Source organism: Streptomyces platensis (assembly GCF_008704855.1).
In the GTDB taxonomy this organism is placed as follows: Bacteria; Actinomycetota; Actinomycetes; order Streptomycetales; family Streptomycetaceae; genus Streptomyces; species Streptomyces platensis.
Genome location: NZ_CP023691.1, coordinates 1,832,459 through 1,890,129, shown reverse-complemented (window position 1 = coordinate 1,890,129; position 57,671 = coordinate 1,832,459). Strand labels below are relative to the sequence as shown.

The 57,671-nt window shown below is 70.6% G+C and carries 52 protein-coding genes (2 of these 52 running past the window's edge); 38 read left to right on the top strand and 14 right to left on the bottom strand.

The annotated features are described in order from the left end of the window. Positions 1–193, top strand: the end of a protein-coding gene (locus CP981_RS08135) for a hypothetical protein (protein ID WP_085927026.1). 596 nt of this gene lie to the left of the window's left edge; only the last 193 of its 789 coding nucleotides appear in the window; its start codon lies off the left edge, out of view; the stop codon is at positions 191–193. Between the two features lie 31 nt (positions 194–224). Here CP981_RS08135 and corA read toward each other — a convergent pair whose 3' ends face one another. Continuing rightward, a complete protein-coding gene (gene corA, locus CP981_RS08130) occupies positions 225–1,211 on the bottom strand; it encodes a magnesium/cobalt transporter CorA (RefSeq protein ID WP_085927025.1) in 987 nt (328 codons plus the stop codon). A 90-nt stretch (positions 1,212–1,301) separates the two neighbouring features. Between corA and CP981_RS08125 the strand changes: the two genes are divergently transcribed. From CP981_RS08125 to mshC, 4 genes are all read left to right on the top strand, one after another. Then, on the top strand, positions 1,302–2,000 hold the full coding sequence (locus CP981_RS08125; protein WP_085927054.1) for a histidine phosphatase family protein: 699 nt from the start codon (positions 1,302–1,304) through the stop codon (positions 1,998–2,000). Positions 2,001–2,120: 120 nt separating this feature from the next. Further along, a complete protein-coding gene (locus tag CP981_RS08120) occupies positions 2,121–2,711 on the top strand; it encodes a DUF3090 domain-containing protein (RefSeq protein ID WP_085927024.1) in 591 nt (196 codons plus the stop codon). 5 nt (positions 2,712–2,716) lie between these two features. After that, positions 2,717–3,601 carry an SCO1664 family protein gene (locus CP981_RS08115; RefSeq protein WP_085927023.1) on the top strand — a complete coding sequence of 295 codons (885 nt, stop codon included), beginning with the start codon at positions 2,717–2,719 and terminating at the stop codon, positions 3,599–3,601. Between the two features lie 172 nt (positions 3,602–3,773). Beyond that, positions 3,774–5,003: a cysteine--1-D-myo-inosityl 2-amino-2-deoxy-alpha-D-glucopyranoside ligase gene (gene mshC / locus CP981_RS08110; RefSeq protein WP_085927022.1), complete on the top strand. Its 1,230-nt coding sequence runs from the start codon at positions 3,774–3,776 to the stop codon at positions 5,001–5,003. A gap of 177 nt (positions 5,004–5,180) precedes the next feature. Here mshC and CP981_RS08105 read toward each other — a convergent pair whose 3' ends face one another. Beyond that, entirely contained in the window at positions 5,181–6,299 is a 1,119-nt protein-coding gene (locus CP981_RS08105; protein ID WP_085927021.1) for a PAC2 family protein, read from the bottom strand. Between the two features lie 261 nt (positions 6,300–6,560). Here CP981_RS08105 and CP981_RS08100 point away from each other — a divergent pair, with 261 nt between their 5' ends. From CP981_RS08100 to CP981_RS08065, 8 genes are all read left to right on the top strand, one after another. Then, positions 6,561–7,904, top strand: coding sequence for an enolase C-terminal domain-like protein (locus tag CP981_RS08100; protein WP_085927053.1), 1,344 nt, complete (start codon positions 6,561–6,563; stop codon positions 7,902–7,904). After that, entirely contained in the window at positions 7,901–8,698 is a 798-nt protein-coding gene (locus tag CP981_RS08095) for an SDR family oxidoreductase (protein ID WP_085927020.1), read from the top strand. The genes CP981_RS08100 and CP981_RS08095 overlap by 4 nt, the downstream gene beginning before the upstream one ends. A 55-nt stretch (positions 8,699–8,753) precedes the next feature. Beyond that, entirely contained in the window at positions 8,754–9,785 is a 1,032-nt protein-coding gene (locus CP981_RS08090; RefSeq protein WP_085927019.1) for a sugar ABC transporter substrate-binding protein, read from the top strand. Positions 9,786–9,789: 4 nt separating this feature from the next. Continuing rightward, a complete protein-coding gene (locus CP981_RS08085) occupies positions 9,790–11,385 on the top strand; it encodes a sugar ABC transporter ATP-binding protein (protein WP_085927018.1) in 1,596 nt (531 codons plus the stop codon). Then, entirely contained in the window at positions 11,382–12,416 is a 1,035-nt protein-coding gene (locus CP981_RS08080) for an ABC transporter permease (RefSeq protein WP_107429571.1), read from the top strand. The genes CP981_RS08085 and CP981_RS08080 overlap by 4 nt, the downstream gene beginning before the upstream one ends. 12 nt (positions 12,417–12,428) lie before the next feature. After that, the gene (locus CP981_RS08075; RefSeq protein WP_085927017.1) at positions 12,429–13,430 is read left to right on the top strand and encodes an aldo/keto reductase; all 1,002 of its coding nucleotides are present in this window, start codon (positions 12,429–12,431) and stop codon (positions 13,428–13,430) included. Positions 13,431–13,452: 22 nt separating this feature from the next. Then, on the top strand, positions 13,453–14,328 hold the full coding sequence (locus CP981_RS08070; protein ID WP_085927016.1) for an amidohydrolase family protein: 876 nt from the start codon (positions 13,453–13,455) through the stop codon (positions 14,326–14,328). Positions 14,329–14,485: 157 nt separating this feature from the next. Continuing rightward, positions 14,486–15,271, top strand: a complete 786-nt coding sequence (locus tag CP981_RS08065) for a 3-oxoacyl-ACP reductase family protein (protein WP_085927051.1) — start codon at positions 14,486–14,488, stop codon at positions 15,269–15,271. Positions 15,272–15,336: 65 nt separating this feature from the next. On the opposite strand, the gene CP981_RS08060 is transcribed toward CP981_RS08065, so the two are convergent. The 6 genes from CP981_RS08060 to CP981_RS08035 form a co-directional block, all read right to left on the bottom strand. Then, the gene (locus CP981_RS08060; protein WP_085927015.1) at positions 15,337–16,008 is read right to left on the bottom strand and encodes a FadR/GntR family transcriptional regulator; all 672 of its coding nucleotides are present in this window, start codon (positions 16,006–16,008) and stop codon (positions 15,337–15,339) included. Between the two features lie 60 nt (positions 16,009–16,068). Then, the gene (locus CP981_RS08055) at positions 16,069–17,127 is read right to left on the bottom strand and encodes a glycoside hydrolase family 18 protein (RefSeq protein ID WP_085927014.1); all 1,059 of its coding nucleotides are present in this window, start codon (positions 17,125–17,127) and stop codon (positions 16,069–16,071) included. A gap of 202 nt (positions 17,128–17,329) precedes the next feature. Then, on the bottom strand, positions 17,330–18,934 hold the full coding sequence (locus CP981_RS08050) for a glycerol-3-phosphate dehydrogenase/oxidase (RefSeq protein ID WP_085927013.1): 1,605 nt from the start codon (positions 18,932–18,934) through the stop codon (positions 17,330–17,332). A 2-nt stretch (positions 18,935–18,936) separates the two neighbouring features. Further along, positions 18,937–20,478 carry a glycerol kinase GlpK gene (gene glpK / locus CP981_RS08045; RefSeq protein WP_085927012.1) on the bottom strand — a complete coding sequence of 514 codons (1,542 nt, stop codon included), beginning with the start codon at positions 20,476–20,478 and terminating at the stop codon, positions 18,937–18,939. 49 nt (positions 20,479–20,527) lie between these two features. Beyond that, complete coding sequence (locus CP981_RS08040; protein ID WP_085927011.1) at positions 20,528–21,316, bottom strand: MIP/aquaporin family protein; 789 nt, start codon at positions 21,314–21,316, stop codon at positions 20,528–20,530. Between the two features lie 229 nt (positions 21,317–21,545). Continuing rightward, positions 21,546–22,310, bottom strand: coding sequence for an IclR family transcriptional regulator (locus CP981_RS08035; protein WP_042157171.1), 765 nt, complete (start codon positions 22,308–22,310; stop codon positions 21,546–21,548). Between the two features lie 261 nt (positions 22,311–22,571). On the opposite strand from CP981_RS08035, the gene metH reads away from it, so the two are divergent. From metH to CP981_RS08015, 4 genes are all read left to right on the top strand, one after another. After that, positions 22,572–26,081 (top strand): methionine synthase, encoded by a 3,510-nt coding sequence (gene metH, locus CP981_RS08030; protein WP_085927010.1) that lies wholly within the window; start codon positions 22,572–22,574, stop codon positions 26,079–26,081. Positions 26,082–26,328: 247 nt separating this feature from the next. Further along, positions 26,329–27,042 carry an HAD family hydrolase gene (locus CP981_RS08025; RefSeq protein WP_085927009.1) on the top strand — a complete coding sequence of 238 codons (714 nt, stop codon included), beginning with the start codon at positions 26,329–26,331 and terminating at the stop codon, positions 27,040–27,042. Positions 27,043–27,404: 362 nt separating this feature from the next. Next, the gene (locus tag CP981_RS08020) at positions 27,405–29,012 is read left to right on the top strand and encodes an ABC transporter substrate-binding protein (protein WP_085927008.1); all 1,608 of its coding nucleotides are present in this window, start codon (positions 27,405–27,407) and stop codon (positions 29,010–29,012) included. 88 nt (positions 29,013–29,100) lie between these two features. After that, the gene (locus tag CP981_RS08015) at positions 29,101–30,699 is read left to right on the top strand and encodes an ABC transporter substrate-binding protein (protein WP_085927007.1); all 1,599 of its coding nucleotides are present in this window, start codon (positions 29,101–29,103) and stop codon (positions 30,697–30,699) included. A gap of 94 nt (positions 30,700–30,793) precedes the next feature. On the opposite strand, the gene CP981_RS08010 is transcribed toward CP981_RS08015, so the two are convergent. Further along, on the bottom strand, positions 30,794–31,465 hold the full coding sequence (locus CP981_RS08010; RefSeq protein WP_018087782.1) for a response regulator: 672 nt from the start codon (positions 31,463–31,465) through the stop codon (positions 30,794–30,796). A 13-nt stretch (positions 31,466–31,478) separates the two neighbouring features. Then, positions 31,479–32,435: a RecB family exonuclease gene (locus CP981_RS08005; protein WP_085927757.1), complete on the bottom strand. Its 957-nt coding sequence runs from the start codon at positions 32,433–32,435 to the stop codon at positions 31,479–31,481. 243 nt (positions 32,436–32,678) lie between these two features. Here CP981_RS08005 and CP981_RS08000 point away from each other — a divergent pair, with 243 nt between their 5' ends. From CP981_RS08000 to CP981_RS07990, 3 genes are all read left to right on the top strand, one after another. Then, entirely contained in the window at positions 32,679–33,944 is a 1,266-nt protein-coding gene (locus tag CP981_RS08000) for a site-2 protease family protein (protein ID WP_085927758.1), read from the top strand. A 65-nt stretch (positions 33,945–34,009) separates the two neighbouring features. Further along, entirely contained in the window at positions 34,010–34,936 is a 927-nt protein-coding gene (locus tag CP981_RS07995; protein WP_085927759.1) for a tRNA (adenine-N1)-methyltransferase, read from the top strand. 202 nt (positions 34,937–35,138) lie between these two features. Then, the gene (locus CP981_RS07990) at positions 35,139–35,711 is read left to right on the top strand and encodes a hypothetical protein (protein ID WP_085927793.1); all 573 of its coding nucleotides are present in this window, start codon (positions 35,139–35,141) and stop codon (positions 35,709–35,711) included. A 45-nt stretch (positions 35,712–35,756) separates the two neighbouring features. On the opposite strand, the gene CP981_RS07985 is transcribed toward CP981_RS07990, so the two are convergent. Then, positions 35,757–36,050 carry a ferredoxin gene (locus tag CP981_RS07985; RefSeq protein WP_085927760.1) on the bottom strand — a complete coding sequence of 98 codons (294 nt, stop codon included), beginning with the start codon at positions 36,048–36,050 and terminating at the stop codon, positions 35,757–35,759. 249 nt (positions 36,051–36,299) lie between these two features. On the opposite strand from CP981_RS07985, the gene arc reads away from it, so the two are divergent. The 6 genes from arc (at position 36,300) to prcA (ending at position 42,452) form a co-directional block, all read left to right on the top strand. Then, complete coding sequence (gene arc / locus CP981_RS07975) at positions 36,300–38,066, top strand: proteasome ATPase (protein WP_042157154.1); 1,767 nt, start codon at positions 36,300–36,302, stop codon at positions 38,064–38,066. Positions 38,067–38,342: 276 nt separating this feature from the next. Next, positions 38,343–39,854 (top strand): depupylase/deamidase Dop, encoded by a 1,512-nt coding sequence (gene dop / locus CP981_RS07970; protein ID WP_085927761.1) that lies wholly within the window; start codon positions 38,343–38,345, stop codon positions 39,852–39,854. A 189-nt stretch (positions 39,855–40,043) separates the two neighbouring features. Beyond that, positions 40,044–40,262: a ubiquitin-like protein Pup gene (locus CP981_RS07965; protein ID WP_085927762.1), complete on the top strand. Its 219-nt coding sequence runs from the start codon at positions 40,044–40,046 to the stop codon at positions 40,260–40,262. Further along, positions 40,201–40,728 (top strand): endonuclease domain-containing protein, encoded by a 528-nt coding sequence (locus CP981_RS39495; RefSeq protein ID WP_085927763.1) that lies wholly within the window; start codon positions 40,201–40,203, stop codon positions 40,726–40,728. The genes CP981_RS07965 and CP981_RS39495 overlap by 62 nt, the downstream gene beginning before the upstream one ends. Then, a complete protein-coding gene (gene prcB / locus CP981_RS07955) occupies positions 40,680–41,525 on the top strand; it encodes a proteasome subunit beta (RefSeq protein WP_085927764.1) in 846 nt (281 codons plus the stop codon). The genes CP981_RS39495 and prcB overlap by 49 nt, the downstream gene beginning before the upstream one ends. 90 nt (positions 41,526–41,615) lie before the next feature. Further along, complete coding sequence (gene prcA / locus CP981_RS07950; protein WP_085927765.1) at positions 41,616–42,452, top strand: proteasome subunit alpha; 837 nt, start codon at positions 41,616–41,618, stop codon at positions 42,450–42,452. 48 nt (positions 42,453–42,500) lie between these two features. Here the strand turns inward: prcA and CP981_RS07945 are convergent, their stop codons facing one another. Then, positions 42,501–43,511, bottom strand: a complete 1,011-nt coding sequence (locus CP981_RS07945) for a LacI family DNA-binding transcriptional regulator (protein ID WP_425282208.1) — start codon at positions 43,509–43,511, stop codon at positions 42,501–42,503. Positions 43,512–43,782: 271 nt separating this feature from the next. On the opposite strand from CP981_RS07945, the gene CP981_RS07940 reads away from it, so the two are divergent. The 12 genes from CP981_RS07940 (at position 43,783) to CP981_RS07880 (ending at position 56,698) form a co-directional block, all read left to right on the top strand. Then, positions 43,783–45,042 carry an MFS transporter gene (locus CP981_RS07940; RefSeq protein WP_085927766.1) on the top strand — a complete coding sequence of 420 codons (1,260 nt, stop codon included), beginning with the start codon at positions 43,783–43,785 and terminating at the stop codon, positions 45,040–45,042. Between the two features lie 9 nt (positions 45,043–45,051). Continuing rightward, positions 45,052–46,413, top strand: coding sequence for a Pup--protein ligase (gene pafA, locus CP981_RS07935; RefSeq protein WP_085927767.1), 1,362 nt, complete (start codon positions 45,052–45,054; stop codon positions 46,411–46,413). Between the two features lie 230 nt (positions 46,414–46,643). Then, entirely contained in the window at positions 46,644–47,552 is a 909-nt protein-coding gene (locus CP981_RS07930) for an FKBP-type peptidyl-prolyl cis-trans isomerase (RefSeq protein WP_085927768.1), read from the top strand. A gap of 57 nt (positions 47,553–47,609) precedes the next feature. After that, a complete protein-coding gene (locus CP981_RS07925) occupies positions 47,610–47,984 on the top strand; it encodes an FKBP-type peptidyl-prolyl cis-trans isomerase (RefSeq protein ID WP_085927769.1) in 375 nt (124 codons plus the stop codon). 244 nt (positions 47,985–48,228) lie between these two features. After that, positions 48,229–49,197: a helix-turn-helix transcriptional regulator gene (locus tag CP981_RS07920; protein ID WP_085927770.1), complete on the top strand. Its 969-nt coding sequence runs from the start codon at positions 48,229–48,231 to the stop codon at positions 49,195–49,197. Positions 49,198–49,213: 16 nt separating this feature from the next. Next, positions 49,214–50,164, top strand: coding sequence for a helix-turn-helix transcriptional regulator (locus CP981_RS07915; protein ID WP_085927771.1), 951 nt, complete (start codon positions 49,214–49,216; stop codon positions 50,162–50,164). A gap of 67 nt (positions 50,165–50,231) precedes the next feature. Continuing rightward, the gene (locus CP981_RS07910; protein ID WP_085927772.1) at positions 50,232–50,486 is read left to right on the top strand and encodes a hypothetical protein; all 255 of its coding nucleotides are present in this window, start codon (positions 50,232–50,234) and stop codon (positions 50,484–50,486) included. A gap of 16 nt (positions 50,487–50,502) precedes the next feature. Continuing rightward, positions 50,503–50,706 (top strand): hypothetical protein, encoded by a 204-nt coding sequence (locus CP981_RS07905; protein ID WP_085927773.1) that lies wholly within the window; start codon positions 50,503–50,505, stop codon positions 50,704–50,706. A 226-nt stretch (positions 50,707–50,932) separates the two neighbouring features. After that, positions 50,933–51,232 carry a Sec-independent protein translocase subunit TatA gene (gene tatA / locus CP981_RS07900; protein ID WP_085927774.1) on the top strand — a complete coding sequence of 100 codons (300 nt, stop codon included), beginning with the start codon at positions 50,933–50,935 and terminating at the stop codon, positions 51,230–51,232. 63 nt (positions 51,233–51,295) lie between these two features. After that, on the top strand, positions 51,296–52,255 hold the full coding sequence (gene tatC / locus CP981_RS07895) for a twin-arginine translocase subunit TatC (RefSeq protein WP_167536069.1): 960 nt from the start codon (positions 51,296–51,298) through the stop codon (positions 52,253–52,255). Positions 52,256–52,934: 679 nt separating this feature from the next. Further along, positions 52,935–55,751 carry a DEAD/DEAH box helicase gene (locus CP981_RS07890; protein WP_085927775.1) on the top strand — a complete coding sequence of 939 codons (2,817 nt, stop codon included), beginning with the start codon at positions 52,935–52,937 and terminating at the stop codon, positions 55,749–55,751. Positions 55,752–56,344: 593 nt separating this feature from the next. Then, positions 56,345–56,698, top strand: a complete 354-nt coding sequence (locus tag CP981_RS07880) for a VOC family protein (RefSeq protein ID WP_229893447.1) — start codon at positions 56,345–56,347, stop codon at positions 56,696–56,698. Here CP981_RS07880 and CP981_RS07875 read toward each other — a convergent pair. Together CP981_RS07875 and CP981_RS07870 are read right to left on the bottom strand one after the other, a co-directional pair. Further along, positions 56,695–57,180, bottom strand: a complete 486-nt coding sequence (locus CP981_RS07875) for an ABA4-like family protein (RefSeq protein ID WP_085927777.1) — start codon at positions 57,178–57,180, stop codon at positions 56,695–56,697. The genes CP981_RS07880 and CP981_RS07875 overlap by 4 nt on opposite strands. Beyond that, positions 57,177–57,671: the 3' portion of a hypothetical protein gene (locus CP981_RS07870; protein ID WP_085927796.1), read on the bottom strand. Its footprint extends 465 nt past the window's final position; 495 of the gene's 960 nt are visible here — the last part of the coding sequence; its start codon lies beyond the right edge, outside the window; its stop codon occupies positions 57,177–57,179. Before CP981_RS07870 ends, CP981_RS07875 begins: the two co-directional genes overlap by 4 nt.

Sequence of the window (57,671 nt, the reverse complement as noted above, 5' to 3'; positions counted from 1 at the left end):
CCTGGCGGTGATGGCCCACATGGGCCGCATCCTGGAGTGGCCGGCGGCCAAGTCCGCCGCGCTCGCCGCCGGGATCCGGGCGGTGTACGGCTATGAGCGGCTGGCCGGCTGGCGGCGGATGGTCAGCCTCCGGATGCCCGAGCGGCGGAACGCGCTGGGCGGACCGGCCACCACCGCACCGGAATTCGCCTGAGCGGACCGGCCCCACGGTCCGCGGCACGGCGTCAGAGCCAGCCGCGGCGTTTGAACAGCCGGTACAGCGACACCTCGATGATGACCATCACTGCCAGGATCACCGGGTACCCCAGGTCCCACTTCAGCTCCGGCATGTGCTCGAAGTTCATGCCGTAGACGCCGGCGATCAGAGTGGGGACGGCCGCCAGCGCCGCCCAGGCCGAGATCTTGCGCATGTCGTCGTTCTGCCGCACGCCCATCTGCGCGAGGTGGGCGGAGAGAATGTCCGACAACAGCCGGTCCAGGCCCTCCACCGACTCGTTGGCGCGGGTGAGGTGGTCGTCGACGTCGCGGAAGAACGGCCGGGCGTGCGCGTGCACGAACGGCACGCCGGGGTTCTGGAGCCGGGCCATCGGCTCCGCCAACGGGCCGGTCGCCCGGCGGAATTCGAGCACTTCGCGCTTGAACGCATAGATCTCGGCGGCGGTGTTCCGGGTGTCCCGGCCGCGTACCGGAGCGAAAACCTCCGCCTCCAACTCCTCCAGGTCCAGCTGGAGTTCGGCGGCCACTTCGATGTAGTGGTCCACCACCGCGTCACTGATCGCGTACAGCACCGCCCCCGGGCCGTGCCGCAGGATCTCCGGGTGCTCCTCCAGCCGGTGCCGCACCGCCGCCAGCGGACTGGCCTCGCCGTGCCGGACGGTGACGACGAACGCGTCGCCCACGAACACCATCAGCTCGGACGCGGTCACCGTGTCCGCCCGGTCGTCGTAGGTGACCGGTTTCAGCACCATGAACAGCGAGTCGTCGTAGACCTCCAGCTTGGGCCGCTGATGCGCCTTGAGCGCGTCCTCGACGGCCAGGGGGTGCAGCGCGAATTCCGACCGGACGCGCGCGAACTCCTCCTCGGTCGGCTCGTACATCCCCAGCCACAGGAAGGAGTGCCCCTCGGCCCGCGCCTCTTCCAGGGCGTGCGAGAAGTCGGTCGTGCACTCGGTGCGACGGCCCTCCCGGTAGATGGCGCTGTCGACGATCACACCGGCATTCTCGCGCGTTGCCCGGCCGCCTGCCAGGAAGGCGCCCGGCCACCTGCCGGGAAGGCGTACCGGGAACGTAGGGTGGCGGTCATGCCCACGCTGATCCTGGTGCGGCACGGCCGCTCCACCGCCAATACCGCCGGGGTGCTCGCCGGGCGGGCGCCCGGAGTCGCACTCGACGAGCGCGGCGCGGCCCAGTCCGCCGAGCTGCCCGCACGGCTGGCGCAGGTGCCGCTGACCGCCGTCGTCTCCAGCCCGCTCCAGCGCTGCCGGGAGACCCTGGCGCCGCTGCTGGAAGCCCGGCCCTGGCTCACGCTGCACGTCGACGACCGGATCAGCGAATGCGACTACGGCGAGTGGTCCGGCCGGAAACTCGCCGAACTGAGCGACGAGCCGCTGATGGAGATCGTCCAGCAGCATCCGTCCGCGGCCGCCTTCCCCGGCGGAGAGTCGATGCGCGCGATGCAGGCCCGCGCGGTGGACGCGGTACGGGACTGGAACGCCCGGATCGAGGAGGCGCACGGCCCCGAGGCGACCTACGCCATGTGCTCGCACGGCGACATCATCAAGTCCCTGGTCGCCGACGCCCTGGGCATGCACCTCGACCTCTTTCAGCGGATTTCCGTCGAGCCCTGTTCGGTCACCGCGATCCGCTACACCCGGCTGCGCCCCTACCTCGTCCGGCTCGGGGACACCGGTGACTTCGGCTCGCTCGCGCCCCGGGACGAAGGCGGCGCCGCGGCGGCCGAGCGGGACGCGGCAGTCGGCGGTGGTGCGGGAGCAGCGTGATCAGTCGGCGCAGTAGGGTGGTGCGACGGCGCTGCCCGCCACGCCCCTGCGATCCGCGCAGTGACCGCAGGACGTGCAGCGACCGCAGTGACCCCGCAGTCGAGCAATCGGAGCAGGACGTTGTCCCGTCAGGTGTTCTTCTACGACGCGCCGGACCGCTTCGTGGCCGGTACGGTCGGGCTGCCTGGCCGCCGTAGCTTCTACCTCCAGGCCACCGCGGCCGGCCGCACCACCAGCGTCGCCCTGGAGAAGACCCAGGTCGCCGCCCTCGCCGAGCGGATCGACGAACTGCTGGACGAGGTCGTCCGGCGCAGCGGCGGCAACGCCCCGGTGCCCGCCGTCTCGCCCACCGAGCTGTCCGACACCGCGCCGTTGGAATCGCCGGTCGAGGAGGAGTTCCGGGTCGGCACGATGGCGCTCGCGTGGGACGGCGAGGACGAGCGGATGATCGTCGAGGCCCAGGCCCTGGTCGAGCTGGACGCGGACAGCGACGAGGACCTCGCCGACGCCGAGGAGCGGTTGCTCCAGGACGACGAGAACGGCCCCCCGATGCTGCGGGTGCGCCTCACCGGAACCATGGCCAGGGCGTTCGCCAAGCGGGCGCTGGAGGTCGTCAACGCCGGCCGCCCGCCGTGCCCGCTGTGCAGCCTGCCGCTCGACCCGGAGGGACACGTATGCCCGCGCCAGAACGGATACCGGCGGGACGCCTGAGCGCCATGGAGTCCGCCGCAGAGCCCGCCGCGCCGCTGCCCGGTCCCGCCCGGCCGCAGGACCCGCCGGCGGCCGCGCCGGAGCCCGCCGGAACCCCGTCGGACGCGCTGCTCGCCGAAGGGGAGCTGACCGTCCGCGGCCGCATCGAGGAAGCCTCCAACGCGGTGCTCTACTGCACGGTCGCGTACGACGGCCACAGCACCGCCTGTGTCTACAAGCCGGTCGCCGGTGAGCGCCCGCTGTGGGACTTCCCCGACGGCACACTCGCCCAGCGCGAGGTCGCCGCGTACGAGATCTCCCGGGCCTGCGGCTGGGACCTGATCCCCCCGACGGTGCTGCGGGACGGCCCGTACGGCACCGGCATGGTCCAGGAGTGGATCGATCCGCCGGAGAGCAGCGACGAGGTGCCCGAGCTGCTGGCACTGGTGGAGGACGAGGAGCCGGGGCCCGGCTGGAAGGCCGTCGGGCTCGCTCAGATCGGTGCGGGCCGCACCGCGCTGCTGGTGCACGCCGACCATCCGCGGCTGCGGCAGCTCGCGGTGCTCGACGCGGTGATCAACAACGGGGACCGCAAGGGCGGCCATCTGCTGCCCGGCGCCGATGGGCAGTTCTTCGCCATCGATCACGGCGTGACGTTCAACGCCGAGGACAAGCTGCGCACCCTGCTGTGGGGGTGGGCGGGGGAGCCGCTGACCGACGAGGCGCTGGAGGTGCTGCGGGGTCTGGAGCGGGAGCTGGCGGACGGCCGGCCGCTCGCCGCCCGACTGGCCGAACTGATCACGGACGCCGAGACCGAGGCGCTGCGGGCGCGGGTGGCGGGGCTGCTGCACAGCGGCCGGCACCCGGAGCCGAGCGGCGAATGGCCCGCGATCCCCTGGCCGCCCGTCTGATGGCCGTCTGATGCGCGTCTGATCCACCGGGAATCCGTGCCGTGGCGACGGCGCGCTTCTACGTGCGACCGCGGGGTGATTGCACGTACGACCGTCGAACACAAGACCGCCTTTCCGGCCAGACCTCCGGTCCGGTTCGTATGCGGAACATCCGTCCGGTTACGCTCAAGGCATGCATGCATGGCCCGCTTCTGAGGTCCCCGCCCTGCCTGGCCAGGGCCGCGACCTGAGGATCCACGACACCGCGACCGGCGGACGGGTAACCCTCGACCCCGGTCCCGTCGCCCGTATCTACGTCTGCGGCATCACGCCCTACGACGCCACCCACATGGGGCACGCGGCGACCTACAACGCGTTCGACCTGGTTCAGCGCGTGTGGCTCGACACGAAGCGTCAGGTGCACTACGTACAGAACGTCACCGATGTCGACGATCCGCTGCTGGAGCGGGCCGTGGCCACCGGCGACGACTGGACGGCGCTCGCCGAGCGCGAGACCGCCCTCTTCCGCGAGGACATGACGGCCCTGCGGATGCTGCCGCCCCGCCACTACATAGGCGCCGTCGAGTCGATACCCGGCATCGTCCCGCTGGTGGAGCGGCTGCGCGACGCCGGCGCCGCCTACGAGCTGGACGGTGACATCTACTTCTCGGTCGCCTCCGACCCGCACTTCGGCGAGGTCTCCGGGCTGGACGCCGAGGCGATGCGGCTGCTGTCCGCCGAGCGCGGCGGCGACCCGGAGCGCGAGGGCAAGAAGAGCCCGCTCGACCCGATGCTGTGGATGGCGGCCCGCGACGGCGAGCCGAGCTGGGACGGCGGCTCGCTGGGCCGCGGCCGGCCCGGCTGGCACATCGAGTGTGTCGCCATCGCCCTGGACCACCTCGGCATGGGCTTCGACGTCCAGGGCGGCGGCTCCGACCTCGCCTTCCCGCACCACGAGATGGGCGCCTCGCACGCCCAGGCGCTCACCGGTGAGCACCCGTTCGCCAAGGCGTATGTGCACGCCGGGATGGTGGCCCTGAACGGCCAGAAGATGTCCAAGTCCAAGGGCAATCTCGTCTTCGTCTCCACGGTGCGGCGCGCCGGCACCGACCCGGCGGCGATCCGGCTGGCGCTGCTCGCGCACCACTACCGGGCCGACTGGGAGTGGACCGACGCGGTGCTGGCGGAGGCCGAGGAGCGGCTGGTGCGCTGGCGGGCCGCCGTCTCCCGTCCTGACGGCCCGTCCGCCGACGCCCTCCTGGCGGAGATCCGTACGGCGCTCGCCGACGACCTGGACTCCCCGGCCGCCCTCGCGGCCGTGGACCGCTGGGCCGCCGCGCAGCAGGACGGGGGCGGCACCGACGAGGGCGCCCCCGGTCTCGTCTCCCGCGCGGTCGACGCACTGCTCGGCGTGGCCCTGTAACGACCCGTCAATCCGACCCTCAGGGGCGCTTCCGCCGGCCGGTGGAAGCGCCCCTTTCTCCTTGCGGGGCCGGGGACTTGCGGCTCGGGAGGTCCGGGAGGGGAAATGCCAGGGGCGCCGTACCGGCCCGCAGGCCGTCCGGCGCCCCTGGCATACCGGGGAGCGGGTCCCCGGCGCTCAGCTTCCGCTGCTCTCCGAACCGTCCTCCGGCCCCGGGGAGTCGGCCGGGTCCGTGCCGCCCGAGGCATCCGGGCTCTCCGACGTGCCGTTGCCCTTGGCCGTGTCCTTCGGTCCCGTCGCCGTCTCGTCGCCGGTCTTCGGCTCGCGGGGCTCCTTGGAGACCGGGCGGGGCGGACGGGTGCGGCCGCTGGTGGTGTCGCGGAGGAAGGAGCTGTCGCGGCCGTCGGCCAGGCCGCCCTCGGTCGCGACGCCCGGACCGGACTGCGGGTCGCGGCGGCGCAGATAGCGCTCGAACTCGCGGGCGATGGCCTCGCCGGACGCCTCCGGCAGATCCGCGGTGTCCCGCGCCTCCTCCAGCGACTGCACGTACTCGGCGACCTCGCTGTCCTCGGCGGCCAGTTGGTCCACACCCAGCTGCCAGGCGCGGGCGTCCTCGGTCAGCTCGCCCAGCGGGATACGGACGTCGAGGAGGTCCTCCAGGCGGTTGAGCAGGGCGAGGCTGGCCTTCGGGTTGGGCGGCTGGGAGACATAGTGCGGCACCGCGGCCCACAGGCTCACCGCGGGGACACCGGCATGGGTGCACGCCTCCTGGAGGATGCCGACGATGCCCGTGGGGCCCTCGTAGCGGGACTCCTCCAGATCGAGCCGGGCAGCCAGGTCCGCGTCGGAGGTGACCCCGCTGACCGGCACCGGGCGGGTGTGCGGGGTGTCGCCGAGCAGTGAGCCCAGCACCACCAGCATCTCCACACCCAACTCATGGGCGAAGCCGAGGATTTCGTTGCAGAACGAGCGCCAGCGCATGCTGGGCTCGATGCCGCGGACCAGGACGAGGTCGCGCGTGCGCCCCTTGCCGTTCGTGTCACCGACACGCACCACGGAGAGCCGGGTCGTCGGCCAGGTGATCTTGCGTACCCCGCCGTCCAGGAAGACGGTGGGGCGGTTCACCTGGAAGTCGTAGTAGTCCTCCGCGTCCAGCGCGGCGAAGACCTCGCCCTTCCATTCCCGGTCGAGATGGGCGACCGCGGCGGAGGCGGCGTCGCCGGCGTCGTTCCAGCCTTCGAACGCGGCCACCATGACCGGGTCGATCAGCTCGGGTACCCCCTCGAGCTCGATCACCCAGCGCCTCCTTCCGACCGGTCCGGCCGCCTGGGGCGGCCGCCGGCAGCAGTTCCATTACGTGCGGTCCCAAGACTACGGCGTCCGCGGCGCCGGTCCGTAGCCCCTTTGCGGGAAGGGCTGGCGATTCATCCGACCTGTCCCGAGGGCTGTTGGCTCAACTTCCGTACGGGGTCTGGACGAGGCCTCACGCGCGGGTCTATACATCGGATGTCCGGCAAAGGTCCGATGTTCTTCCGCAACATCCCAGGGGGCATGCGCATGGCAGGGACCGGCACCGTCACCGAGCTGGAGGTCCACGACGTCCGCTTCCCCACCTCGGAGCAGCTCGACGGCTCGGACGCCATGAATCCGGACCCCGACTACTCCGCCGCCTACGTCGTCCTGCACACCGACGGCGGACCGCCGGGCCACGGCCTCTGCTTCACCATCGGACGCGGCAACGAGGTCATGGCCGCCGCGATCCGGTCCCTCGCGCCCTACGTCGTCGGCCGCCCCGCCCCCGCCGGCGCCGCCGATCTCGCCGCCCTGCACCACGACCTCACCCACGACTCCCAGCTGCGCTGGCTCGGGCCCGAGAAGGGCGTGATGCAGATGGCGGCCGGGGCGCTGGTCAACGCCGCCTGGGACCTGGCCGCGCGCCGGGCCGGGCTGCCGGTGTGGGAGTTCCTCGCCGCGCTGACTCCCGAGGAACTGGTCTCGCTCGTCGACTTCCGCTACCTCTCCGACGCGCTGACCCCCGACGAGGCGCTGGCCCTCCTGCGCGCCGCCGAACCCGGCCGCGCCGCCCGCACCGCCCGCCTCAAGGCCGAGGGCTACCCCGCGTACACCACCTCGCCCGGCTGGCTCGGCTACGACGACGGCAAGCTGGTACGGCTGGCCAGAAAAGCGGTGGCCGACGGTTTCGGCCAGATCAAGCTGAAAGTGGGCGCCGACCTCGACGACGACAAGCGGCGGCTGCGGCTGGCCAGGGACGCGGTCGGCCCCGGCGTACGGATCGCCGTCGACGCCAACCAGCGCTGGGACGTGGCCGAGGCGGTCCGCTGGATGACCGCGCTCGCGCCCTGGACCCCGCACTGGATCGAGGAGCCGACCAGCCCCGACGACGTCCTCGGGCATGCCGCGGTGCGCTCCGGGCAGCCCGTGAAGGTCGCCACCGGTGAGCACGTCGCCAACCGGGTGGTCTTCAAACAGCTGCTCCAGGCCGGCGCCGTGGACTTCGTACAGATCGACGCGGCCCGGGTCGCCGGGGTCAACGAGAACCTCGCGATCCTGCTGATGGCCGCGAAGTACGGGGTGCCGGTGTGCCCGCACGCGGGCGGGGTGGGGCTGTGCGAGCTGGTGCAGCATCTGGCGATGTTCGACTACGTGGCGGTGTCCGGGAGTTGGGAGGACCGGGTGATCGAGTACGTCGACCATCTGCACGACCACTTCAGCGACCCCGTCGTCATCGACCGCGGCCGCTACCGCGCCCCGACCGCGCCCGGCTTCTCGGCCCGGATGAAACCCGGGTCCCTCGCCGCCCACCGTTTCCCCGACGGGCCCGTCTGGCGCGCCCGTCAGCGGCCGCGGCACCCCCACGGCGAACAGGAGGTCCCCGTATGAGCGACCGACCGCGGACCGGCCACCACCCGGCCGACTTCGAGGGGATGGCCGCCCTCGTCACCGGCGGCGGCTCCGGCATCGGGGCGGCCACCGCCGCGCTGCTACTGGCGCGCGGCGCGCGGGTCGCCGTCCTGGACCGGGACCCGGCCGGTGCGCCCGCCGGGGCGATCCCGGTCACGGCCGATGTGACCTCCGACGCCGCCGTACGGGCCGCCGTCGCCGAGGCGGTGGGGGAGCTGGGCGCCCTGCACACCCTCGTCGGCAACGCCGGGACCGGCGCCATCGGCACCGTCGTGGACAACGACGACGCGGAGTGGGGCCGGGTCCTGGACGTCAATGTGCTGGGCCTGGTCCGCACCGCCCGCGCCGCGCTGCCGGCCCTGCGCCGCACCGCGGCCGGCGCCCCGGGCCGGGTCTCCATCACCCACACCTGCTCCATCGCCGCCACCGCGGGCCTGCCGCAGCGCGCGCTGTACGCCGCGAGCAAGGGCGCGGTGCTCTCCCTGACCCTCGCGATGGCCGCCGACCACCTCCGCGAGGGCATCCGCGTCAACTGCGTCAACCCGGGCACCGCCGACACCCCGTGGGTCGGCCGCCTGCTGGACCACGCCGACGACCCGGCCGCCGAACGCGTCGCCCTCAACGCCCGCCAGCCGATGGGCCGGATGGTCACCGCAGCGGAAGTGGCCGCCGCCATCGCCTCGTTGGCGTCCCCGTCCGCCTCCGGCATCACGGGAACGGCACTGGCGGTGGACGGGGGGATGCAGGGGGTGCGATTGCGGGGTGGTACGTGAACGGGGCTGTCGGGGAGAGCCGTAGGAGCCGCACACCACGACCGAGGGATCAACCATGAGATTGCGTACGACCGGCGCGGCGGCCTGTGCCGCGGTGCTCGCCATCGCCGCACTCGCCGGCTGCAACCGCGGCAGCGACACCGCGGGCGGCAGGATCGGCATCGATCTGCCCCGTACGGACACCGACTTCTGGAACTCCTACCAGCAGTACCTGGAAAAGGACCTGGACCACGGCGGCCCGGCCGCGCTGCCGCTGTCCAACTCGCAGAACGACATCGCCAAGGTCGTCTCCAATGTGCAGGCACTGACCGACCAGGGCGCCAAAGCGATCGTGATGGCACCGCAGGACACCGGCGCCATCACCGCCGAGCTGCAACGGCTGGCGGAGAAGAAGATCCCGGTGGTGAGCGTGGACACCCGCCCCGACGAGGGCAAGGTCTACATGGTCGTACGCGCCGACAACCGCGCCTACGGCGAGAAGTCCTGCGACTACCTCGGCAGGCAGCTCGGCGGCAAGGGCCGGGTCGCCGAACTCCAGGGCGACCTCAGCTCGATCAACGGGCGGGACCGTTCCGAGGCGTTCGCCGCCTGTATGAAGAAGAAGTTCCCGAAGATCACCGTGCATGAGCTGGCCACGGACTGGAAGGGCGAGGTCGCCTCCGGCAAGCTCCAGAGCCTGCTCGCCCAGCACCCGGACCTCGACGGCATCTATATGCAGGCCGGCGGCGCCTTCCTCCGGCCCACGCTCGCCCTCCTGGAGCAGAAGAAGCGGCTCGAACCGGCCGGCTCCGACGGGCACATCACCATCATCTCCAACGACGGCATCCCGGACGAACTGGACGCGATCCGGGCCGGCACGATCGACGCCACCCTCTCCCAGCCCGCCGACCTCTACGCCAAGTACGCGCTCTACTACGCCAGGGCCGGACTGGCCGGCAAGACCTTCCGGCCGGGGCCGACCGATCACGGCTCCACCATCGTGAAGATCAGGAACGGTCTGGAGGACCAGCTGCCGGCGCCCCTGGTCACCAAGGACACCGTCGATGACAAGAAGCTGTGGGCCAATCAGCCGGAGAAGAAGAAGTAGCGCCGTGGAGACCCACGACCGGGCGGCGGCGGTGCACGCCGAGGGGATCGTCAAACGCTACGGGCCCACCGTCGCCCTGGACGGCGCCCGCTTGACCGTACGGCCCGGCGAGGCGCACGCCCTCGTCGGCCGCAACGGCGCCGGGAAATCCACCCTGGTGTCCGTGCTGACCGGCATGGCACGCCCGGACGCCGGCCGGGTCACCTTCGGCGGCGCACCGGCGCCCGGCTGGGGCGACACCGCCGCCTGGCAGCGCAAGGTCGCCTGTGTCCACCAGAAGTCGATGACGGTGCCGGAGCTCACCGTCGCGGAGAACCTCTACCTGGGCCGCTACCAGGGCACGCGGACCATCCGCTGGCGGGCGCTGCACACCCGCGCCCGTGAGCTGCTCGCCGAATACGGCGTCGAGGTCGACACCGCCGCCCGGATCCGGGACCTCGGCGTCGAGCAGCGGCAGTTCGTGGAGATCGCCCGCGCGCTGTCCGGCGGCGCCCGGCTGATCATCCTCGACGAGCCCACCGCCCGGCTCGACGCGGCCGGCATCGACCGGCTCTTCGCCAAACTGCGCGGGCTGCGCGCCCAGGGCGTGGCCCTTCTGTTCATCTCGCACCACCTCCAGGAGGTCCACGAGCTCTGTGACACCGTCACCGTCTTCCGCGACGCCCGGCAGGTGCTGACCGCGCCCGTCCCCGGGCTGGCCAAGGAGGCACTGGTGGCGGCCATGACGGGGGAGGAGACGGCCGCCGTACGGAAGCCCCGGACGGGCGCGCGTCCGACGGGCGAGCCGGTGCTGCGGACCGAAGCCCTGGCCGTCGACGGGCATTTCGCGCCGCTCGACCTGACCGTACGGGCCGGGGAAGTGGTGGGGCTCGCGGGCGCCACGGCCGGCGGGGGCACCGCGATCGGCGAGACCCTGGTGGGGCTGCGGACGCCGGACGCGGGGCGGATCGCGGTGCGCGGCCGCCCGGTCCGGACGGGCAGCGTCCCGCACGCCCTCGACGCGGGCATCGGCTATGTCCCCGAGGACCGGCACCGCGAGGGGCTGATCCCGGGCCGCAGCGTCGCCGAGAACGCCACCCTCACCGTCACCGGCCGGCTGGGGCCGATGGGCACCGTACTGCCCTCCCGGACCCGGGCGTTCGCCCGGCGGATGATCGCGGCACTCGACATCAGGACGACCGGGCCCGGCCAGCCGGTGTCCGGGCTCTCCGGCGGCAACCAGCAGAAGGTGGTGATCGCCCGCGCCCTGGCCCGTGAGCCCGCGGTGCTGGTCGCCATCCGGCCCACCAACGGCGTCGACGTCAAGTCCAAGGACGCGCTGCTGGGGGTCGTACGGGAGGTCGCGGACGGCGGCAGCGGCGCCGTGATCGTCTCCGACGAGCTGGACGATCTACGAGTCTGCGACCGGGTACTGGCCGTCTTCCACGGCCGGGTGACCGCCGAATTCCCGGCCGGCTGGCGCGACCACGAACTGGTCGCCGCGATGGAGGGGGTGGCCGCCGGCGGCCCCGGTCCGGGTGATCCGCCCGGGGCGGGCGGCGGCCGGGACGCCCCAACGGGCCCACCGCACACGGAAGGAACGGAAGGGACCGCGCCATGACCGAGACCGCAACGCCGCCGGCCGCCGACGTGGTGGACCGGCCGCCGCCGCGCCGCCGGCCCTGGACCGAGCCGGCCCGCTGGCGGGACTTCTCCCTGGTGCCGGTGATCTTCGTGCTGGGCGTCATCGGCTTCATCGTGTCGCCCGCGTTCCTCACCCAGGACAACCTCATCGGCGTCATCCAGCAGTCCACGGAACTGGGCCTGCTGGTGCTCGGCGAGGCGCTGATCCTCATCACCGGGCGGATGGATCTCTCGCTGGAGTCGACCATCGGCCTGGCGCCGGTGCTCGGCCTGTGGCTGGTGATGCCCGCCCACGGCACCCGCTTCGCCGGGCTGGAGCTCTTCCCCGCCTGGACGGCGATCCCGCTCTGTCTTGCCGTGGGTGCGGCGGTCGGCGCCGCCAACGGCTTCCTCATGCTCACCCTGCGGGTCAACGGCTTCATCGCCACCCTCGGGATGCTCACCATGCTCCGCGGTCTGCACGTGGGGATCTCCGAGGGCCGGTCCATCGGCGACGTTCCGGAGTCCTTCGCCTATCTGGGCAAGGCCGACTGGCTGGGCGTCCCGGCCGCCGTCTGGATCTGCCTCGCCCTCTTCGCGCTGGGCGGCGCGGCCCTGGGCTACCTCCGGCACGGGCGGGCGCTGTACGCCATCGGCGGCAATCCGGAGGCGGCCCGCGCGGCCGGCATACGGGTGGACCGCCTCACCTGGATCGTGCTGGCCCTCGGCGGGGTGCTCGCCGCCTTCGCCGGGATTCTCTACACCGGCCACTACGGCGCGGTCTCCGCGAGCCAGGGCAACGGCTGGATCTTCCAGGTCTTCGCCGCCGCGGTGATCGGCGGGATCGGCCTCAAGGGCGGCCGGGGCACCCTCTTCGGCGCGCTCACCGGCGTCCTGACGCTCCAGCTGGTGATCAATGTGATGACGCTGGGCGGGGTGCCGCCGCTGTGGACCCAGTTCCTCAACGGCACGATCATCATCGTCGCGCTGGTCATCTCCCGCTTCACCAGCGGCGAGAAGCAGGACTGAGCGGCCACCGCCATGCGCTGTCCGCCGTACGGGCCAAGGGAGTTGGGGCACACCGGCGTCACCGTGCCGCCGCTGGGGCTGGGCTGTGCGCCGCTCGGCAACCTCTACCGCGCCGTCCCGGAGGCACAGGCCGGCGAGGTCGTCCGCGCCGCCCTCGCCACCGGCGCCGGCTACTTCGACACCGCCCCCCACTACGGCGTGGGCCTGTCCGAGGAGCGCCTCGGCCGGGCACTGCGCGACCAGGACCGCACCACCTACACCCTCTCCACCAAGGTCGGCCGCCGACTGCGCCCGCTCGCCCCGGGGGAGCGGGCCGCGGGCGAGGGCTTCGTGGACACCCCCGCGCGGGCCCGTGTATGGGACCTCTCCCGCGACGGCATCCGGGCCACGCTCGACGCGTCCCTGACCCGGCTCGGGGTGGACACCGTCGACATCGTCTATCTGCACGATGTCGAGGACCGGCTGCGCGAGGTGTACGAGACGGGCTTCCCCGCCCTTGCCGAGCTGCGCGCACAAGGGATGGTCCGGGCCATCGGGTTCGGCATGAACCACAGCGAGGTGCTGGCCCGCCTGGTCGCCGACCTCGATGTCGATGTGGTGCTGTGCGCCGGCCGCTGGACCCTGCTGGAGCGCACCGCCCTCGATGACCTGCTGCCGGTCTGCGCACGCCGCGGCACCTCGGTGGTCGTCGGCGGCGTCTACAACTCCGGTCTGCTGGCGGACCCGTCACCCGGCGCGCCCTACAACTACGCACCGGCGCCCGGCCCGGTGCTCGACCGGGCGCGTCAACTTGCGTCCGTGTGCGCGGAGTTCGATGTTCCGCTCAAAGCGGCGGCGCTCCGCTTCCCGTTCGGGCACCGTGCCGTCGCCGCGGCCGTGGTCGGAGCCGCCACACCGGACGAAATGGCCGAGAACGCACGGCTGTTCACCCATCATCTCCCCGACGCGCTGTGGCATACGCTCGTCGCCCGCGGCCTGCTCGACCCCGATCTGCCGCTGCCCCTGAACGACTGAGCGAGCCCGGAGCGCGCCCCTGATGCGTATCGACGCCCATCACCACCTGTGGGACCTCAGCCGGCGCGAACAGCCCTGGATGGACGGACCCTGGGCCGACCCGATCCGCCGCAGCTACGGCCTGTCCGACCTCGTCCCGCATCTGACCGGGCACGGCGTCGACGGCACCCTCCTCGTCCAGTCGTCGTCCTCGTACGAGGAGACCGCCGAACTGCTCACCCTGGCTGCGGGGGAGGGCCCGGTCACTGGCGTCGTCGGCTGGGCCGACCTGCGCGCCCCGGCGCTCGCCGAGGTCCTCGCGGCGCTGCCCGCCGGTCTGGTCGGCATCCGGCACCAGGTGCAGGACGAGCCGGACCCCGACTGGCTCACCCGCCCGGACGTGCTGCGCGGCCTGGCCGTCCTGGCCGACGCCGGGCTGGTCTACGACCTGCTGGTCACCCCGCGCGAACTGCCCGCCGCACACACCGCGGTACGTGCCCTGCCCCAGCTGGCCTTCGTACTGGACCATGCCGCCAAACCGCCGGTCGTCACGGGGGAGTGGCAGCCGTGGGCGGACGCCGTCACCGCCCTCGCGGCGCTGCCCAACGTCAGCTGCAAACTGTCCGGGCTGGTCACCGAGGCCGACTGGGACGCCTGGCGGCCGCAGCAGATCCTGCCCTACGCCCGGCACGTCCTGGACGCCTTCGGCCCCGGCCGGATGATGTTCGGCTCCGACTGGCCGGTGTGCACCCTGGCCGCCGGCTACGAGGACGTGGTGGCGCTCGCCGAGGCGGCCACCGGGCAGCTCTCGGCGGCGGAACGGTCGGACGTCTTCGGGGGGACGGCCGGGCGGGTCTACGGGGTGAGGGTGCCGTCGGAACCTGAGCCGGAGCCGGAGCCGGAGCCGCCCGGCCGCTGACGTGGCGTCCGGATTCCGCCAGCTCCGGCTCCCGCCGCGCCGGAAGATCGAGTCGTACCGCGGAGAAACCCCCGCGACCCGGTGCGCCCCGTACGGAAGCCACGGCATTCCGCACGGCCGCGCCCGGCCACGACGACTCGATACGAAGGTGATGACGATGACGGCGACGGTGCTGACGGAGACGACGGCGGCGGCGCACGGCCCCCGGCCGCTCGTCGGCAAGGCGGCCCTGGTGACCGGCGGCAGCCGGGGGATCGGCCGGGCGATCGCGCTGCGGCTGGCCGCCGACGGAGCCGCGGTGGCTCTGACCTTCCGGAGCGGCCAGGACCAGGCCGACCAGGTGGTCAAGGAGATCGAGCGGGCCGGCGGGCAGGGCTGGGCGGTGCGGGCCGACAGCGCTGACGCGGAGGAGATCCGGGCCTCGGTGGCCGGTGCCGTCGACCGGTTCGGGCGGCTGGACATCCTGGTGAACAACGCGGGCATCGGCGTGCTCGGACCGTTCGAGGGCATCTCCCTCGACGATGTCGACCGGGTGCTGTGGACCAATGTCCGGGCGCCGTTCCTGGCGGCGCAGGCCGCGGCGGCGCATCTGACCGAGGGCGGGCGGATCATCTCCATCGGCAGCTGTATGGCCGAGCGGGTCGCCTTCCCCGGCGGCACCCTCTACGCCACCAGCAAGGCCGCGCTCACCGGCCTGACCAAGACCCTGGCCAAGGAGCTGGGGCCGCGCGGCATCACCGCCAACCTCGTGCACCCGGGCCCGATCGACACCGATATGAACCCCGCCGACGGCGAGAGCGCGGCGATGCAGGCCGGGCTCACCGCGCTGGGGGTCTACGGCCGGGGCTCGGATGTCGCGGCGACCGTGGCCCATCTGGCGGGCGACGGAGGACGGTACATCACGGGCGCCTCGATCGCGGTGGACGGCGGCTTCGCGGCCTGACCCCGGGGCGCGGCCTGACCCGGGGCGCGGCCGGACGCGGGCCCGGCCCCGTATACCGGCCGGTCTCACAGCGAGGCGCGCAGCCACTGCTCCACGCTCGCGATGTGCACGGTCGCCCAGGCCCGCGCGGCCTCCGCGTCCCGGTCGCGCAGTGCGCCGAGGATCGCCCGGTGCTCGGTCAGGGTGCGGGCCACCGCGTCCTTCTGCGTCAGCCCCCGCCAGACCCGGGCCCGGGTGGTCGGCCCGGACAGTCCCTCCAGCAGGGAGCAGAGCACGGAGTTGCCGGACGCCGCGACGATCCCCCGGTGGAACTCCAGATCGCAGGCGACCAGATCCTCGACCGAGGGGCTCGGCCCCAGCGCGTCCAACTGGGCCTCCAGGGCGTCCAGTTCCGCCGTCCCGATCCGGCCGGCCGCCATCGCCGTGGCGGCCGGCTCCAGGATGCGGCGGACGGCGAGGAACTCCAGCACCGTGTCGTCGCGGTGGAAGTCCACCACGAAACTCATGGCCTCCAGCAGGAGTTGCGGATCGAGGCTGGTGACGTAGGTGCCGTCGCCCTGGCGCACGTCCAGGATGCGGATGAGGGAGAGCGCGCGCACCGCCTCGCGCAGGGAGTTGCGGGACAGTCCGAGCTCGGCCGCCAGCTCGCTCTCCTTCGGCAGCCGGTCGCCCGGCCGCAGCGCCCCGGAGACGATCATGCCCTTGATCTTCTCGATGGCCTCGTCGGTGACCGCCATGCCGACCTCCCCGCTGGACCCGCCCGGATACCGCCCAGACATCCGATGTCTGGGCGCCCATTATGACCGGTGCCGCCGGCCCCAGCCCTTCCCGTACGCGGCCCAGTCCTCGTCCGTGGCGGCGAAGTCGACATACAGCGCCATACCGAACCGCCGGCGGACAGGCTCCTCGCGGGTCAGCCCCAGCCGTATGCCCCGCACCGCGGCCCGTACCGTCTCCGCGGAGGCGTGATGGCCGACGCTCTCGGTGTGGAAGAACGGCAGCCCCATCAGCAGATCGGTGTGCGGCCCCGTCGCCGCCAGCGCCAGCCGGGTCTGCTGCGCCACATAACCGCCGTAGAGGCTCTCGGCCAGCAGCCCGGTGTCGTACGACATCAGGGCGATCTGGTCGACCCGGCGCGCCACCTGACCGAAGAACCGCTGGGATATCCACTTGCGGTGGCCCGTCAGCGCCCCGCTGACGGTGTGCAGTCCGGGCAGCGGATCGATCTGGTGGACGGCGACGGAGAGCACCGCTCCCCGGCCCCGGACCACGGGCCCGAGCCGGTCCAGCAGCCGCAGATAGTCGGCATTGCCGGAGTGCAGCGGCTCCAGGTCGAGATGGACCCCGGCGAACCCGGCCGCCAGCACCTGACGGGCGCTCGCCACGATCGCCGCACGGGCCGTGGCGTCCGACAGCCGGAGCCCGCCGCGCTCGCCCGGCTCGTAGACCAGCCGGTCGCCCAGCCAGGCGTGCACCCGCACGGACGGCAGCGCGCGGTGCAGCGCGGAGATCAGCCGGCCGGCCCGCGGATAGGCCTTACGGGCGGGCGGCAGGGTGCCGTCGTGCTCCAACGGCCCGGCGTGGACGTACAGATCACGGATGCCGGTGTCCTGGATACGGCGGCGCAGCGCCGCCACGTCGGAGGCGTCCCGCCGGCCGTCCACCCAGGCATGACCGAGCCAGAGCGCGTCGCGCCCACGGGTCCTGGCCTCCGGAGCGGCCTCGCCCGCGTACTGGGCGCGCAGCGCGGTCCCCGCCAGCGTCAGCGGCAGCACGATCAGCAGCGCGACCGTCCAGGCCGCCCACGTCACCGCCCGCCGCCACCGTGGCCGGGCCTGCGTCCCCCGCCGCTGCATACCGGACTTCCCCCGTTCCGGAACCTGCGTTGATTCCTGCGCACATCATCGCAGCCGCCACTGACAGTCACCGCCGACGGCCGTCCCGCCCCCGCTCCGCAGGCGGACATGACGATGGGGCGGCCCCGTGGCCCGCCCCATCGTCACGCGCTGCACACGCCATGGCGTGCCGTCAGCCGCTCTCAGCCGTGCTGTACCGGCGTCAGCCCGCCAGCATGTCCTTCACCTTGGCCCGGACGTCCTCCGTGTCGAGGCCGCGGATCATCAGGGTCGTACGGCGGCGCAGCACATCGTCGACCGTCTCGGCCCACTCGTGGTCGCGGGCGTAGGCGACCTGCGCCCAGATCTCCGGGGCGTCGGGGTGGATGCGCTCGGCCAGCGCCGGGTTGTCGTTCGCCAGCCGGGCGATGTCGAAGGACAGCGAGCCGTAGTGGGTGGCGAGGTGCCGCGCCGTCTCCGGGGCCATCCGCGGTCCGGGGGTGCCGCCGTCGACCAGCAGCCGGTGCGCGACCGCGTTCGGGTTGGCGATACCGGGCAGCGGGAGCTTCTTCGGCAGATGCGCGATCGGCTCCATGTCCTCGGCCAGCGGGTGGCCGGGCAGCGCGGCGAGCTTGTTCATGACCGTACGGCCGATGTGCCGGAAGGTCGTCCACTTGCCGCCGGCCACCGACAGCATGCCGCCGCTGCCCTCGGTGACGACCGTCTCGCGCTTGGCCTTGGAGGTGTCGCCGGGGCCACCGGGCAGCACCCGCAGACCCGCGAAGGAGTACGTGATCAGATCGCGCGACAGCTGCTGGTCACGGACGGAGAAGGCCGCCTCGTCCAGGATCTGGGCGGTGTCCTTCTCGGTGACCGAGACGTCCGCCGGGTCGCCCTCGAACTCCTCATCCGTGGTGCCCAGCAGCAGCATGTCCTCCCAGGGGAGGGCGAAGGTGATGCGGTACTTGTCGATCGGGGTGGCCAGCGCCGCCTTCCAGGGGGCGGTGCGCTTGAGGACCAGGTGCGCGCCCTTCGACAGCCGGATGGAGGGGGCCGAGTTGGGGTCCTCCATCTTGCGCAGGTGGTCCACCCACGGGCCGGTGGCGTTCAGCACCAGGCGGGCGTTGACGCCGAACTCCTGGCCGTCCGTACGGTCCTTGAGCTCCGCACCGGTGACCCGGCCCTGGGTGAAGCGCAGTCCGGTGACCTCGGCGTGGTTGAGGACCGTGGCGCCGGCCGCGGCGGCCGCGCGGACGGTCATCAGGGCCATCCGGGAGTCGTTCATCTGGTCGTCGCCGTACACGGCCACGGCCTTGAGGTTGTCCGTCCGCAGCTCCGGCACGTCGCGCGCCGCCTTGGCCGGGGATATGACATGGCCGACGCCGTCGCCGAACGCGGACAGCGCGGAGTAGGCGAAGACGCCCGCGCCCAGCTTGGCGGCGCCGTGCGGGCCGCCCTTGTAGACGGGCAGGTAGAAGGTCAGGGGGTTGGCGAGGTGCGGTGCCACCTGGCGGGACACCGCACGCCGCTCGAAGTGGTTCTCCGCCACCAGCTTGACCGCGCCGGTCTGCAGGTAACGCAGACCGCCGTGCAGCAGCTTGGAGGAGGCGGAGGAGGTGGCGCCGGCGAAGTCACCGGCGTCCACCAGGGCCACCCGCAGTCCGGCCTGTGCGGCGTGCCAGGCGGTGGAGATGCCCAGGATGCCGCCGCCGATCACCAGGAGGTCGTACGTCGCCCGGGAAAGCTGCTCCCGGGTCTCGGCACGGCTCGCGTGCGAACCACTGGCCGGGTGCGTCCCGAGTGCCGGGACGCTCTGCAGGGTGCTCATGTTTACTCCTCGTCCTCGATCCAGCCCATGGTCCGCTCGACGGCCTTGAGCCAGCTCTTGTACTCGCGGTCACGGGTGGCCGCATCCATCCGGGGGGTCCACTCGGCGGCCCGGCGCCAGTTGGCGCGCAGTTCGTCGGTGCTGGACCAGAAGCCGACGGCCAGTCCGGCCGCGTAGGCAGCGCCGAGGCAGGTGGTCTCGGCGACCATCGGGCGCACCACAGGGGCGTCCAGGAAGTCCGAGATGGTCTGCATCAGCAGGTTGTTGGAGGTCATCCCGCCGTCGACCTTGAGCGCGGTCAGCTCGACGCCGGAGTCCTTGGTCATGGCGTCGGTGATCTCGCGGGTCTGCCAGGCGGTGGCCTCGAGTACGGCGCGTGCGATGTGCGCCTTGGTGACATAGCGGGTCAGGCCCGCGATGACGCCGCGCGCGTCCGAGCGCCAGTAGGGGGCGAACAGGCCGGAGAAGGCCGGTACGAAGTACGCGCCGCCGTTGTCCTCGACCGTGCTGGCCAGGGTCTCGATCTCGGCCGCGCTGTTGATGAGCCCCATCTGGTCGCGCATCCACTGGACGAGCGAGCCGGTGACGGCGATGGAGCCTTCCAGGGCGTAGACCGGCTGCTGGTCGCCGATGCGGTAACCGACCGTGGTCAGCAGTCCGTTGTACGAATTGACCGGCTCGTGGCCGGTGTTCATCAGCATGAAGGTGCCGGTGCCGTACGTGGACTTGGCCTCGCCCTGCTCGAAGCAGGTCTGGCCGAACAGCGCGGCCTGCTGGTCACCGAGCGCCGAGGCGACCGGCACACCGGCCAGCACACCGCCGGTGGTGCGGCCGTAGACCTCGGCGGACGACTTGATCTCCGGCAGCACGGCCGCCGGGATCTCCATCGACGCGAGGATCTTCGGGTCCCACTCCAGGCGGTGGAGGTTCATCAGCATGGTGCGCGAGGCGTTGGTGACGTCGGTGACGTGCACGCCGCCGTCGACGCCGCCGGTCAGGTTCCAGATGACCCAGGAGTCCATGGTGCCGAAGAGGATGTCGCCGCGCTCGGCGCGCTCGCGCAGGCCCTCGACGTTGTCGAGCAGCCAGCGGATCTTCGGGCCCGCGAAGTACGAGGCCAGCGGCAGACCGGTCTCCCGGCGGAAGCGGTCCTGGCCGACATTGCGGCCGAGCTCCTTGCAGAGCGCGTCGGTGCGGGTGTCCTGCCAGACGATCGCGTTGTGGACCGGCTCACCGGTGGTGCGGTCCCACATCACGGTGGTCTCGCGCTGGTTGGTGATACCGATCGCCTTGACGTCGGCGGCGGTCAGCCCGGCCTTGTGGACGGCGCTGTCGACGACCTGCTGGACGTTGGTCCAGATCTCGGTGGCGTCGTGCTCCACCCAGCCCGGCTTCGGGAAGATCTGCTCGTGCTCCTTCTGGTCGACCGAGACGATCCGGCCGTCCTTGTCGAAGACGATGCAGCGGCTGGACGTGGTGCCCTGGTCGATGGCCGCGATGAACGGGCCGTGCCCGTGGGAGGCGGTGCTGGGGGTGTCGCTCATGGTGTGCTCCAAGAAGTCTGTGCGGGCGGAGTCGGGGCGGTCAGGCGGCTCAGGCGAATGCCACCTGGTAGATACCACCGGCGATGGCTCCGCCGATCAGCGGGCCGACGACCGGGATCCAGGCGTAGCCCCAGTCTGAACCGCCCTTGTTCCGCAGCGGCAGAAGTGCGTGCACGATGCGCGGGCCGAGGTCACGGACCGGGTTGATGGCGTACCCGGTCGGACCGCCCAGCGACAGACCGATACCGGTGACGACCAGCGCGACCAGGAGCGTGCCGATGACGCCGACGCCCTTGCCGTTGTCGCTCAGACCGAGCGTGAGGATCGACAGCACGAGCACGGTGGTGGCGATGATCTCGGTGAGCAGGTTCTGCGCCGCGTTCCGGATCTCCGGCCCGGTGGAGAAGATGCCGAGCACCGGTCCGGCCTTGGGAGCGGCGGTCGGGTCGACCAGGCCCTCCTCGGTGGTGTGGTCGGCCAGGACCTCGGGGTCACTCAGATGGGCCTGGAACTGCCCGAGGTAGGTGACCCACACCAGCACCGCGCCGATCATGGCGCCGAGCATCTCGCCGGCGAAGTAGACCGGCACCTGGCTCCACTCGATGCCGCCCTTGATGGCGAGGCCGATGGTGACCGCAGGGTTGAGGTTGGCGCCGGACTTCGCGGCGATGTAGGCACCCGTGAGGACGGCGAAGCCCCACCCGAAGGCGATGGCGACCCATCCGGCGTTGTGCGCCTTGGAGCGCTTGAATGTGACGGCGGCGCAGACGCCACCGCCGAGCAAGATCAGAACAGCGGTACCGATGGTCTCGCTGATGAAGATGTCGGAGCTGGACACCCGCGACTCCTTTGTCCTTCGTCCAGGGGAAGGCGAACCCCGGGTCCCGTCCGGTGGTCCGCGCCCTCCTAGAGGGCGGTGGTCGGCCCGCGGCAATGCCCCACCATAGCGAATATTGCCGTTAGGTGTTCGACAATGCCGACCGACGAACGGCAGTTTTGTTCACCGGTAGAACCCCGTCAAGGGTTCCGTGGCGAAAAACTTAGGTGAACTTATGGGGTGAATCAGGTCAGAATCGCCCTGCGCCAAGATCACGGGATACGGCGCGTGCGCAATCCCTCACAGCAGCGATGATTTCCGGCCGCAGTTCGCCGTCGTTGCAGACCCGCTCCACCGCCCCCGTGATGCCCACCGCGCCCACCGGCATCCGCCGCCGGTCGTGGATCGGCGCGGCCACCGAGGCCACGCCCTCCCAGGTCTCCTCCACGTCCGCGGCCCAGCCGCGGGCCCGGGTCAGGTCCAGCAGCCCCTCGATGTCACCCAGCCCGGTCACCGTGCGCGGGGTGATCGCCTCCCGCTCCGCCTCGACGACCTCGCTGTGCGCGACCGGGTCGTAGGCGCACAGCACCTTGCCCAGCGAGGTGCTGTGCAGCGGGTGCATCGCGCCCACCTCCAGCACCTGCCGGCTGTCGTCCGGACGGAAGACGTGGTGGACGATCAGCACGCCCTGCTGGTGCAGCACGCCCAGGTAGACCGCCTCACCGCTGGAGCGGGCCAGGTCGTCGGTCCACACGAGGGCGCGGGCGCGCAGCTCGTGCACGTCCAGATAGCTGTTGCCCAGCCGGAGCAGCTCCGCGCCCAGCTGATAGCGGCCGGAGGCGGCGTCCTGCTCGACGAAGCCCTCCTGCTGGAGCGTGCGCAGGATGCCGTGCGCGGTGCCCTTCGCCAGTCCCAGGGAGGAGGAGATGTCGGAGAGCCCCAGCCGCCGTTCCCCTCCCGCGAGCAGCCGCAGCATCGCTGCGGCGCGCTCCAGCGACTGGATGGTGCGTGCCATCGGGCAACCTCCGGAAGTATGCGGTTCGACAATGCTGAACGATATCGGTCCATGCCGACTCAAGTCAGCGATCTGCAGATACTTGATAAACGCACCGGAGTCTGCCAACGATCACGGATGGTGCAGGCAGCGGGGTGGAGTGGTGCTGTCCAGGGCGTGAAACGGGGAACACGTGTACCGGACCGGCAGCTACGCTGGCCGGGTGCGCCCTCTGAAGGAGGGTGCAAAGCCGACAGCCGTCGCAACCACGGGAGCATCTCCATGGCCTCGAACACGCCAACGTCCGTCAACACGTCCCGCGCCACAACCCTGCGGGAGGCCCTGGCCTCGCGGGTGGTGGTCGCCGACGGCGCGATGGGCACCATGCTTCAGGCGCAGGACCCGTCCATGGAGGACTTCCAGCAGCTGGAGGGCTGCAACGAGATCCTCAATGTGACCCGTCCCGACATCGTGCGCTCCGTGCACGAGGAGTACTTCGCGGTCGGTGTCGACTGCGTGGAGACCAACACCTTCGGCGCGAACTTCGCCGCGCTGGCCGAGTACGACATCCCCGAGCGGGTCTTCGAGCTGTCGGAGTCCGGCGCCCGCATCGCCCGCGAGGTCGCCGACGAGTTCACCGCCTCGACCGGGCAGCAGCGCTATGTGCTCGGCTCGATGGGCCCCGGCACCAAGCTCCCGACGCTGGGCCACGCCCCGTACGTCACCCTGCGTGACGCCTACCAGCAGAACGCCGAGGGCATGATCGCCGGTGGTGCGGACGCGCTGCTGGTGGAGACCACCCAGGACCTGCTGCAGACCAAGGCCGCCATCCTCGGCGCCCGCCGCGCCCTGAAGGCCACCGGCAGTGACCTCCCGGTGATCTGCTCGGTCACCGTCGAGACGACCGGCACCATGCTGCTGGGCTCCGAGATCGGCGCGGCGCTGACGGCGCTGGAGCCGCTGGGCATCGACATGATCGGCCTGAACTGCGCCACCGGCCCGGCCGAGATGAGCGAGCATCTGCGCTACCTGGCCCGGCACTCCCGGGTCCCGATCGCCTGTATGCCCAACGCGGGCCTGCCCGTACTGGGCAAGGACGGCGCGCACTACCCGCTGACCGCCGCCGAGCTGGCCGACGCCCAGGAGACCTTCGTCGGCGAGTACGGCCTCTCGCTGGTCGGCGGCTGCTGCGGCACCACCCCCGAGCATCTGCGCCAGGTCGTCGAGCGGGTCCGCGGGATCACCCCGCCGCCGCGCGAGCCGCGCCCCGAGCCGGGCGCCGCCTCGCTCTACCAGACCGTGCCCTTCCGCCAGGACACCTCCTACCTCGCGATCGGCGAGCGGACCAACGCCAACGGGTCGAAGAAGTTCCGCGAGGCGATGCTGGACGGGCGCTGGGACGACTGTGTGGAGATGGCGCGCGACCAGATCCGCGAGGGCGCCCACATGCTCGACCTGTGCGTCGACTACGTCGGCCGGGACGGCGTCGCGGACATGGAGGAGCTGGCCGGCCGTTTCGCCACCGCCTCCACCCTGCCCGTGGTGCTGGACTCCACGGAGCTGAACGTCATCCAGGCGGGCCTGGAGAAGCTCGGCGGCCGTGCGGTGATCAACTCCGTCAACTATGAGGACGGGGACGGGCCCGAGTCGCGGTTCGCGAAGGTCACGGAGCTGGCGGCGGAGCACGGTGCGGCACTGATCGCGCTGACCATCGACGAGGAGGGCCAGGCCCGCACCGCCGAGCACAAGGTCGCCATCGCCGAGCGGCTGATCGACGATCTGACCGGCAACTGGGGCATTCATGAGTGCGACATCCTCATCGACTGTCTGACCTTCACCATCTGCACCGGCCAGGAGGAGTCCCGCAAGGACGGCATCGCCACCATCGAGGCGATCCGGGAGCTGAAGAAGCGTCACCCGGAGGTCCAGACGACCCTGGGCCTGTCGAACATCTCCTTCGGTCTGAACCCGGCCGCCCGGATCGTGCTGAACTCCGTGTTCCTCGACGAGTGCGTCAAGGCCGGTCTGGACTCGGCGATCGTGCACGCGAGCAAGATCCTCCCGATCGCGCGTCTGGAGGAGGAAGAGGTCAAGACCGCCCTCGACCTGATCTACGACCGGCGCAGCGAGGGCTATGACCCGCTCCAGAAGCTGATGGAGCTGTTCGAGGGCGCCACCGCCAAGTCGCTGAAGGCCGGCAAGGCCGAGGAGCTGCTGGCCCTGCCGCTGGACGAGCGCCTCCAGCGGCGCATCATCGACGGTGAGAAGAACGGCCTGGAGGCGGACCTCGATGAGGCGCTGGGGGAGCGGCCCGCGCTCGACATCGTCAACGAGACCCTCCTGGCGGGCATGAAGGTCGTCGGCGAGCTCTTCGGCTCCGGCCAGATGCAGCTGCCGTTCGTGCTCCAGTCCGCCGAGGTCATGAAGACCGCGGTGGCCTACCTGGAGCCGCACATGGAGAAGTCCGACGACGAGGGCAAGGGCACCATCGTGCTGGCCACCGTCCGCGGCGACGTCCATGACATCGGCAAGAACCTCGTCGACATCATCCTGTCCAACAACGGCTACAACGTCGTCAACCTCGGCATCAAGCAGCCGGTTTCGGCGATCCTGGAAGCCGCCGAGGAGCACAAGGCCGATGTCATCGGGATGTCCGGGCTCCTGGTCAAGTCCACGGTGATCATGAAGGAGAACCTGGAGGAGCTCAACCAGCGCAAGATGGCGGCCGACTTCCCCGTCATCCTGGGCGGCGCCGCCCTCACCCGCGCCTACGTCGAGCAGGACCTGCACGAGATCTACGAGGGCGAGGTCCGCTACGCCCGGGACGCCTTCGAGGGCCTGCGCCTCATGGACGCCCTGATCGCGGTCAAGCGCGGGGTGCCCGGCGCCAGCCTCCCCGAGCTCAAGCAGCGCCGGGTGCCCAAGCGGGACACCGCCGCACTGGAGGTCGAGGAGCCCGAGGGCGCGGTGCGTTCCGACGTGGCCGTCGACAACCCCGTCCCGACGCCGCCGTTCTGGGGCACCCGGGTCGTCAAGGGCATCCAGCTGGCCGACTACGCCTCCTGGCTGGACGAGGGCGCGCTGTTCAAGGGCCAGTGGGGCCTCAAGCAGGCCCGCACCGGCGAGGGGCCGACGTACGAGGAGCTGGTGGAGACCGAGGGCCGTCCCCGGCTGCGCGGCTGGCTCGACAAGCTCCAGACCGAGAACCTGCTCGAAGCCGCCGTCGTGCACGGCTACTTCCCCTGTGTGTCCAAGGGCGAGGACCTGATCCTGCTGCACGAGGACGGCACCGAGCGCACCCGCTTCACCTTCCCCCGCCAGCGCCGCGGCCGGCGGCTCTGCCTGGCCGACTACTTCCGCCCGGAGGAGTCCGGCGAGACCGATGTCGTCGGCCTCCAGGTCGTCACCGTCGGTTCGAGGATCGGCGCCGCCACCGCCGAGCTCTTCGAGGCCAACTCCTACCGCGACTACCTCGAACTGCACGGTCTGTCCGTCCAGTTGGCCGAGGCGCTGGCCGAGTACTGGCACGCCCGGGTCCGCGCCGAGCTGGGCTTCGCGGGCGAGGACCCCCAGGACGTCGAGGACATGTTCGCGCTCAAGTACCGGGGCGCGCGCTTCTCGCTGGGCTACGGTGCCTGCCCCGACCTGGAGGACCGCGCCAAGATCGCCGACCTGCTGGAGCCGGCGCGGATCGGTGTCGAGCTCTCCGAGGAGTTCCAGCTCCACCCGGAGCAGTCCACCGACGCCATCGTCATCCACCACCCGGAAGCCAAGTACTTCAACGCGCGGTAACGGGCGGACGCCCTGACCGGAGCCCAGGCATGGTCTCCCGTCACGGCAGCACCATGCGGTAACTCTGCGTGAGCAGGTCAGGGCCGTCCCGGGGCACTCCCCAGGACGGCCCTGACCTGTATCACCACGCATTCCGGCACGTACCGTCGTACACTTATCGGTCCGGTGGCGGCCGGTCGTATCCCCAGCCGGGGGTGACGACCGGCCCTTTCGTCCCTTGGGGGACGTCGCAGTTGGAGGTGGATGGATGACCAGCAGCATCCCCGCAGTCGGCACCCGCACGGTCGAAGCCGCGACCCTCCAGGCCGTATTCCTCGATCTGGACGGCACCCTCGTCGACACCGAGGGCTTCTGGTGGGAGGCGGAGGCGGAGGTCTTCGCCGAGCTCGGGCACATCCTCGACGACGCGCACCGCGAGGTCGTGGTGGGCGGTCCGATGACCCGCAGCGCCGGCTATCTGATTCAGGTCACCGGCGTCGACATCAGCCTGACCGAGCTCAGCGTGCTGCTCAACGCCGCCTTCCTGGCACGGATCGGGCGCGGTGTCCCGCTGATGCCGGGCGCCCGCAGGCTGCTGGCCGAGCTGGCCGCGCACGGGATCCCCACCGCCCTGGTCTCCGCCTCGCACCGCGCCATCGTCGACCAGATGCTGCACTCCCTCGGCCCGGAGAACTTCCGGCTGACCCTGGCCGGCGATGACCTGGAGCGCACCAAGCCGCACCCCGACCCGTATCTGACGGCCGCCGCGCGGCTGGGGGCGGACCCGGCGTGCTGTGCGGTCATCGAGGACACCCTGACCGGGGTGACGGCGGGGGAGGCGGCGGGCTGCCCGGTCGTCGCGGTGCCTTCGGTGACGCCGATCCCGCCGGCCCTGGGGCGTACGGTCGTCCGTTCGCTGGAAGAAGTTGATCTGCCATTTCTCCGGACGCTCATCACGGAAAGCCGCGGCACCGTGCACTGAGCGTGCTCCGGGAAAGGCGACGGGAACCGAGTGGAGCGGCCCGCTCATTTTCCGTGACGAATGCACTGACTGAATTGTTGCTTCGCCACGGACCCTTGAACGCGTGACGTTTCTCACGTGCCAGGCCGTCGACAGCGGGCCCCGCAGGTGTTCCAGGGGGCCTCCGGGGTGCTTTCCGCGGGGGTAACTGTCCGGATTGATGGGGCAACGTGTGAATCGTTCCGCCGTCCGGATATCGAGCAGGTTGCCATCGTTATCCAGGTGCCATATCGATACAACTCCATTGCGTCCCAGTGCGGCTGGCCGTTCCTACTAATGTCGACGCGAGCAACACCTCTGCGCTGATAAGGAACCTGCCGACGATGAATCGCAAGACCCTGGTGCTGCCGGCGCTGGCCGGTCTCCTCGCCCCTGTTCTTGCTGCCTGCGGCAGCTCGGACGGTGCCGGTGAGGGCGTCGATCCGATCGTCGTGGGTGTCGCCACCCACATCGAGGCGACGAAGGCGGCCCCCGCGCCGCTCGACCCGTCGCAGGCCTACGACGTCGACGCGTGGAACGTCATGCGCAGCACGCTCCAGACGCTGATGCGGCTGCCCCGGTCCGGGACCGCCCCGGTGCCCGAGGCCGCCCGGTCCTGCGGGTTCCGTGACACCCAGAACGAGCAGTACCGCTGCACTCTGCGGGACGGCCTGAAGTTTTCGAACGGTCACGCCCTGACGGCGCAGGACGTCAAGTTCTCCATCGACCGCATGAAGACCATCAACAACACCAATGGTCCGGTGTCGTTGCTCGACGGCATCGACAAGGTCGAGACGCCCAGCGACTCCGAGGTGGTCTTCCACCTCAAGAAGCCGGACGCCACCTTCCCGCAGAAGCTCACCACGCCCGCCGCGGCCATCGTCGACCCCGAGGTGTACCCCAAGGGCCGCCTCTACAGCGGATTCGACGTCGTCGGCTCCGGTCCGTACACCCTCAAGACCGAGCGCAGCGACAACCGCATCACCAAGGCCTTCTTCACCAAGAACCCCACCTACAAGGGCGGAGTGAAGGCGAAGAACGAAAAGGTCGAGATGCGCTTCTTCGACGACTCCGTGTCCACGGAGAAGGCGCTGCGCAAGGGCAGCATCGACGTGATGAACCGCGGTCTGGCGCCCGACCAGGTCAAGGGCCTGGAGAAGGCCCGCGACAAGGGCATCAGGCTCCAGGAGATGCCCGGTCAGGAGATCCGCTACCTGGCCTTCAACACCAAGGACCCGGCCGTCTCCAACAAGGCCGTACGGCAGGCGATGGCGCAGATCATCAACCGCTCGGATCTGGTGCGGAACGTCTACTCGTACACCGGCGACCCGCTGTTCTCGATGGTGCCCACCGGCCTCACCGGGCACATCAACTCGTTCTTCAACAAGTACGGGAACCCCGATGTCGGGGCCGCCCGCAAGACGCTGCGGGACGCGCACATCACCTCTCCGGTGAAGTTCACCCTCACGTACACCACGAACCACTACGGATCCAGCACCGTCAAGGAGGTCCGTGCGCTACAGAGCCAGCTCAACCGCACCAAGCTGTTCGACATCAGCATCAAGGGTGTCGACAGCTGGCAGCAGTTCCGCACCGATTCCCTCGACGGCAAGTACTCCGTCTTCAACATGGGCTGGTTCCCGGACATCCCGGATGCCGACAACTACATCGCGCCCTTCATCGGCAAGCAGAACTTCCTCGGCTCCCCTTACCGCAACGGAAAGATCGAGTCGCAGCTGATCCCGTCCAGCCGCCAGCAGTCCGACCGCAACGCCGCGGGGGCCGACTTCAAGCAGGCGCAGGACATCATCGCCGACGACGTACCGCTGCTCCCGCTCTGGCAGGGCAAGCAGTACGTCGCCGCCCGCGATGACATCACCGGCCTGGAGTGGGCCCTCAACTCCGCATCGGGGCTCCAGATCTGGGAGCTCAGCCGCGGCGTCGCCGACTGAGCCGGCGGATTCCACCCATGCAGCACACCACCGCCGTGGCCTCTCGCCGCGGCCCAACAGGCACGACCCAGAACGTGAGGACCGTTTAGTGAGGAAGCGTGACCAGTGGCTGGCCGCCCCGATCGGAGCGGGGCTGGCGACAGCTCTGCTCGCGGTCGCCGGGTGCGGCACGGACGACTCGGGAGCGGCCGGCAACGGCGAGCCCGTGGTCATGGGAATGACGGACAAGGTCGTGTCGACCGACCCCGCGGCCGGTTACGAGCCCGGCTCGTGGCTGTTGTTCAACAACGTCTTCCAGTCCCTGCTGAGCTTCCCCAAGGGAGGCACCACCCCCGAGCCGGAAGCCGCCGAGCGCTGCGGTTTCACCGACAGGGAGAGCAAGGTCTACCGCTGCACCCTGAAGGACGGTCTCACCTTCAGCAACGGCCACCACCTGACGTCCAAGGACGTCAAGTACTCCTTCGACCGCACCCGGCGCATCAAGGACAAGAACGGCCCCGCCGTGATGTTCTCCGCGCTCGACAAGGTCGAGGCCCCGGACGCCAAGACCGTGGTCTTCCGGCTGAAGTCGCCCGACGCGACCTTCCCCATGAAGATAGCCTCGGGCGCCGGCTCCATCGTCGACCACGCCGAGTACCCCGCCGACCGGCTGCGCACCGACGGCAAGGCCGTCGGCTCCGGCGTCTACACCCTCAAGTCCTACAGCCCCCAGAAGGCCGTCTTCGCCGTCAACGGCTCCTACGAGGGCCCGGCCAAGGTCAAGAACTCCGGGATGACCGTGAAGTTCTTCAACTCCGCCGGCACGCTCAAGAAGGCCGTCGAGGGCGGCGATGTCGACGTCGCCTACCGCGGTCTGGCCATGAAGGACATCGCGCAGCTGAACAACGCCTCGCTGAAGCAGCAGCACGGCACCCAGGTCGTCGAGGGCGCCAGCGCCGAGGTCATGCACCTGGTCTTCAACCTCAAGGACCCGGTCACCGGCAAGCTCGGCGTCCGCAAGGCGATCGCCTACCTCCTGGACCGCTCGACCCTCGTACGGGACGTCTACCAGCGCACCGCCGTGCCGCTGTACTCGATCGTCCCGGCCGGCATCACGGGCCACAGCACCTCCTTCTTCAACACCTACGGCGACCGTCCGAAGCCGGACAAGGCGAAGGAAGCGCTCCGCTCCGCCGGCTACAACGGCAAGGTGCCGCTCACGCTGTGGGCCACCCCCGACCGCTTCGGCCCCGGCACCGTCCCGGCCTTCGAGGAGATCGCCCAACAGCTCAACGCCAGCGGACTGTTCAAGGCCAAGGTGCGCTCCCTGCCCACCAAGGAGTACGAGCAGGGCGTGGGCTCCGGCCGGTTCGGCGCCTATGTCAAGGGCTGGATCCCGGACTACCCGGACCCGGACAACTTCACCCAGCCGTTCTTCGGCAAGGACAGCGTGGTGGCCAACCACTACGACTCGCCCGCCATCACCGGACGGCTGCTGCCCAAGACGGCCGACCAGCCGAACCGCGGCGCCACCAAGTCCGAGTTCCGGGAGCTCCAGGACATCGTCGCGCAGGACGTGCCGATGCTCCCGCTCTGGCAGGGCAAGCAGTACGCGGTGGCCCGGGAAGGGGTCTCCGGTCTGCAATGGACCCTGGACCCGTCGACCGTCTTCCGTTTCTGGGAGATCAGCAAGCCGGCCGAGGCCTGACCGGACGCCTGCACACCACGGCGGGGCCGGCCCGGGAAATCTCCCCGGGCCGGCCCCGCCGTCGTCCGTCCGCCGGGCCGTCAGGCCCGCCGCCCTACTGTGCGCCGGGGCGCACCAGACCGCTCTCGTACGCGTACACCGCCGCCTGCACCCGGTCGCGCAGCCCCAGCTTCGTCAGCACATGCCCCACATGCGTCTTGACGGTGGTCTCGCTGACGAACAGATCCGCGGCGATCTCCGCATTCGACAACCCGCGGGCCACCAGCTTCAGCACCTCCACCTCGCGCTCGGTGAGGGTGTGCAGGGTGTCCGGCACCGGCTCCTCGCCCGACGGCAGATGGCCCGCGTACTTGTCCAGCAGCCGGCGGGTGATGCTCGGCGCGAGCATCGCCTCGCCCGCCGCCACCACCCGGATCGCCTGCACCAGCTCATTGGCCGGGGCGTCCTTGAGCAGAAAGCCGCTCGCCCCCGCCCGCAGCGCCTCGACGACATACTCGTCCAGATCGAAGGTCGTCAGCACCAGCACCTTCGCCGGGCCGTCCTTGGCCGGGCCGGTGATCTGCCGGGTCGCCTCGACCCCGTCCATCCGGGGCATCCGGATGTCCATCAGCACCACATCGGGCTGAAGCGCCCGCACCTGCTCCAGCGCCTGGAGGCCGTCCCCGGCCTCCCCGACGACCGCCAGATCCTGCTCCGCCTCCAGAATCATCCGGAATCCCGTACGCAGCAGGGGCTGGTCGTCGACCAGCAGGACGCGGATGGCCACGAGCTCTCCTTCGTTAGATGTCCCCCATTCTGCCTTGCGGCGGCACACCGCCCTCCGCCGGGCGCACCTGGAGCGGATACACCGGGGGAGTGCCGCCGAATTCCGGACAGTGCGCCTGGTGGTCGCACCAGCCGCACAGCTTCGTCGGCCGCGGCCGCCAGTCGCCGCTCACCGTCGCCAGCTGGATCGCCTCCCACAGCGCCAGCAACTTCCGCTCCACGCCCCGCAGATCGGCCTCGACCGGGTCGTACGTCACCACATCGCCACTGCCCAGGTAGACCAGCTGAAGCCGCCGCGGGACCACACCGCGCAGCCGCCACACCACCAGCGCGTAGAACTTCATCTGGAACAGCGCGCCCTCGGCGAACTGCGGCCGCGGCGCCTTACCGGTCTTGTAGTCGACGATCCGCACCTCGCCGGTCGGCGCGACATCCACCCGGTCGATGAAGCCCCGCAGCTGAAGCCCCGACTCCAGCACCGTCTCCACATACAGCTCACGGTCCGCCGGCTCCAGACGCGTCGGATCCTCCAGCGAGAACCACCGCTCCACCAGCGCCTCGGCCTCCGCCAGCCACCCCGCCAGCCGCTCGCCCTCCGCATCCTCCGCGAACAGCTCGGCCAGCTCCGGCCGCTTGGCGAGCAGCTTCTCCCACTCGCCCGGCACCATCGCCCGCGCCCCGGCCGCCGTACGCTCCGCCGCCGGAGCGTCGAAGAGCCGCTCCAGCACCGCATGGACGACCGTGCCCCGGGTCGCCGCCGCGCTCGGCTTCTCCGGCAGTCGGTCGATCACCCGGAAGCGGTACAGCAGCGGGCACTGCATGAAATCGCTCGCCCGCGACGGCGACAGCGCCACCGGCGGCCGCGCCCGCTCCCCGTCGCCGGGCCCCGCCCCGGCCGCCGCCGCGCCCGGCTCACCGCCGCTCCGCCCACTCCGCGTATCCGCCCCGGCCTGCTCCGTGCTCCATCCCATGCCACAAAACCCTACGGCCCGCCACTGACAGGCGCGGACGGGTCACCGGCGCTGGGGGTGTCCGCAAAGCCCCGCCTGGCTCGCGGCCCGGGCGGACGACGGGACTTTGCGGCCACCCCCTGGGGCCCCGCGGCGGACCGGGCCGGGCCGCTCCGCATACCATCGACGGCGGACCCCTTCGCCCTGCATGATCGAGATATCAGGCCGAGCAGGGGCGAAAGCCGTAGTCAATGAGGGGACGCCGTGGACGAGAGCGGGAAGTCGCAGGACCCCGAGGAGTCCGTGCGGCCCCAGCCGCCCGAGCCGCCCGAGCGCAACAACGGACCGAAGGGACCCACTCCGGGCAAGAAGAAGACCGGCGGCGGCATTCTGATGGGCCGTCCCTTCGGCGTGCCCGTCTACGTGGCGCCCAGCTGGTTCCTTGTCGCCGCCCTGATCACCTGGGTCTTCGGCGGCCAGCTGGAGCGCGTGCTGCCCGAGCTCGGCGCCGCGCGCTATCTGGTCTCGCTCTTCTTCGCCGTCGCCTTCTACGCCTCGGTGCTCGTCCACGAGCTGGCCCACACCGTCGCCGCGCTCCGCTTCAAGCTCCCCGTACGCCGTATCCAGCTCCAGTTCTTCGGCGGCGTCTCGGAGATCGAGAAGGAGACCGAGACCCCCGGCAGGGAGTTCGTCCTCGCCTTCGTCGGCCCGCTGCTCTCCCTCGTCCTCGCCGGCGTCTTCTACGCGGGCATGCAGCTGGTCGAACCCGACACCGTCCCGGGGGTCCTGCTCGCGGGCCTGATGATCTCCAACCTCATCGTCGCGGTCTTCAACCTGCTGCCCGGCCTCCCGCTGGACGGCGGCCGGATGCTGCGCGCCCTGGTCTGGAAGATCACCGGCCGGCCCATGAGCGGCACCATCGCCGCGGCCTGGGTCGGCCGCGCGCTCGCCGTCACGGTCCTCATCGGACTGCCGCTGCTCACCCACACCGGCGTCCTCGGAGCCGCCCGCCCCGAGATCGGCGGCGCCGACTCGCTCACCGACGCGCTGCTCGCCGCGATCCTCGCCGCGATCATCTGGACCGGCGCCGGCAACAGCCTGCGCATGGCCCGGCTGCGCGAACGCCTCCCCGACCTCACCGCCCGCACCCTGACCCGGCGCGCCGTCCCCGTCGAGACCGATACCCCGCTCTCCGAGGCCCTGCGCCGCGCCAACGACGCCGGCGCCCGCGCCCTGGTCGTCGTCGACCGCCAGGGCACCCCCACCGCCCTCGTCCGCGAGGCCGCCATCGTCGGTGTCCCCGACCACCGCCGCCCCTGGGTCCCCGTGGGCACCCTTTCCCAGGACCTCAAGGACGGCATGCGGGTCTCCGCCGAACTCGCCGGCGAGGACCTCCTGGAGTACCTGCGGGCCACCCCCGCCACCGAATACCTCGTCGTCGAGGAGACCGGCGAGATCTACGGCGTGCTGTCCACCGGCGACGTCGAGCGGGCCTTCGTCTCGGCCATGGCCCGAAAGGCGGCCCCCTAGGGCACCGGCCGCGCACCGCCCGCCCACTGGTCGGCGCGGCCCCGACGGGCCGGTAGGCTGGTCACATGTCCGAACCGACCGGTGCCGCCCGCCGTCGCGGGCCCTTCAAGGTCGGGGACCAGGTCCAGCTCACCGACCCCAAGGGACGCCACTACACCTTCACGCTCGAAGAGGGAAAAAGCTTCCACACCCATAAGGGAGCCTTCCCCCACGACGAGCTGATCGGTGCTCCCGAGGGCAGCGTTGTCCGTACCACAGGGAACGTCGCCTACCTCGCGCTGCGCCCGCTGCTCCCCGACTACGTCCTGTCCATGCCCCGCGGTGCCGCCGTGGTCTACCCCAAGGACGCGGGGCAGATCCTGGCGATGGCCGACATCTTCCCCGGCGCCCGCGTCGTCGAGGCAGGTGTGGGCTCCGGCTCGCTCAGCAGCTTCCTGCTGCGCGCCATCGGCGACGACGGCATGCTGCACTCCTACGAGCGCCGCGCCGACTTCGCCGAGATCGCCACGCAGAATGTGGAGCGCTACTTCGGCGGTCCGCACCCCGCATGGACGCTCACCGTCGGTGACCTCCAGGACAACCTCTCCGACACCGAGGTCGACCGCGTCATCCTCGACATGCTCGCCCCCTGGGAGTGCCTGGAGGCCGTCTCCAAGGCCCTGGTCCCCGGCGGCATCCTCTGCGCCTACGTCGCGACGACGACGCAGATGGCCCGCACGGTCGAGGCGATCCGCGAGCACGGCACCTTCAACGAGCCGTCGGCCTGGGAAACCATGGTCCGCACCTGGCACGTCGAGGGCCTCGCCGTCCGTCCGGACCACCGCATGATCGGCCACACCGGCTTCCTGCTGACCGCCCGCCGCCTCGCCGACGGCGTCGAGCCCCCGCTGCGCCGCCGCCGCCCCGCCAAGGGCGCGTACGGCGAGGACTACACGGGCCCCGGCAAGGACGCGGCGGCGGCATCCGGTGGCGGCTCCACCGACCGCGGCTGACCGTCCAGAACCGGCCACCGAACCACCAGGCGCCGCCGACGAGTTCCCGCACGGGAATCCGCCGGCGGCGCCGCTTCGTTTCCACCCCGGATCCACACGGAAAACTCCGGTCCTGTTGGTTCCTTGCCGCCCCCTCCTGTGGAACGATGCTGGGCACTCCCACCGCTTCAGCACTTCACAGGAGTTACCCCGCGTGCAGCCCATGGCAGGCCAGGACCTCTTGCACACCCAGCCGCGCCCCATGCACTGGCTCGCCACCGCCACCGCCATCTCGGCGGTCGTCGCGGCCGCGTCCTTCGTCCAGCCCCCCGACGCCACCGCCACGACCACCCCCGCCGCCACCGGCGGGCACCCCGCAGCGGCCCCCGACCCGAGCCGGGTGACCTTTCCGGTCGACTGCGGCCCCAATCGCCTCGACGTGGTGAAAAAGGCCTCCGGAGACCTCGACGGCGACGGGACGACCGAGACCGTCGCGGTGGTCCGCTGCCACAGCGGGATGGGCTCCCCGCCCAGCGGCGTCTACGTCCTCGCGCAGCCGGGCGGGCGCCGGGCCGCCCCGCGGATCGTGGCGACACTCCTCGCGCCCGCACAGCAGCGCAGCGTCCAAACCCTCACTATCAAGGATGGCGCGATCTCTGCGGCGGTCCTGGGCTACTCCACGCGCGACGTCCCGCGCTGCTGCCCGGACGTGCGCAAGAGCGTCAAGTGGCAATGGAAGGGCGGGAAGTTCGTCCAGAGCGAACTCCCCGCCGCTGTGAGCACCCGGCGCGTCTGACCGGTCACACGGTGTGCGCGCCGGGAGCGTTCCGCTCCGGCGGGGCTACTCCGCGTCCGGGCCGTAGACCTCGACCAGGTCCTCGACGCGGCGGACGTGGATGCAGTCCCCGGGGCACTCCTTCGCGGAATCCCGCACGTCAGCCAGCAGCTTCAGCGGGACGGGCGTTGTGGCCCCCTTGTCCTGGAGCAGCTCGTCATCGGTGCTCTTGACGTAGGCCAGACCGTCGATGTCGAGCTCGAAGACCTCCGGCGCGTACTGCGCACAGATGCCGTCCCCGGTGCACAGATCCTGGTCGATCCATACTTCCAGCTCTGGGGCTTCGTCCTGCGCGGTCATCTCGCCTGCCGTTCCTGCGTACGTGAACCGTTTTTGTCTAAGTGGCGCCAGCCCTGACGGGTGTTGACCAAGTCGACGATACAACCGCTCGCTTTCCGATGTTGTTGGGTGGGTATTCCCTTGGCGTGAGGACGTGCGCAAGGGTGAAGATCGGACACGCCCCGACAGTCTTTTCGATCTAGGGGTTTCAACCTGCACCGGCCCAGGTAGGGTCAGGAAGCGTCCAGCTCCTTGGAGGAGGTGAGGACCGTGGCAGCCCACGACGACGACATCAACCGCGGCATCCGGCCGGGGCGAGGGTCTGAAGATCCCGCCGGCCAGGTTGCCTATCTTGAGCAGGAGATCGCCGTCCTGCGACGCAAGCTCGCCGACTCTCCGCGTCACACGAGGATTCTCGAAGAGCGGATCGTCGAGCTGCAGACCAACCTGGCCGGCGTCTCGGCGCAGAACGAGCGTCTCGCCAATACTCTCCGCGAGGCCCGCGACCAGATCGTGGCCCTGAAGGAGGAAGTCGACCGGCTCGCGCAGCCGCCGGCCGGCTTCGGGGTCTTCCTTCAGACGAACGATGACGGCACGGTCGACATTTTCACCGGCGGCAGAAAGCTCCGGGTGAATGTCAGCCCCAGTGTGGAGACCGAGGACCTCAGGCGCGGCCAAGAGGTCATGCTCAATGAAGCGCTCAATGTGGTCGAGGCCATGGAGTTCGAGAGCGCCGGCGACATCGTCACCCTCAAGGAGATCCTTGAGGACGGCGAGCGCGCCCTGGTGATCGGGCACACCGACGAGGAACGGGTGGTGAGGCTCGCCGAGCCGCTGCTGGACATCACCATCCGCCCCGGCGACGCCCTGCTCCTCGAGCCCCGCTCCGGCTACGTCTACGAGGTCATCCCGAAGAGCGAGGTCGAGGAACTCGTCCTCGAAGAGGTCCCGGACATCGACTACACCAAGATCGGCGGTCTGGGCGGCCAGATCGAACTGATCCGGGACGCGGTCGAGCTTCCGTACCTCTACCCCGACCTCTTCAAGGAGCACGAACTCCGCCCGCCCAAGGGTGTCTTGCTCTACGGCCCGCCCGGCTGCGGCAAGACGCTCATCGCCAAGGCGGTCGCCAACTCCCTTGCCAAGAAGGTCGCCGAGGTGACCGGGCAGCCCGCGGGGAAGAGCTTCTTCCTCAACATCAAGGGCCCCGAGCTGCTCAACAAGTACGTCGGCGAGACGGAACGGCACATCCGGCTGGTCTTCCAGCGCGCCAGGGAGAAGGCGAGCGAGGGGACCCCCGTCATCGTCTTCTTCGACGAGATGGACTCCCTCTTCCGCACCCGGGGCTCCGGCGTCAGCTCGGACGTGGAGAACACCATCGTCCCGCAGCTGCTCTCCGAGATCGACGGTGTCGAGGGCCTCGAAAACGTGATCGTGATCGGCGCCTCGAACCGCGAGGACATGATCGACCCGGCGATCCTGCGCCCCGGCCGTCTCGATGTGAAGATCAAGATCGAGCGCCCGGACGCGGAGGCCGCCAAGGACATCTTCTCGAAGTACCTCACGGAACGGCTGCCGCTGCACTCCGACGATCTCGCCGAACACGGCGACTCGCGGAAGGCCGCAGTGAGCGGAATGATCCAGTCGGTCGTCGAGCAGATGTATGCGGAATCCGAGGAAAATCGCTTCCTGGAGGTCACCTACGCCAATGGTGACAAGGAAGTCCTTTACTTCAAGGACTTCAACTCCGGTGCGATGATCGAAAACATCGTAGGACGTGCGAAGAAGATGGCCATCAAGGCCTTCCTCGAACACAATCAGAAGGGGCTTCGGGTTTCCCACCTCCTCCAGGCCTGCGTGGATGAGTTCAAGGAGAACGAGGACCTGCCCAACACCACCAACCCGGACGACTGGGCCCGGATCTCCGGAAAGAAGGGCGAGCGGATCGTATACATCCGTACGCTGGTCACCGGAAAGCAGGGCGCAGACACCGGTCGCTCCATCGATACGGTGGCGAATACCGGCCAATACCTGTAACACCGCTCTCCGGCTGCGGATGTCCTGCACGGGGCGTCCGCAGCCGGACGCTTTTCCGGGGGCGCCAGAACCGCTCCTCATAAGGGCGCGGTGAACCAGGGAAAACCGGACTGGAGCAATGACTGTAATGATCTCCCCAGCGCCGCTAAGGCGTTCTAGGCTCTTCGGTACCGCTGCGTCACGCTGTGCGGGCGTGGGGCACGCACACGGACCGGAAGCACAGCGGTACTTGAGCGCCGACCCCATCCGGGGGCGCCGCCGGGCTAGGAGGGCCGCATGACTGTACGGCGAGTAATGGGAATCGAGACGGAGTACGGGATCTCCGTCCCCGGCCACCCGAACGCCAATGCCATGCTCACCTCGTCCCAGGTCGTCAACGCCTACGCGGCCGCGATGCACCGGGCACGCCGTGCCCGCTGGGATTTCGAGGAGGAGAACCCGCTGCGGGACGCCCGCGGCTTCGACCTCGCACGGGACAACGCCGACGCCAGCCAGCTCACGGACGAGGACATCGGCCTGGCCAATGTGATCCTCACCAATGGCGCCCGGCTCTACGTCGACCATGCCCACCCCGAATACAGCGCCCCCGAGGTCACCAATCCGCGCGACGCCGTCCTCTGGGACAAGGCCGGCGAGCGGGTCATGGCCGAGGCCGCCGAGCGGGCCGCCCAGGTCCCCGGCGCCCAGCCCATTCACCTCTACAAGAACAACACCGACAACAAGGGCGCCTCCTACGGCACGCACGAGAACTATCTGATGAAGCGGGAGACCCCGTTCTCGGACATCGTGCGGCACCTGACGCCGTTCTTCGTCTCCCGCCAGGTGGTCACCGGCGCCGGCCGGGTCGGTATCGGCCAGGACGGCCACGAGCACGGCTTCCAGCTCAGCCAGCGCGCCGACTACTTCGAGGTGGAGGTCGGCCTGGAGACGACGCTCAAGCGGCCGATCATCAACACCCGCGACGAACCGCACGCGGACGCGGAGAAGTACCGCCGGCTCCACGTGATCATCGGCGACGCCAACCTCTCCGAGATCTCGACCTACCTGAAGCTGGGCACCACCGCGCTGGTGCTCTCCATGATCGAGGACGGGTTCATCGCCGTCGATCTGGCCGTCGACCAGCCCGTCCGCACCCTCCACCAGGTCTCCCACGACCCCACCCTGCAACATCTGATCACGCTCCGCAGCGGCCGCACGCTCACCGCCGTCCAGCTCCAGATGGAGTACTTCGAGCTGGCCCGCAAATACGTCGAGGACCGTTACGGCGCGGATGCGGACGACCAGACCAAGGACGTCCTGACCAGGTGGGAGGACGTGCTCGGCCGGCTGGAGAACGATCCGATGAGCCTGTCCGGCGAGCTGGACTGGGTCGCCAAGCGTGAGCTCATGGAGGGCTACCGACGCCGGGACGGCCTGGACTGGGACGCGGCGCGGCTGCACCTCATCGACCTCCAGTACGCCGACGTGCGCCCCGACAAGGGCCTGTACAACCGTCTGGCGGCCCGCGGCAAGATGAAGCGGCTGCTGGACGAGCCGGACGTCACCCGGGCGGAGCAGAAGCCCCCAGAGGACACCAGGGCCTACTTCCGCGGCCGCTGCCTGGAGCAGTACGCGGATGATGTCGCCGCGGCCTCCTGGGATTCGGTCATTTTCGATCTGCCGGGTCGTGACTCCCTGCAACGGGTTCCCACACTGGAGCCGCTGCGGGGGACTCGTAAGCACGTCAAGGAGCTCCTTGACCGCTGCCGTACCGCAGAGGAGCTGGTCAGGACGCTCTCCGGTCGCTGAGTCGCGGCAGGTGCACGACAGATTTTGTGGCGATCCACGGCCGATCCACGGCTGAAATCGTCGCGGGGCGGGAATCATCGAGGTGACTCCCGGGCGTTGCAGCAAGTGCAGGGCCGATGTCGGACCCTGCTTGTAGGGTCGGATCTTGAAGGTCACATCGAGCGGGGCGAACCGAGCGGGGTGAGGGACATGGCGACCAAGGACAGCGGCGGCGGACAGGCCAAGGCCACGCGTTCCACCGAAGAGGTCGAGGAGCAGACGCAGGAAGCGGAGGCTTCCGAAGACCTCAAGGAACGCCAGGAAAAGTTGTCGGACGACGTGGACTCGGTGCTGGACGAGATCGACGATGTCCTCGAGGAGAACGCAGAGGATTTCGTTCGGAGCTTCGTGCAAAAGGGCGGGGAGTAGAGCGAACCGGACAGGTTCGATGCAGGGGGGCCGAAGCGTTGCGCGCGGTGCAGGGAATGACCGCGCGCAGCCTTCGGGCGACATCCGGGGAGAGGCGACGGCCGTCATGGCCGCGGCACCTCGTACACCCGGGAAGGCACCACGGCACGCGCCCGGCGCGGCGCTGGGAGTGCCGTACACCGAAAGCCGGTCCGCCGGCCCCGGCGGGTGCGGGGCGCCGCCGGGCGGGCGCGATGATCAAGGAGCGGCCGGTCTCCGTCCGATCCGTCCCGAGCCGGGCCCCGGGCATGTGGATCACACCCCCGATACGGGTAAGGTCCGAGGCGTACGGTGCATCAACTGCAACTCGGCACTCGGCAAGTTGAGGGATGACCCCGTCGCCATGCGCAGGGCCATCGCATATCCGGAAGGAAACGTGTGGAAGCCAATACTCGAAGCACCGGGCGTCTACCAGCTGCCTTCCTGACGCCTGGATCCTCGTCGTTCATGGATTTCCTCGGCGCGCACTCGCCCGATCTGCTGCCGGGCAATCGCCCGTTGCCGCCGGTGCAGGGTGCCATCGAGGCGCCGCACGGCACGACGATCGTCGCCGCGGCGTTCCCCGGGGGCGTGGTGCTCGCCGGTGACCGGCGGGCGACCATGGGCAATGTCATCGCGCAGCGTGACATCGAGAAGGTTTTCCCGGCCGACGAGTATTCGGCGGTCGGCATCGCGGGCACGGCAGGCCTCGCGGTGGAAATGGTCAAGCTCTTCCAGCTGGAGCTGGAGCACTTCGAGAAGGTCGAGGGTGCCCAACTCTCCCTGGAGGGCAAGGCGAATCGTCTGTCGACGATGATTCGCAGCAATCTCGGGATGGCCATGCAGGGCCTGGCCGTGGTGCCGTTGTTCGCCGGCTATGACCTGGACCGCGAGAAGGGCCGTATCTTCTCGTACGACGTCACCGGCGGACGCTCGGAAGAGCAGGGTTTCGCGGCGACGGGTTCCGGCTCGCTCTTCGCGCGCAGCGCCCTGAAGAAGCTCTTCCAGGAGGACTTCACGGAGGATCAGGCGGTCACGGCCGTCGTCCAGGCGCTCTACGACGCCGCGGACGACGATTCGGCGACCGGCGGACCGGACATGGCTCGGCGGATCTACCCGATCGTCACGGTGATCACCGAGGACGGCTTCAAGAAGCTGACCGAATCCGAGGTCGCGGAGGTCGCCCGTGCCATTCATGAGCGCCGCCTGGAGCAGCCCGACGGTCCGCGCGCCGCGCTGCTCTGACGGAACGGATGTTCCGCAATGCTCCCCAGCTCCCGCTGGGTGTGCCCCCAGCCACTGAGAGAGCTCTTGACAGGAAGGGACGGATAGCCGGTGTCGACGCCGTTCTATGTCTCACCCCAGCAGGCCATGGCCGACCGCGCCGAATACGCCCGCAAGGGCATCGCGCGCGGCCGCAGTGTCGTGGTGCTGCAATACACCGACGGCGTGGTCTTCGTCGCCGAGAATCCCTCCCGGGCTCTGCACAAGGTCAGCGAGATCTATGACCGGATCGCCTTCGCGGCCGTCGGCAAATACAACGAGTTCGAGAATCTGCGGATCGGCGGTGTGCGCTATGCCGATCTGCGGGGCTACACCTACGACCGGGAGGACGTGACCGCGCGCGGCCTGGCGAATGTCTACGCCCAGACGCTCGGCACGATCTTCTCCAGCGCCGCGGAGAAGCCCTACGAGGTCGAGCTGATCGTGGCCGAGGTCGGCGCCGCGCCGGAGGACGACCAGATCTACCGGCTGCCGCACGACGGCTCGATCGTGGACGAGCACGGGTCGGTGGCCGTCGGTGGCAACGCCGACCAGATCAGCAGCTATCTCGACCAGCGGCACCGCGACGGCATGACGCTGGCCGAGGCGCTGAAGCTGGCCGTGGAGTCGCTGTCGCGGGACACCAACGGCGGTGAGCGCACCCTGACCGCCGAACAGCTCGAGGTCGCCACCCTGGACCGCACGCGGCCGCAGCAGCGCAAGTTCAAGCGGATCCTGGGGCGGCAGCTGTCGCGGCTCCTGGACGAGCAGACCGCCGAGGGCGCCAAGGAGCCGGCGGCTGACGCGGACGCCGGTGCCGGCGAGGCCGGGGCGTCCGACGAAGGATCCGGCGGCAAGGGCGCCAAGGGCAAGGACGACTCCGACGGGGAGTCCGGCCCGCTGCTCTGACGAGGTACCGATTTCGGGCCCGAGGCCCGGTTCACGCGCCCCGGTGGGTCACCGCCCGCCGGGGCGCGCGGCATGTCCGGGGGTGTCCTGGGGCGGGGCGGTGGAGCCGCGGGTGACCAGTTCCACGGGCAGGGTGGGGGCGTCCGCCGGGCGTCCGTCGAGCACCGTCATCAGGGCCCGCATCCCGGCCTCGCCGAACTCCTCGGCGGGCAGCCGTACGGTCGTCAGCTCCGGTTCGACGGCGACGGCCAGGGCCAGGTCGTCGAAGCCGGTGACGGAGACGTCTTCGGGGACGCGCAGGCCCAGGCGGCGGACGGCCTTGCAGGCGCCCGCGGCGATGATGTCGTCGTCGCAGAGCAGCGCCGTGGGGCGGGGGCCGGGCTCGGTGAGGGCGGCGTGCGCGGCGTGCAGCCCGGCGTCCACGCGGAGGGCGGCCGGCTGACGGCGCAGCAGAGCGCCGGGGACGTTCCGGAGGCTGTCGGCGACGGCGCGGGCGCGTACCTCGAAGGTCCAGGACCGGACATCGGCCGCGAGGTGGGTGATGCGGCGGTGGCCGAGGGCGGTCAGATGGCCGGTCAACTGCCGTACGCCGTCGGCGATATCGAGGTTGACGGTGGCACCGGCCCGGTCGTCGTCGGGGTCGCTGTCCAGCATGACCAGCGGCAGATCCGCGTCCCGGAGCGCGGCGAGCGCCTCGGCGGCCATGGACGAGGCGATCACTCCGTCCAGGGTGGCCGCGGCGGAGTCGAACGGGTCGCGGGCGGGGCCGATGCCTTCGGGGGAGGGGTAGAGGACCACGCCGAAGCCGTGGTCGGCGGCGACCCGGGCGGCGCCGGTGTAGACGCGGGCGAAGAACTCGGTGGTCAGGGCGGGGACGACCAGCAGCACCGTACGGGTGCGGCCCATCCGCAGGCTGCGGGCGGCGAGATTGGGCCGGTAGCCCAGCTCGCGGGCGGCGGCGCGGACGGCTTCCGCCTTGCCGGGGGAGACCCGGCCGCGCCATTTGTCGCCCAGGACGAGCGAAACGGCGGCCTGCGAGACACCGGCGGCGCGGGCCACGTCGCGGCTGGTGACGCGGGCGGCGGCCGGGCCCCCGGGGCGCGCGGCGCCGGCCGCACCGGTGATGGGGGCCTCCCCTGTCCGAGCGGATTCGAGAGCTTGGGGAACGGTGTTCGCACCGGTGGACGGTGTGGCCTCGTTACTGCTCACCGGGTATATCGCTCCTCACGTTCGGCCATGGCGGTTGGACCGCGGGTTGGCGTCATGGTACGTATAACGGCGAAGGTTATACGTAACACGTCCGGTTCGGCCGGACCGGAAAGGGGCGGGGATGGCCGCGGGATACGCGGAGCTGCTCAGGACCCGGCATGCGGCCCGGCTCCTGGCGGGGACGTTGGTCGGCAGGTTGCCGAACGCCACCGCGGCGCTGGCCGTGGTCCTGTTCGTACGCGCCGAGGGCGGCAGCTACGCCCTGGCCGGGGCGCTCTCCGCGGTCTACGGCGTCTGCAACGCCATCGGGCAGCCGCTGCTCGGCCGGGCCGTGGACCTGTACGGACAGCCGCGGGTGATGCTGCCCGCCTCGGTGCTCTCGGCGCTCGGCATGGCGCTGCTGGCGGCCGTCGGCCTGGATGTGCTGTGGCCGGCCTACGTCGCCATGGTGATCGCCGGTTTCTTCACCCCGCCCCTGGAGGGCGGTCTGCGGGCACTGTGGCCCGGGGTCCTCAAGCGCGCGGATCGGGTGCACGCCGCCTACGCGCTGGACGCGGTGGCCCAGGAAGTCATGTACGCGGTGGGGCCCTTGCTGGTGACGCTGTGCGTGGCGGCCTGGTCCGAGGGGGCGGCGCTGTGGGTGATCAACCTGCTCGGAGTGCTCGGCGCGCTCTCCGTCGTCGTGTCCAGGCCGTCCCGGGAGTGGCGCAGCGAGCCCCGGGAGGCGCACTGGCTGGGGGCGCTGCGCTCGGCCGGGCTGCTGGTGCTGATCGGAGCGTTCCTCTTCGTGGGGCTGGCCATGGGGTCGATCGCGGTCGCGGCGGTGGCGTACGCCGATGAGCACGGTGGCGGAATGGTCTCCAGCGTGCTGCTGTCCGCGCTCGGTGTCGGCGCGCTGGCCGGCGGCCTCGCCTACGGCGCCCGGGAGTGGCCGGGGCGGCCGGAGAGCCGGCTGCGGCTGCTGGTCTGTCTGCTGGCGGTGGGCTATGTGCCGCTGGTGCTGGTGCCGGACGTGGTCGGGATGACGGTGCTGACCGGTGTCGCCGGTGTGTTCCTGGCGCCGGCGCTGGCCTGCGCGTTCGTTGTGGTGGACCGGCATGCGCCCAAGGGCACGGTGACGGAGGCGTTTTCCTGGCTGGTGACGACGTTCGGCGTCGGAGCCTCGGTGGGGGCCGCGGTCGTGGGCCCGGCGGTGGAGAGCGGTGGCGCGGTCGCGGGCTTCGCGGTGGCGGGGGCCGGCGGGGTCGCCGCGATGCTCGTCCTTTTGTCGACGAAGCGATTTCTTGGGGATCCCGTACGGCGGACGCTCGTGGCCGCCCCGGCGGAAAATGATCGAAACGGTGCGGCCGAACCCGGTTTCAGAGCAGGCCGTCAGGCGTAATGTTCAGTCATGGACCGCCGCATTTTCGGGCTGGAGAACGAGTACGGCGTCACGTGCACGTTCAGGGGACAGCGCCGACTGTCGCCTGACGAAGTGGCGCGGTACCTCTTCCGCCGTGTCGTGTCATGGGGCCGCAGCAGCAATGTCTTCCTGCGGAACGGCGCCCGCCTGTACTTGGACGTGGGTTCGCACCCGGAATACGCAACTCCCGAGTGCGACAACGTGACCGAGCTGGTCACCCACGACAAGGCCGGTGAGCGCATTCTCGAAGGCCTGCTCGTCGACGCCGAACGCCGCCTGCATGAGGAGGGAATCGCGGGCGACGTCTATCTCTTCAAGAACAACACCGATTCGGCGGGAAACTCCTACGGCTGCCACGAGAATTATCTCGTCGCCCGCCATGGCGAGTTCTCCCGGCTCGCGGACATCCTCATTCCGTTCCTCGTCACCCGTCAGCTGCTGTGCGGCGCGGGCAAGGTGCTCCAGACCCCGCGTGGCGCCGTCTACTGCGTCAGCCAGCGTGCGGAGCACATCTGGGAGGGCGTCTCCTCGGCGACCACCCGCTCCCGGCCGATCATCAATACCCGCGATGAACCGCATGCGGACGCCGAGCGCTATCGGCGGCTCCATGTCATCGTCGGTGACTCCAACATGTCCGAGACGACCATGATGCTGAAGGTCGGCGCCACCGACCTCGTGCTGCGCATGATCGAGGCGGGCACGGTCATGCGCGATCTGACGCTGGAGAACCCGATCCGGGCCATCCGTGAGGTCAGCCATGACATCACCGGTCAGCGCAAGGTGCGGCTGGCCAGCGGGCGCGAGGCATCAGCGCTCGAGGTGCAGCAGGAGTACTACGAAAAGGCCGTGGATTTCTGCGACCGCCGCGGAATCCGTACCGGCCTCGTCGAGCGGGTCCTGGAGCTGTGGGGCCGCACCCTCGAAGCGATCCGGGACGAGGAGCTCGACCGGGTCTCGACCGAGATCGACTGGGTGATGAAACATCAGCTCATCGAGCGGTACCGGACAAAGAACAACATCACCATGTCGCACCCGCGAGTGGCGCAGATAGACCTCGCGTATCACGACATCCACCGCCGCCGGGGGCTCTATTACCTCCTGGAGCGGAAGGGGCAAGCGGCGCGGATCTGCAATGACTTGAAGATCTTCGAGGGCAAATCGGTGCCGCCGCAGACCACCCGTGCCAGGCTGCGCGGCGACTTCATTCGCCGGGCGCAGGAGCAGCGCCGCGATTTCACGGTCGACTGGGTGCACCTCAAGCTCAATGACCAGGCGCAGCGCACGGTGCTGTGCAAGGACCCGTTCCGTTCCGTGGACGACCGGGTGGAGAAGCTGATCGCAGGAATGTGACCCGCTGCGGGAGGTATGCCGCCGCTGTATCGGGGACGGATTCCCCGCGTAACGCACCGTGGGGATCCGACCCGGTCGAGTGACGGCGTCCCGAGCATGTGGTGCCGGTGAGAGTGCCGACTGGATGGGAAAGTGGCGGGGTCCGCGTGACACGGCCCCGCCACTTTCGCGTGGCGTGGCTAGAGTGGCTCCGTCCATTCATTGATCGCAGCCCGTTTTGAGGGATATACGTGCGCCGACGCCGAATCGCAGCCCTGATCGCCGTGCCCCTGCTCCTCGTTTCCGCAGCGGCCTGCGGCAATGACGACTCATCCGAGGGCGGCTCAGCGCCGAAGGTGAGTGGGCAGGCGGATGCCAAGCCCAAGGTCGACAAGGGCCAGGGCACTCCGCCCAAGAAGCTTCAGGTCAAGGTCCTCAAAGAGGGCGACGGGCCGGCGGTGAAGAAGGGCGAGGCCCTCAACGCCAACTACCTCGGTCAGACCTGGGAGGGCAAGGCCTTCGACAACAGCTGGGACCGCGGCGCGCCGGCCACCTTCGAGATCGGCAGCGGCAAGGTCATCAAGGGCTGGGACGAGGGCCTGGTGGGCCAGAAGCTCGGCAGCCGCGTCGAGTTGGTCATCCCGCCGGACAAGGGCTACGGCGCGCAGGCCCAGCAGAGCATTCCGGCCAACTCCACGCTGGTCTTCGTCGTCGACCTCAAGAAGATCATGCCGAGCAAGATCGACGGCAAGCCGGTCGCGCAGGACAACGGCGATCTCCCCAAGGTCGGCACCAACATCGACGGCAAGGCGCCGAAGATCACCCTCCCCAAGGGCCAGGACGCGCCGAAGGACGTCGAGAGCGCGACGATCATCAAGGGCAAGGGCGCGACGGTCGGTGCGAAGAGCACCGTGCGGGCCCACTACACGGCGGTGACCTGGAAGGACGGCAAGGTCGTCGCCAACACCTGGGCGCCGGGGCAGCCCGGGGCGCAGGATGTGCCGGTCGCGCAGCTGCCGGGCTGGAAGGAAGGCCTCAAGGGCAAGAAGGCCGGCAGCCGGGTGCTGGTCGTGGTGCCGAAGAGCAAGCTGACGCCTGACCAGCAGAAGTCCATCGGTTCCGACGTGGTGTTCTCGGTGGACGTCCTCAGCGTGAACTGATGTTGATCTGCGAGACTGGCGCCGTAATCGTAAAGATTCGTAAGTAGGAGCACATCCGTGAGCATCGACAAGCCCGAGATCGACTTTCCTGAGGGCCCGGCTCCCACCGAGCTCGAGATCGTGGACCTGAGGGAGGGCGACGGGCCGGTCGCCAAGGCCGGGGACACCGTCTCCGTCCACTACGTCGGCGTGTCCTTCAGCACCGGCGAGGAGTTCGACGCCAGCTGGAACCGCGGCAAGCCGCTCCAGTTCCAGCTGGGCGCCGGCCAGGTCATCGCCGGCTGGGACCAGGGCGTGCAGGGCATGAAGGTCGGCGGCCGCCGCCGGCTGACCATCCCCGCCCACCTCGCGTACGGCGACCGTGGCGCCGGCGGCGGCCTGATCGCCCCCGGCGAGACGCTGATCTTCGTCTGCGACCTGGTGTCCGTCTGAGACCAGGTGCCGGTCGCCCTGCGCGACCGCTGCTGACGTGACCGGGGGCCCGTGCCGTGATGGCACGGGCCCCCGGACGAGTAAGCCCCCACTTCCTTCCGGCCGGCGGCCTCTGGCACCCGGACGCCGCCGGCCCCGCCCGTCGGGCGGACGAAGGGAGCGGGGGCTTTCCCGTCCGGCTTTTGCCCTGACCACCGCGAGCGGTACGGTCAACGATCGGAAGTTCAAACGAGAAAGGGCGTCGATGGCCATTGCCAAGGCCGAGCGGCTGATGAATCTGGCGCTGTGCCTGCTGGGGACGCGACGCCCGCTGACCAAACGTGAACTGCGGTCCTCCATCGAGGCCTATATCGAGGCGAGCAGCGACGACTCGTTCAACCGCATGTTCGAGCGGGACAAGGACGATCTGCGCGAGCTGGGCCTGGTCATCGAGACCGTCGAGGGCATCGAGGGCGACATCGGCTATCTCGCCCGCCGCGACAGCAACCGTCTGCCCCCGATCACGCTGGACGCCGAGGAGGCCGCTGCCCTGGGGCTCGCCGCCAAGATCTGGCAGCAGGCCCGGCTGGCGGGCGCCGCCAGCGGCGCGCTCCAGAAGCTGCGCGCGGCCGGAATGCCGCTGGCCGGGGACGGTGCCGACTACGACGCCGGACAGCCGCACAGCGCGCTGGAGCCCCGGATCCCCGCCCATGAGGCCGCCTTCGAGCCACTGATGCTGGCCTGCCGCGACCGTCGCCCGGTCGTCTTCGACTACCGCAAGTCGAATGCCGCCCACCCCGAGCAGCGGCAGGTCGAACCCTGGATCCTCGAATGCTGGCGGGGCCACTGGTACGTCGCCGGCTGGGACCGTGAGCGCCAGGCCGAGCGGGTCTTCCGGCTCTCCCGGATCACCGGCAAGGTCCGTTCCCGGCAGGGGGCGTTCACCGCGCCGGTGCCCGATCATGTCACCGTCCGCAATACCGTCGAGAGCTGGGCCGGCGAGACCGCCACCGGCACCGCCACGATCAAGCTGCGCGCTGAGCACGGGTACCCGCTGCGCGCCCGCGCGCTCACCGTCCGCGAGCTGGGCGACGGCTGGGACGAGCTGGAGATCCCCAACGGGCACGGACTCGACGCCTGGCTCGTGGAGTTCGGCCCCGACGTGGTCGTCCTGGAACCCGCGGAGCTGCGCGCCGATGTCATCGACCGGCTGCGTGCCGTGGCCAAGGGCTGAGAGGGATACGAGACCCATGGCGACGAACGCCATCGACCAGACCCGCCGGATGCTGTCCCTGGTGACCTACCTGCGTGAGCGTCCCGGCGCCCGCGTCGGGGACGTCGCCCGCGCCTTCGGCATCACCGAGGACGAGCTGATCGCCGACCTCGACGTGCTGCCGATGTGCGGGACGAGCTTCCGCGGCGGCGACCTCCTGGACATCGACACCGACGGCGACCGCATCTGGTGGCACAACCCCGACGATGTCGCCGAGCCGCTGCGGCTGGCCGCCGACGAGGCGACCGCGCTGCTGGTCGCGGCCCGCGCGGTGGCCACCCTGCCCGGACTGCGCGAGGGCGACCGGCAGGCGCTGCTGCGCGCCACCGCCAAGCTGGAGGCGGCGGCCGGTGAGGCGGCCGGCGCCAGCTCCCGGCTCTCGGTGACCTTCGAATCCGAGGGCGGCGTGTTCGCCGACGTGGACCGTGCCATCGCCGAGCGGCGCCGGCTGTGGCTGCGCTACTACTCCCCGGCCCGCGACGAGCTGACCGAGCGCGAGGTGGACCCGATCCGGCTCTTCGCCGTCGGCCACACCTATATGGAGGCCTGGTGCCGGCTCTCGGAAGCCCGGCGCACCTTCCGGCTCGACCGGGTCGCCGAGATCAAGCTGCTGGACGCCCCCGCCGACCCGCCCCCGGTCGAGCTGCGTGATCTGTCGGAGGGCCTGGTGCAGCCCGCGGCCGAGGACCCCGAGGTCTCCATCGAGGTCGGGCCCGGCGGCCGCTGGGTCGCCGAGTACTACCCGCACGACAGCGCCGAGGAGCTGCCCGACGGCGGGCTGCGCATCACCCTGCGCACCCCCGACCCGGCCTCGCTGCGGCGGCTGGCCCTGCGGCTGGGCCGGGACGGCCGGATCGTGGCGCCGCAGGTCCTGGCCGACAGCGCGCGGCAGGCCGCCGAGCAGGCCCTCGCGGCGTACGGCGAGTGAGCGCGGCGGACCGGACGGCGGGCCGGGCACGCCGTGCGGCGCGGGGCGAAGGACGAGGCAGCGGAGGATGACGATGGTGACCACCACCTTGCCGGGCCGGCCCGCGCCGGTGCTCTACAAGGCAGCCTGCCCGGACTGCCGGGGCCGCTTCGAACTGGCCTCGGACGCGTTCCGGCTGGCGATCGGCGCCAGCAGCCGCACCACCTTCTACTCCTTCACCTGCCCCGACTGCCGCCGCGCGGTGCGCAAACCGGCCGGCGAGCGGATCATCGAGCTGCTCACCGGCGGCGGCGTCCGCACGCTGCGGCTGCACACGGGCTGACCGTTAGGCTCGTCCCATGCTCTGGCCCATGATCGCAATCGCCCTCGGCTTCGCCGGGCTCGCCGTGCTCGGCGTCCTCGCCGTCCGCGTCTTCGTCGAAGTGCGACGGCTGGCCCGCCAGGTCGGGGCCACCTCGGAGCGGATCCAGCGGGCCAGCGAGGACCTGGAGCGGGCGGCGGTGCCGCTGGCGTCCCGGATGCACGAGGCAGGCCGGGACTGAGATGTCGCCGTCCGGATGCGTGCCCTGCTCCGCCGGAGAGCAGAAGGGTAGGCTTCCCTCTGCGGTTCACAGCCCGCGGAGGTCGAGGCAATTCGGAAGACGCACGGGCATTGCCCGGCGTTCACCACCGAACGTTACGATCGAGCGAGCCAGCACCAGGACGCCAGTCCGACCCCATTCGGCAGGCACCACAGCAGACGCCGCCCCGGCGAGAAGGTAGTCGCAGATGTTGAGCAACTTGAGGGCCCCCGAGATCATTCTGATCCTCGTCGTCATTGTGCTGCTGTTCGGTGCGAAGAAGCTTCCGGACATGGCGCGTTCGCTCGGGAAGTCCGCTCGCATCCTCAAGAGCGAGGCCAAGGCGATGAAGAAGGAGGGCGACGCGGACGGCGGCGCCACCTCCGGCACCTCCTCCGAGGCATCCGCCGATGCTGCTCAGCAGGCCCCTCGTACGATTCAGGCGGCTCCCGGTGATGTGAGCAGCTCGCGCCCCGTGGCCGAGCCGAACCGCACCAACCAGAGCTGACCGATCCGATCCAGTCGCCCCGGCCCGGTCGGCGGCGGCTGATGTACGAGACGAGGAAGTGGGTTGCTCAAGTCTGCCCGCAAGCAGGAGAAGGACCCCGAGGGGCGGATGCCGCTCGCGGCGCATCTGCGTGAGCTGCGTAACCGGCTGCTGAAATCGGTGCTGGCCATCATGGTCATCACTGTCGTCGCGATGTGGCAGTACAACGCGATCGCCGACTTCGTCACGGGCCCGGTCATCGCATCGGTCGGCTGTCCCAAGGGCCAGTCCGTTCCGCGCGACCACCCCTGTGCCCAGATCGTCGCCAACGGTCTGCTCTCACCGTTCACGATCATGCTGAAGGTGTCCCTCACCACCGGCGTCGCCTTCGCCACCCCGGTGTGGCTCTACCAGCTCTGGGCCTTCCTCGCACCGGGGCTGCACCGTCACGAGAAGAAGTACGCACTCGGCTTCGTCGGTGCCGGTGTCCCGCTCTTCCTGGGCGGCGCGTACCTCGCCTACGCGGTCCTGCCGACCACGGCGGGTGCGCTGGTCGGACTGACCCCCGAGAACTGGGGCAACCTCTTCCCCGCCGACGAGTTCTTCGACATCGTCACGCGCATGGTGCTGGTCTTCGGCCTCGCCTTCGAGCTGCCGCTCCTCCTGGTGCTGCTCAACTTCGGCGGGGTGCTCACCGGCCGCCGGATCATGAGCTGGTGGCGGTTCATGGTGCTCGGCATCACGGTGTTCGCGGCCCTCGCCACGCCGACCGGTGACCCGCTGACCATGGGGCTGCTGGCCGCTCCGATCGTGGTGCTGTACTTCGGTGCCACCGGCATCTGCCTCTTCAACGACCGTCGCCGCAAGATCGGCAACCCGGATGCGGGGCTGAGCGATGACGAGGCCTCGGAGCTCGATCTGACGCCCGGCGAGGTCGGGGAGATCGAGCCGGTTGCCTCCGGGCGGATGCTGCCGGAGCAGGCGAGTGGTGAGGCGGGCGAGAGGGATGCGGGGCGTCGTGATGGGTACGACGACTTCACGTGACGGGTTGTGACTTGGGGTAGTCGGCGCTTGTAGTTCGGCTGCGGGTGGGTTGTGGCTGGGCGCGCAGTTCCTCGCGCCCCTTCGGTGGCGCGGCCGATCCGTCATGTGCTTTCGGTGCGGGTGCGTTTGGGCTGGCGTCGTTGCGGGTTGCGTGGTTGCCGCGGGGGTCGGAGGGGACGCACCGGGGCCCTCCCCCAGCCTCCGGCCGGGAGGTGCCCCCACGGCGCGGGCGACGCGGGTGCGTTCGTTTGATTGCCCCGGTGTTTGCTCCGGTCCTGCGGGCGGGCCCCGGTACATGCCCTCCGACCGTCCCCCGTTGCCGACTGCGGCCCGGTGGCACCGTCCGTCACAGACCCCATCTCGGGCCGCGCCCAAGCTGCGGGGACCAGTTGCCTGCCAAGAGGTGCCGCTGCCTTGCCGTAACGGTGATCCGTACGGCGGGTTGGCCGCGTACGGACGGTGGTCGGAGGGGATGTCCGGTGCCCCGCCCGCAGGACCGGAGCGAACGCCGGGGTGCCTTACCTCCGGGACCAGGGCCGCCCGCGCCGAGGACGGGGTACCGGGCGTCCCCTCCGACCCGCCACCCACCCGCCGTAGGCGAACCGGCGACCAGCCACCGGCAAAGGCCGCCATAAAGATCGGGTCGTTGTCAGAGGTGGCCGGTAGGCTCGTAAGCACGATGACCGAGGACATGTCCCCTGCTGAGCGCTATGCCGCCGCCAAGCTCCGGGCGGCCGAGCAGGCCACCGCACTCGCCCCTTTCCGTGAAATGTACGACTTCGGGCTGGATCCGTTCCAGATCGAGGCGTGTCGGGCCCTGGAGGCCGGCCAGGGCGTACTGGTCGCGGCTCCTACTGGATCCGGTAAGACGATCGTCGGCGAATTCGCCGTCCACCTGGCCCTGGAGCAGGGCCGAAAATGCTTCTACACCACGCCCATCAAGGCGCTGTCCAACCAGAAGTACCAGGATCTGGTCCGGCGTTACGGTGCCGAGAAGGTCGGACTGCTGACCGGCGACAACAGCGTCAACTCCGAGGCTCCGGTGGTCGTGATGACCACCGAGGTGCTGCGGAACATGCTCTATTCCGGATCGCAGTCGCTGGTCGGCCTCGGCTATGTGGTCATGGACGAGGTGCACTACCTCTCCGACCGCTTCCGTGGCGCCGTCTGGGAAGAGGTGATCATCCATCTTCCCGAGTCGGTGACGCTGGTGTCACTGTCGGCGACGGTCTCCAACGCCGAGGAGTTCGGCGACTGGCTGGACACGGTGCGTGGCGACACCGCCGTGATCGTCTCCGAGCACCGGCCGGTGCCGCTGTGGCAGCACGTCCTCGCGGGGCGCCGGATATATGACCTGTTCGAGGAGCGGGACGGGCAGCGCGGCGGCCGCCGTGAGGTCAATCCCGATCTGGAGCGGCTGGCGCGGATGGAGAACAGCCGGCCGACGTTCGGGCGGGACAAGCGCCGGGGCCGCAATATGCGCGAGGCGGACCGGGAGCGTGAGCGGCGCCAGCGCGCGCGTATCTGGACGCCGAGCCGGCCCGAGGTCATCGACCGTCTCGACAGCGAGGGCCTGCTGCCCGCGATCACCTTCATCTTCAGCCGGGCCGGCTGCGAGGCGTCCGTTCAGCAGTGCCTGGCCTCGGGCCTGCGGCTCAACGACCAGGAGGGCCGCGAGCAGGTCCGCCGCATAGTGGAGGCGCGGACGGCCGGGATTCCGGATGACGATCTTCATGTGCTCGGCTACTTCGAGTGGCTGGAGGGCCTGGAGCGGGGCATCGCCGCGCACCACGCCGGCATGCTGCCGACCTTCAAGGAGGTCGTCGAGGAGCTGTTCCTGAAGGGTCTGGTCAAGGCCGTCTTCGCCACCGAGACGCTGGCGCTGGGCATCAACATGCCTGCGCGCTCCGTGGTGTTGGAAAAGCTGGTGAAGTGGAACGGTGAGCAGCACGCCGACATCACCCCCGGCGAGTACACCCAGCTGACCGGCCGCGCCGGGCGCCGCGGTATCGACATCGAGGGCCACGCGGTGGTGCTGTGGCAGCGGGGGATGGATCCGGGCGCGCTGGCCGGGCTCGCCGGGACGCGTACCTATCCGCTGCGGTCCTCGTTCAAGCCGTCGTACAACATGGCGGTCAACCTCGTCTCGCAGTTCGGCAGGCACCGTTCGCGGGAGCTGCTGGAGATGTCCTTCGCGCAGTTCCAGGCCGACAAGTCGGTGGTCGGGATCTCGCGGCAGGTGCAGAAGAACGAGGAGGGGCTGGAGGGTTACCGCGGCTCGATGACCTGCCACCTCGGCGACTTCGAGGAGTACTCCCGGCTGCGGCGGCAGTTGAAGGACCGGGAGACGGAGCTCGCCAAGCAGGGCGCGGCGCAGCGGCGGGTGGCGGCCGCGGCGGCGCTGGAGAAGCTGAAGCCCGGCGATGTCATCCATGTGCCGACCGGCAAGTACGCGGGCCTGGCACTGGTCCTCGACCCCGGGATGCCCTCGGGGCGGACGAACGGCCACCGCGGCTTCGACGCGCAGGACGGCCCGCGGCCGCTGGTGCTGACCGCCGAGCGGCAGGTCAAGCGGCTGGCCTCGATCGACTTCCCGGTGCCGGTCAAGGCGCTGGACCGGATGCGGATCCCCAAGTCGTTCAACGCCCGCAGCCCGCAGTCGCGCCGCGATCTGGCCTCCGCGTTGCGGACGAAGGCCGGCCATATGGTGCCGTCGCGGCATCGCAAGCCCCGTTCGGAGGCGGCCGACGACCGTGAGATCGCCCGGCTGCGTACGGAGATCCGGGCGCACCCCTGCCATGGCTGCGCCGAGCGGGAGGACCACGCCCGCTGGGCGGAGCGCTATCAGCGACTGCTGCGCGACACCCGCCAGTTGGAGCGCCGGATCGAAGGCCGGACGAACACCATCGCCCGTACCTTCGACCGGATCTGTGCCCTGCTGACCGAGTTGGACTACCTCGAAGGCGACACCGTCACCGACGAGGGCCGCCGGCTGGCCCGGCTCTACGGTGAGCTGGATCTGCTGGCGAGCGAGTGTCTGCGCGAGGGCGTCTGGGAGGGGCTGGGCCCCGCCGAGCTGGCGGCCTGCGCCTCGGCGCTGGTGTACGAGGCGCGGCAGGCGGATGACGCGGTGGCGCCCAAGCTGCCGGCCGGCAAGGCCAAGGACGCACTGGCCGAGATGGTCCGCATCTGGGGCCGGCTGGACGCGCTGGAGGAGGATCACAAGATCAACCAGGCGGAGGGCGTCGGCCAGCGGGAGCCGGACCTCGGCTTCGCCTGGGCCGCCTACCGCTGGGCCTCCGGCTTCGGCCTCGACGAGGTGCTCCGCGAGGCCGAGATGCCCGCCGGTGACTTCGTCCGCTGGTGCAAGCAGCTGATCGACGTCCTCGGCCAGATCGCGGCCGCGGCCCCGCCCGGCGGCACGGTCGCCCGCACGGCCCGCAAGGCCATGGACGGGGTGCTGCGCGGCGTGGTGGCGTACTCGTCGGTGGGCTGAGCACGACGGGCCGAGCGCGGCTCTAGGGCGTGTCCGCAAAGTCCCGCCTGGCTCGCGACGCCTGGCACGCACGCTCGCTGCGTTGTCGGGATCGTCCACGTAGGCCCACTACGAGGACGACCCTCCGCCTTGCGAGCGCACGCACCAGACGCCGCGAGCCCCGCCCTCCGGGCGGACGACGGGACTTTGCGGACACGCCCTAGCAGCTGCGGCGGCGCCGTGCCCCTCCGGAAGGGGCGCGGCGCCGCCGCACTTTGCCCGGGCGGTAGCAGGAGGCCGTTCGAGGGGCGGCCGTCAACGAACTCCTCCTGTGGCGCGAGGAGTTCACATCGGTGGGGAGGAGGGGTGGGCCGACCGGGGTGGTGGGGGCAGGGTGCCGTCAAGATGGCCGCCGACCCCGTGGTCCGGCGGTGGTGGCAGCTCGCCGGCCCGTGTCAGGAGCAGACCGAGGGCGCCGTACCGGGGGGAGTGGTGGACGCCGATGCGGGAGGTCTTCCACCACGATTGAGGTGCGGTGTGTTCCGGCCGGCTGCCGCGGAAAAGCACGCGCCGATTTCCCGCTCCGGTGAAACGCTGGCGGCATGATTGATCACATGGCGATTCAGGTGGCGGACGTTCCTGCCAGCGCGGCTTTCTACGACCGTGTCCTCGCCCCGCTCGGGGCCCAACGGACCAAGGAATTCGGCGAGTTCATCAGCTTCGGCACCACCGGGCACACGCTCTGGCTGGTCCCCGCGACCGACGACGGGCCCGCCCGTGAGGTGCACCTCGCCTTCGCCGCGCCCGACCGGGCGGCCGTCGATGCCTTCCATGCCGCCGCCGTCGAGGCCGGCGCCGAGTCCCTGCACGCCCCACGGCTGTGGCCTCAGTACCACGAGTCGTACTACGGGGCCTTCGTCCGTGACCTCGACGGCAACAACGTCGAAGCGGTCTGTCATACGCCCTAGGTGTATTGACCCGCAGCGGTCGGGGCCGGGTGCCGCGGCGGTGTGGCACCCGGCCGGCGGAGGCGGCGGCGGGCGCCCGCGCGGAGGGCGAGGAAGAGGAGGACGCCGAGGGGGGAGAGCAGCACGGTGAACAGGAGCAGGGGTCCCATCACCAGCGGATGGATGCTCAGCTCCCGGGCCTCGCGGTACATCCACTGCCCCAGGAAGAGGTCCCAGGCGATCACCTGTGCCCAGATCGCGCCCGCTCCGCCGCCGAGCCGCAGCAGCTCCTGGAACCCCGCCAGATCGGGGTGGCTGACGGCGGCCCACAGCTGGGGGAACACCGGGACGGCCAGGGCGACATAGACCGCGAGGACCGGCACCATCGGCAGTGGGGAGGCGGCGATCCGGTCGGTCCAGCGCCATCCCGGGGCCAGGATCAGCAGCGCCCAGAACGGCGCCGCGAGGGTGAAGGCCAGGTTGAAGAGGGTGGGGGTGGTCATGCCGGCAACTCCTGCTCGGGGTGGTGGGGGTGGGCGGTCTCGGCGATCTCCGCAGTGGTGGCGGACGAGGACGGGGTTCCGGGGCCGGTCCCGCCGCCGGGGCGTCGTAGGGCGGCGAAGGTGCCGGCCGCGGTGGCCGCCGTGAGGGCCGCGAGGGCGCCGAGTGTCGCGCCGTCCGGGTGGATCAGGGCCTGGCCGCGCAGGGCCTGCCAGGTCACCAGGGCCAGCAGCGCGGTGGTGAAGCCGGCCGCGACCAGCACCAGGCGGAGGCGTATCCGCTCGTCCCGCAGCCGGGCGCAGCGGCCGGACAGTGCCTCGATCGCGTAGAGGAAGAGCGGCAGTGCCTGGAGGGCGTGCATGCCGACGAAGTGCGGGATGCGCAGATCGCCGCCGGTGGTGTTCCAGCCGGTCAGCGGCATGGCCGGGCCGCCGTCGGGGATGCCGACGCTGTGCGCGCCGACGAGGGTGCGCAGCGCGCCCTGGGCCTGCTG

Bases quoted from the DNA above. Each gene is read 5' to 3' on its own strand.
- dop (WP_085927761.1), top strand. From the start codon at position 38,343: ATGACTGTACGGCGAGTAATGGGAATCGAGACGGAGTACGGGATCTCC.
- CP981_RS07890 (WP_085927775.1), top strand. From the start codon at position 52,935: ATGACCGAGGACATGTCCCCTGCTGAGCGCTATGCCGCCGCCAAGCTC.
- CP981_RS07995 (WP_085927759.1), top strand. From the start codon at position 34,010: ATGTCCGAACCGACCGGTGCCGCCCGCCGTCGCGGGCCCTTCAAGGTC.
- CP981_RS07880 (WP_229893447.1), top strand. From the start codon at position 56,345: ATGGCGATTCAGGTGGCGGACGTTCCTGCCAGCGCGGCTTTCTACGAC.
- CP981_RS07990 (WP_085927793.1), top strand. From the start codon at position 35,139: ATGGCAGGCCAGGACCTCTTGCACACCCAGCCGCGCCCCATGCACTGG.
- CP981_RS07910 (WP_085927772.1), top strand. From the start codon at position 50,232: ATGACGATGGTGACCACCACCTTGCCGGGCCGGCCCGCGCCGGTGCTC.
- CP981_RS07905 (WP_085927773.1), top strand. From the start codon at position 50,503: ATGCTCTGGCCCATGATCGCAATCGCCCTCGGCTTCGCCGGGCTCGCC.
- CP981_RS07985 (WP_085927760.1), bottom strand. From the start codon at position 36,050: ATGACCGCGCAGGACGAAGCCCCAGAGCTGGAAGTATGGATCGACCAG.
- CP981_RS07920 (WP_085927770.1), top strand. From the start codon at position 48,229: ATGGCCATTGCCAAGGCCGAGCGGCTGATGAATCTGGCGCTGTGCCTG.
- CP981_RS08070 (WP_085927016.1), top strand. From the start codon at position 13,453: ATGCGTATCGACGCCCATCACCACCTGTGGGACCTCAGCCGGCGCGAA.
- CP981_RS08090 (WP_085927019.1), top strand. From the start codon at position 8,754: ATGAGATTGCGTACGACCGGCGCGGCGGCCTGTGCCGCGGTGCTCGCC.
- CP981_RS08100 (WP_085927053.1), top strand. From the start codon at position 6,561: ATGGCAGGGACCGGCACCGTCACCGAGCTGGAGGTCCACGACGTCCGC.
- CP981_RS08035 (WP_042157171.1), bottom strand. From the start codon at position 22,310: ATGGCACGCACCATCCAGTCGCTGGAGCGCGCCGCAGCGATGCTGCGG.
- CP981_RS08065 (WP_085927051.1), top strand. From the start codon at position 14,486: ATGACGGCGACGGTGCTGACGGAGACGACGGCGGCGGCGCACGGCCCC.
- CP981_RS07940 (WP_085927766.1), top strand. From the start codon at position 43,783: ATGGCCGCGGGATACGCGGAGCTGCTCAGGACCCGGCATGCGGCCCGG.
- CP981_RS39495 (WP_085927763.1), top strand. From the start codon at position 40,201: ATGTCCTCGAGGAGAACGCAGAGGATTTCGTTCGGAGCTTCGTGCAAA.
- CP981_RS08055 (WP_085927014.1), bottom strand. From the start codon at position 17,127: ATGCAGCGGCGGGGGACGCAGGCCCGGCCACGGTGGCGGCGGGCGGTG.
- CP981_RS08020 (WP_085927008.1), top strand. From the start codon at position 27,405: ATGAATCGCAAGACCCTGGTGCTGCCGGCGCTGGCCGGTCTCCTCGCC.
- CP981_RS07875 (WP_085927777.1), bottom strand. From the start codon at position 57,180: ATGACCACCCCCACCCTCTTCAACCTGGCCTTCACCCTCGCGGCGCCG.
- CP981_RS08125 (WP_085927054.1), top strand. From the start codon at position 1,302: ATGCCCACGCTGATCCTGGTGCGGCACGGCCGCTCCACCGCCAATACC.
- CP981_RS07915 (WP_085927771.1), top strand. From the start codon at position 49,214: ATGGCGACGAACGCCATCGACCAGACCCGCCGGATGCTGTCCCTGGTG.
- glpK (WP_085927012.1), bottom strand. From the start codon at position 20,478: ATGAGCGACACCCCCAGCACCGCCTCCCACGGGCACGGCCCGTTCATC.
- CP981_RS08115 (WP_085927023.1), top strand. From the start codon at position 2,717: ATGGAGTCCGCCGCAGAGCCCGCCGCGCCGCTGCCCGGTCCCGCCCGG.
- CP981_RS08060 (WP_085927015.1), bottom strand. From the start codon at position 16,008: ATGGCGGTCACCGACGAGGCCATCGAGAAGATCAAGGGCATGATCGTC.
- CP981_RS08080 (WP_107429571.1), top strand. From the start codon at position 11,382: ATGACCGAGACCGCAACGCCGCCGGCCGCCGACGTGGTGGACCGGCCG.
- tatA (WP_085927774.1), top strand. From the start codon at position 50,933: ATGTTGAGCAACTTGAGGGCCCCCGAGATCATTCTGATCCTCGTCGTC.
- CP981_RS08095 (WP_085927020.1), top strand. From the start codon at position 7,901: ATGAGCGACCGACCGCGGACCGGCCACCACCCGGCCGACTTCGAGGGG.
- CP981_RS07965 (WP_085927762.1), top strand. From the start codon at position 40,044: ATGGCGACCAAGGACAGCGGCGGCGGACAGGCCAAGGCCACGCGTTCC.
- mshC (WP_085927022.1), top strand. From the start codon at position 3,774: ATGCATGCATGGCCCGCTTCTGAGGTCCCCGCCCTGCCTGGCCAGGGC.
- CP981_RS08025 (WP_085927009.1), top strand. From the start codon at position 26,329: ATGACCAGCAGCATCCCCGCAGTCGGCACCCGCACGGTCGAAGCCGCG.
- CP981_RS08075 (WP_085927017.1), top strand. From the start codon at position 12,429: ATGCGCTGTCCGCCGTACGGGCCAAGGGAGTTGGGGCACACCGGCGTC.
- pafA (WP_085927767.1), top strand. From the start codon at position 45,052: ATGGACCGCCGCATTTTCGGGCTGGAGAACGAGTACGGCGTCACGTGC.
- CP981_RS08005 (WP_085927757.1), bottom strand. From the start codon at position 32,435: ATGGGATGGAGCACGGAGCAGGCCGGGGCGGATACGCGGAGTGGGCGG.
- CP981_RS08050 (WP_085927013.1), bottom strand. From the start codon at position 18,934: ATGAGCACCCTGCAGAGCGTCCCGGCACTCGGGACGCACCCGGCCAGT.
- metH (WP_085927010.1), top strand. From the start codon at position 22,572: ATGGCCTCGAACACGCCAACGTCCGTCAACACGTCCCGCGCCACAACC.